This is a genomic window from Armatimonadota bacterium, assembly GCA_031459715.1.
GTDB classification, from domain to species: Bacteria; Sysuimicrobiota; Sysuimicrobiia; order Sysuimicrobiales; family Humicultoraceae; genus Humicultor; species Humicultor tengchongensis.
Map to the genome: position 1 here is coordinate 1 of JAVKIA010000007.1, position 56,942 is coordinate 56,942.

General features: G+C 71.4%; 57 protein-coding genes and 1 riboswitch (1 of these 58 running past the window's edge). Of the genes, 8 read left to right on the forward strand and 49 right to left on the reverse strand.

What is annotated here, in order from left to right; all coding sequences use genetic code 11:
• Positions 1-245 precede the first annotated feature (245 nt).
• From QN152_04315 to amrB, 5 genes are all read left to right on the forward strand, one after another.
• Positions 246-1,673 carry an ISNCY family transposase gene (locus tag QN152_04315; protein ID MDR7538740.1) on the forward strand — a complete coding sequence of 476 codons (1,428 nt, stop codon included), beginning with the start codon at positions 246-248 and terminating at the stop codon, positions 1,671-1,673.
• Between the two features lie 60 nt (positions 1,674-1,733).
• A complete protein-coding gene (locus QN152_04320) occupies positions 1,734-3,134 on the forward strand; it encodes an efflux RND transporter periplasmic adaptor subunit (GenBank protein MDR7538741.1) in 1,401 nt (466 codons plus the stop codon).
• A 65-nt stretch (positions 3,135-3,199) separates the two neighbouring features.
• Complete coding sequence (locus tag QN152_04325; GenBank protein MDR7538742.1) at positions 3,200-3,871, forward strand: ABC transporter ATP-binding protein; 672 nt, start codon at positions 3,200-3,202, stop codon at positions 3,869-3,871.
• Entirely contained in the window at positions 3,871-5,079 is a 1,209-nt protein-coding gene (locus tag QN152_04330; GenBank protein MDR7538743.1) for an ABC transporter permease, read from the forward strand. The genes QN152_04325 and QN152_04330 overlap by 1 nt, the downstream gene beginning before the upstream one ends.
• A 60-nt stretch (positions 5,080-5,139) precedes the next feature.
• Positions 5,140-6,333 carry an AmmeMemoRadiSam system protein B gene (gene amrB, locus QN152_04335; protein MDR7538744.1) on the forward strand — a complete coding sequence of 398 codons (1,194 nt, stop codon included), beginning with the start codon at positions 5,140-5,142 and terminating at the stop codon, positions 6,331-6,333.
• Here amrB and QN152_04340 read toward each other — a convergent pair.
• From QN152_04340 to QN152_04435, 20 genes are all read right to left on the reverse strand, one after another.
• Positions 6,217-7,680, reverse strand: a complete 1,464-nt coding sequence (locus QN152_04340; protein MDR7538745.1) for an HD-GYP domain-containing protein — start codon at positions 7,678-7,680, stop codon at positions 6,217-6,219. The two genes, amrB and QN152_04340, sit on opposite strands and share 117 nt — an antisense overlap.
• A complete protein-coding gene (locus QN152_04345; protein ID MDR7538746.1) occupies positions 7,677-8,237 on the reverse strand; it encodes a DUF5317 family protein in 561 nt (186 codons plus the stop codon). Before QN152_04345 ends, QN152_04340 begins: the two co-directional genes overlap by 4 nt.
• A gap of 111 nt (positions 8,238-8,348) precedes the next feature.
• Positions 8,349-8,537, reverse strand: a complete 189-nt coding sequence (locus QN152_04350) for a hypothetical protein (GenBank protein MDR7538747.1) — start codon at positions 8,535-8,537, stop codon at positions 8,349-8,351.
• Positions 8,538-8,556: 19 nt separating this feature from the next.
• Positions 8,557-8,643: riboswitch (cyclic di-GMP riboswitch) on the reverse strand.
• A 69-nt stretch (positions 8,644-8,712) separates the two neighbouring features.
• Positions 8,713-9,375: a DNA-3-methyladenine glycosylase gene (locus QN152_04355; GenBank protein MDR7538748.1), complete on the reverse strand. Its 663-nt coding sequence runs from the start codon at positions 9,373-9,375 to the stop codon at positions 8,713-8,715.
• Positions 9,372-11,087, reverse strand: a complete 1,716-nt coding sequence (gene polX / locus QN152_04360) for a DNA polymerase/3'-5' exonuclease PolX (GenBank protein ID MDR7538749.1) — start codon at positions 11,085-11,087, stop codon at positions 9,372-9,374. The genes QN152_04355 and polX overlap by 4 nt, the downstream gene beginning before the upstream one ends.
• Positions 11,088-11,092: 5 nt before the next feature.
• Positions 11,093-11,584: a CvpA family protein gene (locus QN152_04365; protein ID MDR7538750.1), complete on the reverse strand. Its 492-nt coding sequence runs from the start codon at positions 11,582-11,584 to the stop codon at positions 11,093-11,095.
• A gap of 47 nt (positions 11,585-11,631) precedes the next feature.
• Positions 11,632-13,701, reverse strand: a complete 2,070-nt coding sequence (gene pheT / locus QN152_04370) for a phenylalanine--tRNA ligase subunit beta (GenBank protein ID MDR7538751.1) — start codon at positions 13,699-13,701, stop codon at positions 11,632-11,634.
• 10 nt (positions 13,702-13,711) lie between these two features.
• A complete protein-coding gene (pheS, locus tag QN152_04375) occupies positions 13,712-14,695 on the reverse strand; it encodes a phenylalanine--tRNA ligase subunit alpha (protein ID MDR7538752.1) in 984 nt (327 codons plus the stop codon).
• A gap of 389 nt (positions 14,696-15,084) precedes the next feature.
• Positions 15,085-15,873: an RNA methyltransferase gene (locus QN152_04380; protein ID MDR7538753.1), complete on the reverse strand. Its 789-nt coding sequence runs from the start codon at positions 15,871-15,873 to the stop codon at positions 15,085-15,087.
• Positions 15,874-15,896: 23 nt separating this feature from the next.
• Positions 15,897-16,547 carry a TrkA family potassium uptake protein gene (locus tag QN152_04385; protein ID MDR7538754.1) on the reverse strand — a complete coding sequence of 217 codons (651 nt, stop codon included), beginning with the start codon at positions 16,545-16,547 and terminating at the stop codon, positions 15,897-15,899.
• 77 nt (positions 16,548-16,624) lie between these two features.
• The gene (locus tag QN152_04390; protein MDR7538755.1) at positions 16,625-17,980 is read right to left on the reverse strand and encodes a potassium transporter TrkG; all 1,356 of its coding nucleotides are present in this window, start codon (positions 17,978-17,980) and stop codon (positions 16,625-16,627) included.
• A gap of 12 nt (positions 17,981-17,992) precedes the next feature.
• Entirely contained in the window at positions 17,993-18,352 is a 360-nt protein-coding gene (gene rplT, locus QN152_04395; protein ID MDR7538756.1) for a 50S ribosomal protein L20, read from the reverse strand.
• Between the two features lie 48 nt (positions 18,353-18,400).
• A complete protein-coding gene (rpmI, locus tag QN152_04400) occupies positions 18,401-18,595 on the reverse strand; it encodes a 50S ribosomal protein L35 (GenBank protein ID MDR7538757.1) in 195 nt (64 codons plus the stop codon).
• On the reverse strand, positions 18,592-19,140 hold the full coding sequence (infC, locus tag QN152_04405) for a translation initiation factor IF-3 (protein ID MDR7538758.1): 549 nt from the start codon (positions 19,138-19,140) through the stop codon (positions 18,592-18,594). Before infC ends, rpmI begins: the two co-directional genes overlap by 4 nt.
• Positions 19,141-19,315: 175 nt before the next feature.
• Positions 19,316-20,383 carry a low-specificity L-threonine aldolase gene (ltaE, locus tag QN152_04410; GenBank protein ID MDR7538759.1) on the reverse strand — a complete coding sequence of 356 codons (1,068 nt, stop codon included), beginning with the start codon at positions 20,381-20,383 and terminating at the stop codon, positions 19,316-19,318.
• The gene (locus tag QN152_04415) at positions 20,380-20,679 is read right to left on the reverse strand and encodes a hypothetical protein (GenBank protein MDR7538760.1); all 300 of its coding nucleotides are present in this window, start codon (positions 20,677-20,679) and stop codon (positions 20,380-20,382) included. Before QN152_04415 ends, ltaE begins: the two co-directional genes overlap by 4 nt.
• A 46-nt stretch (positions 20,680-20,725) precedes the next feature.
• Entirely contained in the window at positions 20,726-21,523 is a 798-nt protein-coding gene (locus tag QN152_04420) for an S-methyl-5'-thioadenosine phosphorylase (GenBank protein ID MDR7538761.1), read from the reverse strand.
• A gap of 15 nt (positions 21,524-21,538) precedes the next feature.
• Positions 21,539-22,318, reverse strand: a complete 780-nt coding sequence (locus QN152_04425) for a Sir2 family NAD-dependent protein deacetylase (protein ID MDR7538762.1) — start codon at positions 22,316-22,318, stop codon at positions 21,539-21,541.
• On the reverse strand, positions 22,315-23,601 hold the full coding sequence (locus tag QN152_04430) for a lactate racemase domain-containing protein (protein ID MDR7538763.1): 1,287 nt from the start codon (positions 23,599-23,601) through the stop codon (positions 22,315-22,317). Before QN152_04430 ends, QN152_04425 begins: the two co-directional genes overlap by 4 nt.
• Positions 23,591-24,751: an iron-containing alcohol dehydrogenase gene (locus tag QN152_04435; GenBank protein MDR7538764.1), complete on the reverse strand. Its 1,161-nt coding sequence runs from the start codon at positions 24,749-24,751 to the stop codon at positions 23,591-23,593. The genes QN152_04430 and QN152_04435 overlap by 11 nt, the downstream gene beginning before the upstream one ends.
• Before the next feature lie 119 nt (positions 24,752-24,870).
• Between QN152_04435 and QN152_04440 the strand changes: the two genes are divergently transcribed.
• On the forward strand, positions 24,871-25,398 hold the full coding sequence (locus QN152_04440) for an HAD-IA family hydrolase (GenBank protein ID MDR7538765.1): 528 nt from the start codon (positions 24,871-24,873) through the stop codon (positions 25,396-25,398).
• Positions 25,399-25,496: 98 nt separating this feature from the next.
• On the opposite strand, the gene QN152_04445 is transcribed toward QN152_04440, so the two are convergent.
• From QN152_04445 to QN152_04555, 23 genes are all read right to left on the reverse strand, one after another.
• Positions 25,497-29,915, reverse strand: a complete 4,419-nt coding sequence (locus tag QN152_04445; GenBank protein ID MDR7538766.1) for a VWA domain-containing protein — start codon at positions 29,913-29,915, stop codon at positions 25,497-25,499.
• Positions 29,915-30,811, reverse strand: a complete 897-nt coding sequence (locus QN152_04450; GenBank protein MDR7538767.1) for a DUF58 domain-containing protein — start codon at positions 30,809-30,811, stop codon at positions 29,915-29,917. Before QN152_04450 ends, QN152_04445 begins: the two co-directional genes overlap by 1 nt.
• Positions 30,808-31,794: an AAA family ATPase gene (locus tag QN152_04455; GenBank protein MDR7538768.1), complete on the reverse strand. Its 987-nt coding sequence runs from the start codon at positions 31,792-31,794 to the stop codon at positions 30,808-30,810. The genes QN152_04450 and QN152_04455 overlap by 4 nt, the downstream gene beginning before the upstream one ends.
• An 11-nt stretch (positions 31,795-31,805) precedes the next feature.
• Positions 31,806-33,356 carry a hypothetical protein gene (locus QN152_04460; protein ID MDR7538769.1) on the reverse strand — a complete coding sequence of 517 codons (1,551 nt, stop codon included), beginning with the start codon at positions 33,354-33,356 and terminating at the stop codon, positions 31,806-31,808.
• Positions 33,353-34,072, reverse strand: a complete 720-nt coding sequence (locus QN152_04465; GenBank protein MDR7538770.1) for a hypothetical protein — start codon at positions 34,070-34,072, stop codon at positions 33,353-33,355. Before QN152_04465 ends, QN152_04460 begins: the two co-directional genes overlap by 4 nt.
• On the reverse strand, positions 34,069-35,721 hold the full coding sequence (locus QN152_04470) for a hypothetical protein (GenBank protein ID MDR7538771.1): 1,653 nt from the start codon (positions 35,719-35,721) through the stop codon (positions 34,069-34,071). The genes QN152_04465 and QN152_04470 overlap by 4 nt, the downstream gene beginning before the upstream one ends.
• A 67-nt stretch (positions 35,722-35,788) precedes the next feature.
• Positions 35,789-36,061: a zinc ribbon domain-containing protein gene (locus tag QN152_04475; GenBank protein ID MDR7538772.1), complete on the reverse strand. Its 273-nt coding sequence runs from the start codon at positions 36,059-36,061 to the stop codon at positions 35,789-35,791.
• A gap of 87 nt (positions 36,062-36,148) precedes the next feature.
• Complete coding sequence (locus QN152_04480) at positions 36,149-37,282, reverse strand: hypothetical protein (protein ID MDR7538773.1); 1,134 nt, start codon at positions 37,280-37,282, stop codon at positions 36,149-36,151.
• Positions 37,248-38,450, reverse strand: a complete 1,203-nt coding sequence (locus QN152_04485) for a methionine adenosyltransferase (protein MDR7538774.1) — start codon at positions 38,448-38,450, stop codon at positions 37,248-37,250. Before QN152_04485 ends, QN152_04480 begins: the two co-directional genes overlap by 35 nt.
• A gap of 11 nt (positions 38,451-38,461) precedes the next feature.
• Positions 38,462-39,127: an MgtC/SapB family protein gene (locus tag QN152_04490; protein ID MDR7538775.1), complete on the reverse strand. Its 666-nt coding sequence runs from the start codon at positions 39,125-39,127 to the stop codon at positions 38,462-38,464.
• Positions 39,124-40,200: a flavodoxin-dependent (E)-4-hydroxy-3-methylbut-2-enyl-diphosphate synthase gene (gene ispG, locus QN152_04495; protein MDR7538776.1), complete on the reverse strand. Its 1,077-nt coding sequence runs from the start codon at positions 40,198-40,200 to the stop codon at positions 39,124-39,126. Before ispG ends, QN152_04490 begins: the two co-directional genes overlap by 4 nt.
• Positions 40,201-40,226: 26 nt before the next feature.
• The gene (locus QN152_04500; protein ID MDR7538777.1) at positions 40,227-41,312 is read right to left on the reverse strand and encodes a M50 family metallopeptidase; all 1,086 of its coding nucleotides are present in this window, start codon (positions 41,310-41,312) and stop codon (positions 40,227-40,229) included.
• Positions 41,309-42,469 carry a 1-deoxy-D-xylulose-5-phosphate reductoisomerase gene (locus QN152_04505; GenBank protein ID MDR7538778.1) on the reverse strand — a complete coding sequence of 387 codons (1,161 nt, stop codon included), beginning with the start codon at positions 42,467-42,469 and terminating at the stop codon, positions 41,309-41,311. Before QN152_04505 ends, QN152_04500 begins: the two co-directional genes overlap by 4 nt.
• Positions 42,466-43,281 (reverse strand): phosphatidate cytidylyltransferase, encoded by an 816-nt coding sequence (locus QN152_04510; GenBank protein ID MDR7538779.1) that lies wholly within the window; start codon positions 43,279-43,281, stop codon positions 42,466-42,468. The genes QN152_04505 and QN152_04510 overlap by 4 nt, the downstream gene beginning before the upstream one ends.
• A complete protein-coding gene (locus QN152_04515; GenBank protein ID MDR7538780.1) occupies positions 43,271-44,023 on the reverse strand; it encodes an isoprenyl transferase in 753 nt (250 codons plus the stop codon). Before QN152_04515 ends, QN152_04510 begins: the two co-directional genes overlap by 11 nt.
• Positions 44,020-44,259, reverse strand: a complete 240-nt coding sequence (locus QN152_04520; protein MDR7538781.1) for a hypothetical protein — start codon at positions 44,257-44,259, stop codon at positions 44,020-44,022. The genes QN152_04515 and QN152_04520 overlap by 4 nt, the downstream gene beginning before the upstream one ends.
• On the reverse strand, positions 44,256-44,813 hold the full coding sequence (gene frr / locus QN152_04525) for a ribosome recycling factor (protein ID MDR7538782.1): 558 nt from the start codon (positions 44,811-44,813) through the stop codon (positions 44,256-44,258). The genes QN152_04520 and frr overlap by 4 nt, the downstream gene beginning before the upstream one ends.
• Before the next feature lie 94 nt (positions 44,814-44,907).
• Positions 44,908-45,642, reverse strand: coding sequence for a UMP kinase (gene pyrH, locus QN152_04530; GenBank protein ID MDR7538783.1), 735 nt, complete (start codon positions 45,640-45,642; stop codon positions 44,908-44,910).
• Between the two features lie 11 nt (positions 45,643-45,653).
• Positions 45,654-46,175: an elongation factor Ts gene (locus QN152_04535; GenBank protein MDR7538784.1), complete on the reverse strand. Its 522-nt coding sequence runs from the start codon at positions 46,173-46,175 to the stop codon at positions 45,654-45,656.
• Entirely contained in the window at positions 46,172-46,987 is an 816-nt protein-coding gene (gene rpsB / locus QN152_04540) for a 30S ribosomal protein S2 (protein MDR7538785.1), read from the reverse strand. The genes QN152_04535 and rpsB overlap by 4 nt, the downstream gene beginning before the upstream one ends.
• A gap of 254 nt (positions 46,988-47,241) precedes the next feature.
• A complete protein-coding gene (topA, locus tag QN152_04545) occupies positions 47,242-49,368 on the reverse strand; it encodes a type I DNA topoisomerase (protein MDR7538786.1) in 2,127 nt (708 codons plus the stop codon).
• Between the two features lie 6 nt (positions 49,369-49,374).
• Positions 49,375-50,274, reverse strand: coding sequence for a DNA-processing protein DprA (gene dprA / locus QN152_04550; protein MDR7538787.1), 900 nt, complete (start codon positions 50,272-50,274; stop codon positions 49,375-49,377).
• Positions 50,275-50,327: 53 nt separating this feature from the next.
• Positions 50,328-51,881 (reverse strand): YifB family Mg chelatase-like AAA ATPase, encoded by a 1,554-nt coding sequence (locus QN152_04555; protein ID MDR7538788.1) that lies wholly within the window; start codon positions 51,879-51,881, stop codon positions 50,328-50,330.
• A 143-nt stretch (positions 51,882-52,024) separates the two neighbouring features.
• Between QN152_04555 and QN152_04560 the strand changes: the two genes are divergently transcribed.
• Positions 52,025-52,636 carry a hypothetical protein gene (locus QN152_04560; GenBank protein MDR7538789.1) on the forward strand — a complete coding sequence of 204 codons (612 nt, stop codon included), beginning with the start codon at positions 52,025-52,027 and terminating at the stop codon, positions 52,634-52,636.
• A gap of 11 nt (positions 52,637-52,647) precedes the next feature.
• Here QN152_04560 and QN152_04565 read toward each other — a convergent pair whose 3' ends face one another.
• On the reverse strand, positions 52,648-53,331 hold the full coding sequence (locus QN152_04565) for an HAD family hydrolase (GenBank protein MDR7538790.1): 684 nt from the start codon (positions 53,329-53,331) through the stop codon (positions 52,648-52,650).
• A gap of 125 nt (positions 53,332-53,456) precedes the next feature.
• Between QN152_04565 and QN152_04570 the strand changes: the two genes are divergently transcribed.
• Positions 53,457-54,572, forward strand: coding sequence for a transposase (locus QN152_04570; protein MDR7538791.1), 1,116 nt, complete (start codon positions 53,457-53,459; stop codon positions 54,570-54,572).
• An 89-nt stretch (positions 54,573-54,661) separates the two neighbouring features.
• On the opposite strand, the gene QN152_04575 is transcribed toward QN152_04570, so the two are convergent.
• From QN152_04575 to trmD, 5 genes are all read right to left on the reverse strand, one after another.
• The gene (locus QN152_04575) at positions 54,662-55,033 is read right to left on the reverse strand and encodes a YraN family protein (GenBank protein MDR7538792.1); all 372 of its coding nucleotides are present in this window, start codon (positions 55,031-55,033) and stop codon (positions 54,662-54,664) included.
• Positions 55,034-55,102: 69 nt separating this feature from the next.
• Positions 55,103-55,888 (reverse strand): ribonuclease HII, encoded by a 786-nt coding sequence (locus tag QN152_04580; GenBank protein MDR7538793.1) that lies wholly within the window; start codon positions 55,886-55,888, stop codon positions 55,103-55,105.
• Positions 55,780-56,424, reverse strand: coding sequence for a signal peptidase I (gene lepB / locus QN152_04585; protein MDR7538794.1), 645 nt, complete (start codon positions 56,422-56,424; stop codon positions 55,780-55,782). The genes QN152_04580 and lepB overlap by 109 nt, the downstream gene beginning before the upstream one ends.
• A gap of 71 nt (positions 56,425-56,495) precedes the next feature.
• Entirely contained in the window at positions 56,496-56,837 is a 342-nt protein-coding gene (gene rplS / locus QN152_04590; GenBank protein MDR7538795.1) for a 50S ribosomal protein L19, read from the reverse strand.
• A 37-nt stretch (positions 56,838-56,874) separates the two neighbouring features.
• Positions 56,875-56,942 carry the 3' portion of a tRNA (guanosine(37)-N1)-methyltransferase TrmD gene (gene trmD / locus QN152_04595; GenBank protein MDR7538796.1) on the reverse strand. It continues 667 nt past the right edge of the window, so only the last 68 of its 735 coding nucleotides appear in the window; its start codon lies off the right edge, out of view — the gene reads right to left on this strand; it ends in the stop codon at positions 56,875-56,877.

The window sequence follows — 56,942 nt, forward strand, 5'->3', positions numbered from 1 at the left end:
GATCCACCCGCCGCAGCAGTGCAGGGCACAAAAAAAGCGCCGGGCAACACCCGGCGCACGCTATGCGGTTGACCCCCCTCCTATCCATGCCCGTCTCCCGCGGCGTACATTCGAGGCGGAACGATATCATGGGGTCGGCCGGGATGTCAAGTCCACAACTGCACCGTGTGGACGTTCCGTGATTGTGTCACCCCTTAAGCGTTCAGTGAAAATGTCACCCCCCTCCCAGGGCGAAGAGGGGAGGCATGGTGACCTTGTCGCAGCAGGAGACGCAGCATCTCATGGTCCTCAATGCCCTCGAACGGGGTGAGCTTACCGTGGCAGCCGCCGCTACCCTCCTGGAGTGCTCGGTCCGGCAGACCCAACGCCTGCGGGCAGCCTACCGGGCCCGTGGCCCATCCGCCCTGGTCCATGGGAACCGGGGCCGCGTCTCGCCACGGCGGGTGGATGCCGCCACGCGGGCCCAAGTGGTCCAGCTCGCCCGCACCACCTACGCCCGAGTGAACTTCCAGCACCTCAGCGAGCTGCTCGCTGAGCGCGAGGGCCTTGCCCTCTCTCGGCCGACGCTCCACCGCATCCTCACGGGGGCAGGCATCGCCAGCCCTCGCACCCGGCGCCCCGCCAAGCACCGCCGACGGCGGGAGCGCCTCCCCCGGGCCGGGATGCTCATTCAGATGGACGCAAGCCACCACGCCTGGCTCGAAGACCGCGGCCCGAAGCTCGCCCTCCACCACTCCGTCGACGACGCCACGGGTATCGTCGTCAGCGCCGTCTTCCGGGAGCAGGAGGATGCCACCGGATACCTCCTGCTCCTTCGCCAACTCACCCAGGCCTATGGGCTCCCCCTGGCGGTCTACACGGACCGCCACGGGATCTTCAAGCGCGCCCCGCTCCGCCAGCGCCCGCTCACGCTCGCGGAGCAGCTCCGCGGCGGGCCGGCCCCGACCCAGGTTGGCCGCGCCCTCCAGGAGCTCGGCATCCAGTGGATCCCGGCTTCCTCCCCCCAGGCCAAGGGCCGGATCGAGCGCCAGGGTGGCACCTTCCAGGATCGCCTGGTCACCGAACTCCGCCTCGCCCGCATCTCCGCCTGCGAGGCCGCCAACGCTTTCCTCCCCAGCTTCCTCGAGCGCTACAACGCCCGCTTCGCCCAGGCCCCCGCCGAGCCGGCTCCCGCGTATCGCGCGTGGCCGGCCGACCTCGATCCCGACACGGTCTTCTGCTTCAAGTACCTGGCCAGCGTCGCCAACGACAACACGATCGCCCTGGCGCCGCATCAGCTGCAGCTCCTGCCTGGGCCCGGAGGGCGGAGCTATGCTAAGGCCCGGGTGGAAGTGCACGAGCGCCTCGATGGGACGCTCGCGGTCTACTACCACGGCCGGCGACTCGCCGCGCGCCCGCTGGCCGTCCGTGCGGACGCATCGCCTCGTCCGCGCACGCACCGGCGCAGCCATCCACCTGCCCCGAAGGGGGGTATCGAGATCCCTCCCCCTCCCCGAGAAACGCGTCCTGGGGGCACTGGTGAAACCGGTCGGGCTGTCAGACGGGACACGCTCGCTCCAACGGGGCACAAGTGGAAACCCGCGCCCGACCACCCGTGGAGGCTGGCTACGGCGGAGGCCAAACGACGAAAGGACCTCCGGAAGGCGGGAGTGACATTTTCACTGAACAGATAACCTGACAGAATCACTGAACGCCGACAGTCCACAACTGCACCGCGGGGAGGAGCTGCGCTGATGCGTCGGCGGGGGCTGGTCCTGTTTGTGCTGCTGGCCGCGGCGGCCGGGGGGCTGATCTGGTCGCTGCGCCAGGTCTTCCCCCGCCCTCTGACCGAGGTGGAGGGAGCGCGAATCGGGCGGGGGCCGCTGGAGGTGATGCTGCCCGTCACGGGGATCTTCGAGACGCGGACCCTGGAGCTGACCTTTGACCTCCCAGGCCGGCTTGCCCGCGTGGCCGTGGCGGAAGGGCAGTCTGTCTCCGCCGGCGCCCTGATCGCGACGGTGGAGGAGGACGAGCTCCTGGCGGCGGTCGACCAGGCCGAGGCCGGGCTGCGTGTGGCCGACGAGGAAGCGGCGCGGGCGGCGGCGGCAGTTGACGCCACGAAGCGGCAGGCCGAGCAGGCCCGGGCCGCCGTCCGCGCCGCCACAGCCGCGCTGGCACAGCTGCAGGCGGGCCCTCGCCCCGACGAGCTGCGGCAGGCCGACGCTGCCGTGGAGTCCGCACGGGCTGCCCTGGAGGAGGCGCGCCGCTCCCTGGAACGGGCCCGCCGGCTCTTCCGCGATGGCGCCGTCAGTGCAGCGCAGCTGGAGGCCGCCCAGCTGCAGGCGCAGACGGCCGACGCCCGCTACCGGCAGGCCGTGGCACAGCGCGACCTGCTGCGAGCCGGCGCGCGCCCCGAGGCCCTGGCCGCAGCGGCAGCGCAGGTGCGGCAGGCGGAGGCGGCCTGGGAGGCGGCCCGTGCCAACGTCCGCCAGGCGGAGGCGGCCGCGGCCGCAGCTCGGGCCAGGGTGGCGCAGGCCCGGGCCGCCCTGCGTGCGGCCACTGTCCGGCTGGCCCGCGGGCGCCTCCGGGCACCTTTCGCCGGGACCGTCACCCGCGTCTACCTGACCCCGGGGTCGCCCGTCGGCCCTGGAATTCCGGTGGCATCGCTGGCCGCCTCCTCCGGCTGGATCACTGCCGACGTGGACGAGGCGGACATCGGTCAGGTCCGCCTGGGCCAGACCGCCCGGATCACCGCGGACGCCTATCCGGGCAGGATATTCCACGGCAGGGTGACGCGCATCGGACAGGCCGTCGAGATCCGCCTGGGCAGCCGCGTCGTCCGCGTGCGCATCGACCTGGAGGGGTCCGCGACCATGCGCGCAGGCACCAGCGTGGACATCCGGCTGCTGCTGCGGGCGATCCCCGACGCGCTGCTGGCACCGGCGGAGGCGGTGCACGCTTCGGCGGACGACGGCAGGCCCTACGTCTTCCTGATTGAGGGCGGCCGGCTGCGCCGACGGGAGGTGCGCACCGGGGAAGGCAACGACGAGTTCATGGTCATCCAGGACGGCCTGACGGAGGGGGACCTGGTCGCGGTGGGGGAGGCGGGGCGCCTGCGCGACGGTCAACGGGTGCGCGTCCTGGTGGTGCGTTGACGGTGAGCCCTGCCCCACCCGCCACACCCGTGGTGGTACTGCGCGAGGTCACCAAAGTGTACCGCATGGGGCGGGTGCCCGTCCCCGCCCTGCAGGGCGTGAGCCTGGAGATCGCCGCGAGGGAGTTCGTGGCGGTGATGGGTCCTTCCGGCTCGGGCAAGTCCACGCTGTTGAACCTGATCGGCTGCCTGGACCGCCCCACCTCCGGCACCTACCTCCTGCACGGCGTCGACGTCAGCCGCCTGCCCGACGACGCGCTGGCGGAGGTGCGCAACCGCCGTATCGGCTTCGTCTTTCAGACCTTCAACCTCCTGCCCCGCTACAGCGCGCTGCGCAATGTGGAGATGCCCATGGTCTACGCCGGGATCCCCCGCGCCGAGCGACGGCGGCGGGCGCTGGCGGCGCTGGCGCAGGTGGGCCTGGTGCCGCGTGCGCACCACTCCCCCCAGGAGCTCTCCGGGGGGGAGCAGCAGCGGGTGGCCATCGCCCGGGCACTGGTGAATACGCCGGCGATCCTGCTGGCCGACGAGCCCACCGGTAACCTGGACAGCCGTTCCGGCCAGGAGATCCTCGCCATCTTTCAGGACCTTAACGCCCGCGGCATGACCGTCGCCGTCGTCACCCACGACCCCACTGTGGCCCGGCACGCCCGCCGCATCCTGCACCTGCGCGACGGCCGCCTGGTGGGAGATGAGCCGGTCCCCGACCCGCGGCCGGGCCGCGCCGCCCTGACCTGATGGACCTGCCCGAGAGCATCGCCGTCGCCCTGGAAGCCCTGCGGGCGCACAAGCTGCGGTCCTTCCTCACCATGCTGGGCGTAATCATCGGTGTGGCCGCGGTAATCGCCCTGGTCTCTGTGGGCCAGACCGCCCGTTCCAGCGTCGTGGGTGAGTTCACCAGCCTGGGGCCCGACCTGCTGTGGGTCCTGCCGGGGAAGGCCAAGGAGGACTCGCCCTTCCCCACCGAGGAGGCCCGCCTTACCCTCACCGCCGCCGACGCCCAGGCGATCCGCCGGGAGGCGGCGGCGGTGAGTGAGGTGGCGCCGATGCTGCAGACTTCCGTGGAGGTGAGCGGGGGCGGCCGACGCACCACCACCACGGTCATCGGCACCTCGCCCACGCTGCTGGCGGTGCGCGGCCTGGCCCTGCAGACCGGACGCTTCCTGCAGGAGGCGGACATGACCCGTCGCCGCCGGGTGGCCGTCCTGGGGCCGGCGCTGGCCCAGCGCCTCTACCGCGTGCCGCGCCAGGCGGTGGGGCGACGGCTCACCGTCAACGGGCGGGCCTTCGAGGTGGTCGGCGTCCTTCAGGCGCAGGGGAGCATCCTGGGGGTGGACCTGGACGACCGCGCCTACCTGCCGCTGCCCACCACCCAGCAGCTCTTCGACATCACCTACGTCTCGTTCTTGTTCGTCAAGGCCAGGGATGTGGAGTCGGTCCCCCGCGCCGTGCGCGACACCCAGCGCATCCTGCTGCGGGAGCATGGGGAGGAGGACTTCACCGTCCTCACCCAGAGCCAGCTTCTGGCCTCGCTGTCGGCCATCCTGCGCATCCTTACCATCGCCCTCTCCAGCATCGCCGCCATCTCTCTGGTGGTGGGGGGCATCGGCATCATGAACATCATGCTGGTCTCGGTGACGGAGCGGACGCGGGAGATCGGCATCCGCAAGGCCATAGGCGCCCGGCGGCTGGATATCCTCACCCAGTTCCTGGTGGAGGCGGTGGGCCTCAGCCTGGTGGGCGGCGTCCTGGGCATGGCCGTGGGCCTGGCCATCTCCTGGGGCATCTCGCTGCGCCTGCTGCACAGCGCGCCGACGCCGGCCTCGCTGCTGCCGGTGGTGGTGCTGGCCTTCAGCTTCTCCGCCCTGGTCGGGGTGGTCTTCGGGGTCTACCCCGCCTGGCGGGCGGCCAGCCTGCACCCCATCGAGGCGCTACGCTACGAGTGACCGCACCATTGCCCTCTCCCGGTACAATCAAGCTGCGCGCCGGTACCCGGAGCTGACGCGATGCCGCTACCCCGCCTGCGTCCTGTGGAGATGGTGCCCGTGCGGCATGATGGCCGCCACCTGATCGCCGTGCGCGATCCGGAAGGTTTCGCCGAGGAGACCATCCTCCTCTCGCCCCAGCTCTACCTGGTGGCCACCCTGCTGGACGGGCGGCGCGATGTAGTGGACGTACAGGCGGAGTACGCGCGCCGCACCGGCGGTGACCTGCTGCTCTCCTGGGATCTGCAGCGAATGGTCCAGGAGCTGGACCGCCTCAGCCTCCTGGAGACCGAGGCCTTCCAGCAGCGGCGCCGTGCGCTGGAGGAGGCCTTCCGCGCCGCGCCTCTGCGGCCGGCCTACCACGCGGGACGGGCCTACCCGGCCGACCCCGCGGCCCTGCGTCAGGCGCTTGACCGGCACCTGGCGGAGGTCAACCGGGAGGAGCTGGTCGGCTTGCTCCCGCGGGGCATCGTCGCCCCGCACATCGACCCTTCCCGTGGAGGGTGGTGCTACGCCTGGGCGTACGCCGCGCTGACGGCGGCGCCGGTCCGCAGCGCCGTCCTCCTGGGCGTGGCCCACAGCGGGCCGCCGGAGCCGTTTGTCCTCACCCGCAAGGCCTTCCAGACGCCCCTGGGCGTCCTTCCCGTGGACGAGGCCATGGTCGCCGAGCTACAGGTGCGGACCGGGGACCTGACCCGCTGGGAGACCGTGCACCGGAGCGAGCACTCCCTGGAGTTCCAGGTGCTCTTCCTGCAGCACGTTTTTCCGGACCGCGCTGTGCGCATCGTCCCCCTGCTCGTCTCCCACCTGGAGCGGTGGGCCGGATCCGGATCGCCCCGACAGGTGGACGAGGTGGAGCGTGTGGTCCAGGCCCTGCGCGCCCTGGTCTGGGGACGGGACGACGTGGCGGTCATTGCCGGTGTGGACTTCAGCCACGTCGGCCCGCGCTTCGGGGACGAGGATCCGGTGGGCACGGTACTGGAGGCCCGCACGTCGGTGCGCGACCGTGAGGCGCTGCAGGCCGTGGTCGGCGGAGACGCCGAGGCCTTCTGGCAGGCGGTGAGCGCAGAGGGCAACCCGCAGCGGATCGACGCGCTCTCAGCAGTGTACGTGGCCCTGCGCATCCTGGAACCCGTGCGGGGACGCCTGCTCAGGTACGGGCAGGCCCCCGACCCCACGGGCCTGGTCTCGTTCGCCAGCCTGGCCCTGCTCTAGCCCGGTTCCCTCGCCACCTCCCACCGCCGACAGGAACGCCGCTGTGGGCGGTGCCGCCAGCAGCCTCCAGTCGGGCCGCAGCCGGCGTTCCCGGATGAGCCAGCGCTCCAGGGCCTCCACCACCTGCAGGTCGAACTGGCTGCCGGCCTGGCGGTAGAGCTCGGCCATGGCCGCCTCCCTGGAGAGCGCCGTCCGGTAGGGCCGCTCAGAGGTCATAGTGTCGTAGGCATCGCAGACGGCGAGGATGCGGGCTCCCGCCCCGATCTGCTCCGCCCGCAGCCCGTAGGGATACCCGCTCCCGTCCAGCCACTCGTGGTGCTGCAGGAGGATGGGCAGGTGGGGCTTGTACACCGAGAGGTGGCTGAGGATCTGTCCCCCGGCCTCAACGTGGGACTGGATCTCCTGCCGCTCCTGCAGTGAGAGGCTGCCCCGCTTCAGCAACACTGCGTCACGCACGGCGATCTTGCCCACGTCGTGCACCCGGGCCACGGACTGCAGGGCCAGGGCCTGTTCCTCCGGCAGGGCCAGCTCGCGGGCCAGGGCGTAGCTCATCTCGGCGACGCGCTGGGAGTGCTTGCCGGTGGTGTGATCGCGCAGGTCCAGCACGTCGGCCAGCGCCGCCAGCATGGCTTCGGCTTCCGTGCGTAGCCGCGTGTAGCCCTGGTAGCCGGACTTGGCCATGAGGATCGCAGGCACCAGGATCACCGGGATCACCGGGTGGAGCTGCCAGAGCAGGGACATGGCGGTGCCGATGGAGATCAGCGCCAGGTTCACGCCGGCTGAGTCCCGCAGCCCCCAGACGAACATCTGGGTCAGGGGCACCCCCTGGACTCTGGCCAGCACCAGCATGAGCAGGGCCGCATTGACCAGGTACCACATTCCCCCGGCCGCAAACCGCATGGCGGTATCTATCCATACGGGGGACAAAGCGCCTTGCAGCATCCCGGGGTGGCTGTGGCCCAGCTGGTAGGTGAGCCCGGCCGCGGCCGTGGCCAGGGCATACATCGAGCCGTTGAAGAGCACCTTGTAGTAGGGCTTGCTGGCCTGCGTGTCGGCCACGACCACCGCGGCCACAGCCAGCAGGACCGCGGCAGGCCAGCCGAAGGCGAACAGGACGAGCAGGATGATGGTGATGCTGAAGCTCTCGTCCTTGCTGGCCCGGCCCAGGGTGAACGGCACCGGCCGCATCTCGCTGAGGATGGCCACCACCAGCAGGAGCGTGTACCACAAGACCCCGGTCTCCAGGGCGGGGGGCAGGCGGACGAGCAGGGTGTGCAGCGCCCCTCCGACCACAGCCAGGCCGCCCGATGTGACCAGCAGGATGAGAGGACGCAGGCGAGGGGTCATCGTTGCGGCAGGTCAGGCCCGCGGCCCGCCGGGTGCGTCAGGCGCTGCACCAGCCCGAAGGTGGCGACGGCGATGGCCAGGTCGCCAGCGCTCACGGCCCAGCGCCCTCCCCACCACGAGGGAACCGTGAGCACGTCCCCGAGAAACCACAGCGGGGAATCCGAACTCATCAGCACCGCATTGTTGTAGTACCCCCGCGCTGCCGCCTCGGCGGCGGCTCCGCTCGCCCCCGGGGGCACCGGCATGAAGCCCCCGTTAGCCAGGACGGCCGCAGCGTTGGCCGCTACGCCCAGGGCCATCAACCAGAGCCAGGGGGTACGCCGATTCGCCCAGATGAAGGCTCCAGCCAGGAGGTAGGACCAGCCGTGCATGAAGGCGGCGAACGCCCGTCCCGCCTCCGATGCGGCCTCGTCGGGCAGGAAGCCCACGATCTGGAGGACAACGGCTACAACCGGCAGCAGTGGTAGCCGCCAGTGCTGGCCGGCAAGCACCCACAGGCTGCCGCCGCGGGCCAGGGCGACGGCCAGGGCCAGGGCGAGGACGAAAAGCAGGAACATCCCGCTGCCGTCGGCGCGTCGCTGTCAGCGCCGCGGATGGACTGGGTTATGCACTCCGCCCGCCGCGGGTTGATACGGCAGCCAGCGGGCTGGAGGCGGCGCCGCCAGGCCTCAGTGCTCCCACTTGCCCTGAGCGCCGATCGCCACGAGCAGAGCACTCAGGGCCGCGAGGGCTACCAGCAGGTTAAGGATCTTCGCCTTCCAGCGCATCCCAGCGCCTCCTTTCAGGCTCGGGTGATCGCCGCCGCGCGCATCCGCGGCCACACCCTGCGCCCGGCGGCCGGAAGACGGCACGGCCACCGGATGATCTGCCACCCTCTTCGGCAGTCCGGCGGCCGTGGCCGGGTACGGCGGTAGGCCCGTGACTTTGCGACCCCGAGTTTCCCCGGGTGTGCCTTTCTCGGAGGAGCCTTCGGATCAGCGCCGCCCCGGGGGCGGCGCACCCAGATTGGCCTGTGCCCAGATGGGGCGCGCTTCAGACCTCAGTCTGCGCGCGGGCGCCCCGGCCAGGAGGAGGCCGGAGGGCGTGTTTCGCAGGGACAGCCGCCCTGGAGAGGTAGCGGCTGTCCCGCAGGAAGAAGCGCCAGGGCCGCTGTGCCGCCTGCCGCACACCCACCCGCGGGCTGCGGCCGATGAGGCGACGACCGGGACGGCCCCGGGCGATGAACAGAGGGGGACGCGTCATGTCCCGGCCGTTGTCGGCGCCGGTCACCCCCATGGCCCGGGTCAGGCGGCCGGGCCCCGCCGCCAGGCGGCGCAGGGCCGCGGGATCCCGCAGGTCGATCCCACGGCGGCGGGCCATCAGGGCGAGCCCCTCCAGGGGCTCCAGGGCGCGCAGCAGGACGGCTGCCGCCCTCCCTTCCCCTTCGGCCACCACGTTCAGGCAGAAGTGGTTCCCGTAAGTGAAGTACACATAGGCCACTCCCGGAGGACCGGCCATGATCCGGCTGCGCGGCGTCAGCCGGTAGGCGTGGCTGGCCGGGTCGTCGCGGCCCCGGTATGCCTCCACCTCTACGATCCGTCCCACCGTTCGTCCCTCCGGGGTCTGGTGCACCAGCAAGCGGCCCAGCAGGTCCCGGGCCACCGTCAGCACCGGCCGGGCGAAGAAGCGGCGGGGCAGGGGGCGCAGGGCACTCACCGCGCGCGCAGGTAGGCCAGCAGCTCCTCCAGGGGAAGGGTATTGAGGACGTGCCGCGCCTCCACCCAGCCGCGGCGGGCCGTGCCCACGCCGAACTCCATGTACCGCAGCTGGTAGCGAGTGTGGGCGTCGGTGTTGATGGCCAGCATGACCCCGCGCTCCTGGGCCATGCGGGCGTGGGTGTCCCGCAGGTCCAGCCGCTCCGGCGCGGCGTTGATCTCCAGGGCGGTCCTGGTGCGCCGCGCCGCCTCCACCAGGCGCTCCACGTCCACGCTGTAGGACTCCCGCTGCCCCAGCAGGCGGCCCGTGGGGTGGGCCACCAGGTCCACGTGGGGGTTCTCCATGGCCTTGATGATGCGCGAGGTCATCTCCGCCTCGCTCATGCGGAAGCGGGTGTGCACCGCCGCCAGCACGATGTCCAGCTCGCGCAGCACCTCGTCGGGGTAGTCCAGCGACCCGTCAGGGTGGACCTCGCACTCGGTGCCCATGAGGATGGCGATGCCCACCCGGTCGGCGATCTTCCGTACCTGCCGGGCGTGCTCTCGCAGCTCGTCGATGGTCACGCCCCCGGCGAACTTCAGCGAGCGGGAGTGGTCGGTGATGGCAATGTACTCGTAGCCGCGCTCTCGCGCCGCCCGGGCCATGGCCTCGGCGCTGTCGGAGCCGTCGGACCAGCGGGTGTGCACCTGCAGGTCGCCGCGGATATCCCCCAGCTCCACCAGGCGAGGGAGGCGGCGCTTCTCCGCCAGCTCCACCTCGCCCTGGTCCTCCCTGATCTCCGGGGGGATCCAGGGCAGGTCCAGGGCGGCGTAGACCTCCTCCTCGGTGCGCCCGGCCACCCGCCGCTCGTCCCGCAGGCGGAAGACACCGTACTCGTTGAGCTTGTATCCGCGGCGCACCCCGCGCTCGCGTAGCTTCACATTGTGCTCCTTGCTGCCGGTAAAATACTGCAGGGCCGCCCCGAAAGACTCCGGCTTTACCACGCGCACGTCGGCCTGCACCCCGACCTCCAGGAGGACGCTGGAGCGCGTGGAGCCCCTGGCCAGCACCCGCTGCACGGCGGGCAGGGTGGTGAAGACCTCCATCACCCGGGCTGGCTGGCTGCTGGTCACCAGGAGGTCGATGTCACCGATGGTCTCCTTCATGCGGCGGATGCTGCCGGCCAGGCTGAGCGTTTTCACCTCCTTCAGCGCCCGCAGCGCCTCCTCGATCTCCTTGGCATGGGGCAACACCTGCCCCAGCGGTAGCCGCTCCTTGGTGCGGCGGATGAGCTCGATCCCCTTGAGGATGTTCTCCTCGGTCTTGGCTCCCATGCGCGGCAGCGTACGCACCAGGCCCTGGCGGGCCGCCTGCTCCAGCTCCTCCACGGTCTTCACTCCCAGCCGCTCGTAGAGCAGGACGGCGGTCTTGGGCCCCACCTCGGGGACGCTCATCAGCGCGGTGATGCCCTCGGGGAGAGAGGCGCGCAGCTCGTCATAGTAGCGGATGTGGCCCGTCTTCAGGAACTCCTCGATCTTCTCCGCGGTAGACTTGCCGATCCCGGGGATCTCCTGGAGCGCGCCGCGGGCGGCCACCTCCGCCACGTCCTCGGTGAGGGACTCCATGGCCCGGGCCGCCCGGCGGTAGGCGGAGATGCGGAAGACGGACTCCTCCTTGATCTCCAGCATGTCCGCGATGTCGCTGAAGATCCGGGCCAGCGCCAGGTTGCGCATGGCGGCTAGATGCGTCGGTCGGGACCGATGGGCGGCAGCGTCGGGATGCGCTGCATCACCCGCCGCTGCCCCTCCAGGATGGGCCTGCCCAGGCGGGAGGCGTTAATGTCGCGGATGAGCGCCTCCCTCGCCGGCGTGGCCGCCAGGAACCCCAGGATGACCATGGCGCCGGCCAACCCCCGGGCGGCGCCGAAGAGGGCGCCGGCGACCTGCGCCTCCACCTTGGGCCGCTTGCCCCCCAGGAAGGCGTTGGCGATCAGGCTGAATATCACGTAGAAACCCACCAGGATCAAGCCGAAGGCGATGGTGCGCGCCCACGCCGGCTCCAGGGGAAGCGACTCCACGCCCGGACCATAGTAGGGCAGCAGGAGGATGGTCACTGACCATGCGGCCGCGATGACCACGATCCCCACCAGGGCCGCTCCCCAGCCACGGAGCACCCCCTGCCACACGGTATAGACCAGGATGCCAATGACAAGAAAGTCCACCCAGCTCACGATATGTTCTCTCTTCGCGTCGACCTCCGCGCCACCCTGCCCCGCAGCTAGCCGCGCGGGGTAGCCCCCAGCTTCTCCCGCAGCGCGGCCTGAATGCGCCCCAGGGCACCGTCGGCCTCCGCCGCGGTCAGGGTGCGGTCGGCGGCGCGAAAGCGCAGGCTATAGGCCAGGCTGCGCTGCCCGGGGGGCGCCTGCGGCCCCGTGTAGACGTCGAAGAGCTCCGCGCTTTCCAGCAGGGGCCCCCCGGACGCGTGGATCACCCGCAGCACCTCGGCCTGCGGCACGTCCGCCGGGACGAAGATGGCCAGGTCCCGATCCACGGAGGGGTGACGCGGCAGGGGGTCGAAGCGCGGGCGGGGAGCGGCACGGCGCAGCAGTTCCTCCAGGTCAACCTCCGCCGCGTAGACGCGGCCGCTCAGCCCGAAGCGTTCGGCCACCTCGGGGTGCAGCTCTCCGAACAGCCCCGCCTCCGCCCCGTCCGCCAGCAGCCGCGCGCCGCGCCCGGGGTGCAGCCAGGGCGCGGCTGCGGGCTCCGCCTGCAGGGAGAGGCGCAGGACAGCGCCCAGCTCCTCCAGCAGACCCTTCAGGTGAAAGAAGGTGACCTCCACAGCCGCCGGCGGCAGGTTCCACCCCCGCGCCAAGCGCCCGTGCATGGCCACGGCCAGGGCACGTCGCTCCTCCACCCGGCCGGCTGTGGCACCCACCCCCGGCCGGAAGATACGCCCGATCTCAAAGAGGTGGACGTCCTCCACCCGGCGGCTGAGGTTTACCCGCAGCACCTCCAGCAGGCCGGGAAGGAGCATCGCCCGCAGGTGGGTGTGGTCCGCCAGCAGTGGGTTCTGCAGCGGCACCAAACCTTCCCGGAGATCGTCCGCGCCCACCCCCAGGCGCTGGTAGACCTCCGGGCTGACCAGGGAGAGGGTTATGGCCTCTACGAAGCCGGCGCGGACCAGCAGATCCCGGACGCGCGCTTCGGCCTGCAGCGAGGGCGCCACGCTGCCCGCCTGCACCACCTCCCGCGGCATCGCCTCCGGAATGCGGTCGTAGCCGTAGTGCCGCGCCACCTCCTCGATCAGGTCCTCCTCCCGCTCCAGATCAACCCGCCCCACCGGAGCGGTCACCACCAGGTGCGACGCCCGACGCACCACCCGGCAGCCCAGGCGCCGGAGGATGGCCAGCACCGTCGCCTGCGGCACTTCCACGCCCAGCACCCGAGCGATCCGCGGCAGGCGCAGGGTGATGGTGGTGGGCGGGGCGGGGTGCGGGTAGACGTCAACGGCTCCGGTCAGCACCCGGCCGCCGGCCACCTCGGCGATTAGGCCCGCGGCCCGGCGCGCCGCCCGCAGCACCCCCCGCGGGTCCAGGCCCCGTTCGAACCGGGCGCTGGACTCGGTGCGCAGACCCAGCCGCCGGGCGGTGCGGCGCACCTGCGCGGGGTGAAAGACCGCCGCCTCCAGGAGCACCCGGGTGGTGGCGGCACCGATCTCGGTGTCGGCGCCGCCCATCACTCCGGCGATGGCCACAGGGCGGGCCGAATCGGTGATGACCAGCACCTGCGGATCCAGGGGGCGGTCCACTCCGTCCAGGGTGACCAGGCGCTCCCCCGGATGTGCCCGCCGTACCAAAATCCGCGGCCCCGCCAGGCGGTCCAGGTCGAAGGCGTGCAGAGGCTGCCCCTGCTCCAGCATCACGTAGTTGGTCACGTCCACCACGTTGTTGATGCTGCGGATGCCCGCGGCCTCCAGGCGGCGTACCATCCAGGGCGGGGAGGCGCCCACGCGCACGCCGCTGATCACGTGAGCCGTGTAGCGGGGACACCCCTGCACGTCCTCCACGGCCACATCCACCACTGTCGCCGCCGGGGTGGCGCTGCGCCGCAGGGTGATCCGGGGAAGGGTGAGCTCCCGCTCCCAGGCGGCGGCAATCTCGCGGGCCACCCCAAGCACGCTGAGCAGGTCCGGCCGGTTGCTGGCCACCTCCAGGTCCAGGACGGCTTCCTCTCCCACCCACTGCACCGGCTCGTGGCCGAATCCCAGCATGGCCAGGCGGTCGCGCAGGGCCTCCGGCTCCTCGGGCAGTGGGACGAACTCGCGCAGCCAGGACAGCGGGACGCGCATGGGTCTCTCCTCAGAACTGCCGCAGCAGGCGCAGGTCGTTCTCCCAGAACATGCGGATGTCCGGGATCCCGTAGCGGGCCATGACCACGCGGTCGCCAAACCCACCGAAGGCGAAGGCGGTGTAGCGCTCCGGGTCAATCCCGGCCATCTCCAGGACGCGGGGGTGGAACATGCCGCAGCCCCCCAGCTCCAGCCACCCTCCGTTGAACCACACCGCCACCTCTGCGCTGGGCTCGGTGAAGGGGAAGTAGGAGGGCTGGAAGCGCACGCGCGCCTCGGGCCCGAACATGGCCCTGGCGAAGGTGATGAGCACCCCCTTGAGGTCGGCGAAGGTGATCCCCTCCCCCACCATGAAGCCGTCCACCTGGTGGAAGACGGGCATGTGGGTGGCGTCCACCACGTCGCGCCGGTAGCAGCGGCCGGCGGTGAGGATGCGCATGGGCGGGCGGCGCTCCCGCATGACGCGCACGTCCACCACGGTAGTGTGGGTACGCAGCAGCAGGTCCTCGCCGATGTAGAAGGTGTCCATGCTGTCGCGCGCAGGGTGGTCGGGGGGGATGTTCAGCCGCTCGAAGTTGAATTCGTCGCTCTCCACCTCGCTGCCGTCGACCAGCTCGAACCCCATGCGCACGAAGATCTCCTGCACCTCCTCCAGGGTGCGCGAGAGGATGTGCCGCCGCCCCAGGTGGCGCCGCCACCCTGGCAGCGTCACGTCCAGCCGCTCCCCCGCCAGCCGCGCCTCCCGGGCTAAGGCGGCCAGGAGAGCTGCGCGGCGGCGGAACGCCTCTTCGACCCGTGCGCGCACCGCGTTCAGCGCCCGGCCGGTCGCCGGCCGCGCTTCCTGCGGCAACTGCGGCAGCCGGTCGAAGAGGGTGGCCAGCCGCCCTCTCCGGCCCAGGTAGGTGCGGCGTACCTCCTCCAGCGCCTCCGTGGTGGCTGCGGCGGCGATCTGTCGTTCCGCCTCCATCGCCAGTTGCTCGATCTCCTCACGCATAGCCTACCTCCAAAAGCAACGCGCTTCCGTCTCTGGGACGGAAGCGCCTCCTTCCGCGGTACCACCCGGCTTCCCGGCCCTTGAGGAGACCGGGCGCTCTGCGCTCCCGGTCACGGTGGAGCATCCGGCAGGACTACGCACGGCAGCGCCGGCAGGCGCAGCCGCTTCACCCCGCGGCTTGGGAGTGAACTTCCGGCCGGTCCGCGCCGCGGGACCTGGCACTGCCCCCCCTGGAGCGGTCCCGCTCTCTGCGGTGCAGCCGGCCGTACTCTCTCCCGCATCGCCCCGCGGCCCGGTCGGCCGCGCTGGCTCAGTTCAACGACAGCCTGCTGACAGACGCCCCCCGCCCCGACCGCAGTAGGCCAGGTAGGCCCAGACAGACCTGGCCGTCACGCCGGAGCAGGCCGGCGAAGATTGCCGCCAGTATACACCGGCCGGCCCGCCTCGTACAACACAAGCGCCGCCGCCACCGCCGCATTCAGCGACTCGGCCCGCCCTAGGATGGGGATGCGCACCACGGCCGCAGCCACCCGGCGCACCGCCGCGCTCACCCCCTCGGCCTCGTGCCCCACGGCAATAGCCAGGGGACGGCGGTAGTCCGCCTCTCGGAAGTCCACCGGCCCGGCGGGGTCGGTGGCCAGAAGGCGGATTCCCCGGCGCAGGAGGTCAGACAGCCTCTCCAGGGACCATTCCACCACTGGCAGGTGAAAGAGCGAGCCCATACTGGCGCGCACCGCCTTCGGGTTGTAGGGATCGACCGTCCCGGGCAGCAACACCACGCCCGAGGCGCCGGCGGCGTCCGCCGTGCGGATCATTGTCCCCAGGTTCCCCGGGTCCTGCACCCGGTCCGCCACCAGCAGGAGCAGGTCCGGCCGCCCTAACAGCGGTTCCAGAGGCAGGGCCTGACGGCGCACCACCGCCACCACACCCTGAGGTGTCTCTACCTCGCTCACCGCCGCCAGGACGTGAGGGGCCACCTCCACCACGGGGATGCCGCGGCTGCGCGCCGCATGGAGCAGCGCGGCCAGGCGCGGGTTGGCCGGGTCCGGGGTGGCCAGGAGGCGCTCCAGCGGCGCCTCCGCGCGCAGCGCCTCCTCCACCAGGCGCACCCCGTCCGCCAGGAAGCGCCCGGTGGTCTCCCGCTCCCTGCGCTGGTGCAGCTGACGCAGGCGCCGCACCAGGGGATTCTTCGTCGAGGTGATCAGATGGCGCTCTCCAGGCGGTGCAGCTGTCGGTTTTCTCCCACCACCACCAGGACGTCGCCGCGCTGCAGGCGCACGTCGCTGGAGGGGGAGATGAGCAGCTGGCTGTCCCGCAGGATGAGCAGGACATTCACCCCGAACTTGGCCCGCAGCTCCAGCTCCCCCAGGGTGCGGCCGTCCAGCCGCTCGGGCACTCGCACCTCGTCGATGGTGTACTGAGGGGAGAGCTCCAGGTACTCCAGGACGCTGGGCGAGGCCAGGCTGTGGGCCACGCGCACCCCCATGTCCCGCTCGGGGAAGACCACAGCATCGGCGCCGACCTTCTCCAGGACCTTCCCCTGCCGCTCGTCGACGGCCTTGGCCACCACCTTCTTCACCCCCAGGTCCTTGAGGAGCATGGTGGTGAGGATGGACTCCTGGATGTCCACCCCGATGGCCACCACCACAGCGTCGAAGTTGGTGATGCCCACCGCGCGCAGGGCGTCGGGGTCGGTGGTGTCGATCTGCACCGCGTGGGTGACATGGTCGGCGACCGCCCGCAGGGCCTCCTCGTCCTTGTCCATGGCCAGGACATTGTGCCCCAGGTCGTAGAGGGTGCGGGCCACGCTGCTGCCAAACCGCCCCAGTCCGATGACCGCAAACTCGCCCATCTCTCGCTGAGGCCGGGCCTCAGCTCACCTCCTTTGCCTGCCGGATGCGCCCCCCGGCATTGCGGCGTTTGGCCATCTCACCCCACATAGATCGCCTTCTCCGGGTACCGGAAGTGGGGGATCGCCTGCCGCCGGGTCAGGCCGAAGGCCAGGGTCAGAAGACCCACCCGGCCCGTGTATGCCGTGACGACGATAATCAGCCTGCCCAGGGCGCTCAGAGAGGGGGTGATCCCCGTGGACAGCCCCACCGTGCCAAAGGCGGAGACCACCTCAAACGCCGCCGGCAGCATGGCCAGCCCCTCGGAGAGCGCCAGGGCCACGGACATTACCACGACGAAGGCCACGCCCAGCAGGACAATGGTGACGGCCTTATAGATGACCACCGGCGGGAACCTGCGCTGGAACAGCCCCGGGTCGGGATGGCCGTGCAGCTGGGCCAGGATCACCGCCAGCGGCGCTACGAAGGTGGTGGTCTTGACCCCCCCGCCGGTGCCGCCCGGGGAGGCGCCGATGAACATCAGGACCACCAGCAGCATCAGCGTGGCCTCGCGCATCTGCCCGATGCTCACCGTACTGAAACCCGCGGTGCGTGGGGTGATGCTCTGGAAGAGGGCGGCCAGCACCTTGGCCGGCCAGCTCAGGGGACCCAGCGTCCCCGGGTTGGCGAACTCCAGGAGGAAGACCCCTGCACTGCCGGCAGCGATCAGCCCCACCGTGGCGGACAGCACCACCCGCGTGTGCAGGGTGAAGTGCCGCCGCCCCTCCCGCAGGTTGGTCAGGACGCCGAACCCCAGGCCGCCCAGGACCACCAGCGCCATCACCGTCAGGTTCACCGGAAGATCGGTGGCGTAGCGGGTTAGGCTGGCGAAGTTGCCCATGACGTCGAAGCCGGCGTTGTTGAAGGCGGAGACGGCGTGAAAGACTCCCCAGTAGACCCCGCGGACCAGCCCCACCTCGGGCACCCATCGCAACGCCAGCAGCAGCGCCCCCGCTCCCTCAATGGCCAGGGTCACCCGGATGATCGTCCGGGTGAAGCGGACGATCCCGCCCAGGCTGTAGAGGTTGTAGCTCTGCGCCAGGGCCATCCGCTCGCGCAGCCCGATGCGCCGCCCCACCAGCAGCGCCAGGAGCATGGCCGTGGTCATGTAGCCAAAGCCGCCGACCTGGATGAGCAGGAGGATGACCAGCTGGCCGAAGAGGGACCAGTGAGTCCCCGTGTCCACCACCACCAGGCCGGTGACGCAGGTGGCCGAGGTGGCGGTGAAGAGCGCGTCCAGGAACGGGGTAGGGCGGCCGTCTGCGGCTGCCACAGGCAGGGAGAGGAGGACGGCTCCGACGACGATGACCGAGGCAAAGCCCAGGAGGATGGTCTGGGCGGGGGAGAGCGCGGCGCGAGGTGCAACGCGCCGCAGAGCTACGGAGGCGCGTGCCATCGGCTCGGGGTGCTAGCGGCCCAGGCTGCCCTTCGCCTGCTCCACCAGGGCGTCGAAGGCGGCCGGGTCCTCGACGGCCAGATCGGCCAGGGTCCGCCGGTTCACCCTGATCCCCGCCTTGCGCAGTCCGGCGATCAGCCGGCTGTAGGGTAATCCACTGTTGCGGGCCGCGGCGTTGATGCGGGTGATCCACAGCCGGCGGAACTGCCGCTTGCGCAGGCGGCGGTCCCGGTAGGCGCTGGCCAGCGCCCGGAGCACGTACTGGTTGGCCAGCTTGAACCAGCGGGACTTAGCACCGTAGAAGCCTTTGGCCAGCCGCAGGATCTTCCTGTGCCGGCGGCGCGACACCACGCCCCTTTTGACCCTTGCCATAGGCGCTCACTCCCGGCCTGCCCGGCCATCTGCGCCCGCCCTGCGGGATCAGGGCAGAAGCCGGGCGATCTTGGGCACGTCCGCCGGATGCACCTCCACGCGGCGCCGCAGCGAGCGCCGCCGCTTCGGCCGCTTCTTCACCATCAGGTGACCGCCCTGCTGCCGGCCGCGGACAAGCTTCCCGCTGCCGGTGCGGCTCATGCGTTTGGCCGTGCCCTGATGCGTCTTTGCCCGCTTGCTCACCGTACACCGTCCGTCCGCTGGGCCGCGGGCGCCTCGCGCCGTCGCGGCGCCAGCACCATGATCATGTTGCGTCCCTCCAGGCGCGGCGGATTCTCCACCACCCCCACGTCGGCCACCGCCTGCGCCAGCCGCGCCAGCAGTGCCTCCCCCACCTTGGGGTAGGCCATCTGCCGGCCGCGGAACCACAGGGCCACGCGCACCTTGTGTCCATTCCGGAGAAAGCCGTATACCGCCCCCGCCTTCACCCGGAAGTCATGCTCCCCGATGTTTGGGCTGAGGCGCATCCCCTTGAGGTCCCCCCCGCGCTGCTTGCGGTGGGCCTGCCGGTCCCGCTTGGCCTGCTCGTACTTGTACCGCCCGTAGTCCATGATCTTCACCACGGGCGGCTGCGCCGTGGGCGCTACCTCCACCAGGTCCAGCTGCGCTTCCTGCGCCCGCTGCAGCGCCGCCGCGAACGGCAGGATGCCCAGCTGCTCACCGTTGGGCCCGATCACCCGCACCTCCCGGGCGCGGATGCGGTCGTTGATCCGTGGCTCTCTACTGATGGCGTCGCCCCCTCAGTACCCTCCGCAAAAGGGTGAAGGGATGGTCTGGCCATCCCTTCTGTCTGGTGCCGTAGTGACCCCGGCAGCACCGCCCCGGGGTGAGAAGCGGACGGCTTCTACTTCGTCCCATATGAAGACCGGGGGCGAGTATAGCACCGGGAGGCAGGGCGGTCAATCAAGACCCCCGCTCGCCTGTTCCCGCCTCCTGCTCCCTCCCGACCTGGGAGGCGACCCGGGCAAAGGCCTCCACCGCACGCTCCACCTCAGCCAGGCCGATGTGCCGGTGTGTAACCAGCCGCAGGCGGCACGGCGCCACCGCCAGGACCAGGACGCCGTGCGCGGCCAGCTGCCGGGCCACCAACGGCGCCTGGGGGACCTCCACCAGCACCATGTTGGTCTGCACGTTGGCGGGGTCCACGCGCAGCCCGGGGATCTCCGCCAGCCGCTGGGCCAGCACGCGGGCGTGGCGGTGGTCGTCCGCCAGGCGGTCGACCATGGTCTCCAGGGCCACTATGCCGGCGGCAGCCAGCACCCCGGCCTGCCGCATCCCCCCGCCGAGGATCTTGCGGGCGCGGCGTGCCCGGGCCACGAACTCGGCGCTGCCGCACAGCAGCGAGCCCACAGGGGCGGAGAGCCCCTTGCTGATGCAGAACATCACCGAGTCGGCATCCTGCACCAGCAGCCGGACATCTACGCCCAGGGCCACGGCGGCGTTGAAGATCCGGGCCCCGTCCAGGTGGACTCGGAGCCCGTGGACGTGGGCAGTGGCGCAGAGGGCGGTCATCTGCTGCGGGGACATCACCACGCCTCCCGCGGCGTTGTGGGTGTTTTCCAGGCAGAGGAGGCGTGTGGGCGCAAAGTGCAGGTTTGGCGGCCGCAGCACCGCCTCGATCTGGGCCGGCGCCAGTATCCCCCGCTCGCCGGGCAGTGGCCGAGGGATCACCCCGGCCAGGGCCGCCATCCCGCCGGCCTCATTCAGGTAGCAGTGGGCCCGCTCCTCCACGACGACCTCGTCTCCCCGCTGGGTGTGGCTCATGATCGCCGCCAGGTTGGCCATGGTGCCGCTGGGGACGAAGACCGCGGCTTCCTTCCCCATGCGCGCTGCAGCCATCTCCTCCAGGCGGTTCACGGTGGGGTCTTCGCCAAAGACGTCATCCCCCACCGCCGCCGCGCGCATGGCCTCGCGCATGGCCTCCGTGGGCTGAGTAACAGTGTCGCTGCGCAGGTCGACAGGCGGACTCATCCCTCCTCCCCTCCCCCACCGCGGGAGACCTGGAAGAGGGAGATGCCGCGTCCGGCGATGGACGAGGAGATGTACGCCAGGAGGAAAAGGAGCAGCCACTTGGCGATGGCCAGCAGGAAGGTGTCGGTGATCTTGGCGCTCTGCGCCCCGGCGGCGGTCTGGCTGAGCAGCCCCGCCTGCACCAGCTCTACGAAGCCGCGGTAGAAGGTGAAGACCAGCAGGGCGATGCCCAGGGCAAAGACCAGCAGCCCCAGCCACTTCCCTGCGGGATCGGGTGGGTCGCGGCGTGCCACCATGGTCAAACCTCCTCTCCGTGCCTGCGCGCTTCCCTGGCCGCGAACCTCACACCCGCGCCTGCTGCAGCGCGCTGGCACAGACGCAGGTCCGCTGGGGGGGAACCGCCGGGATCACCTGCAGGACCAGCTCCCGCAGGCGGACCAGGTTCTCCCGGAATATGCGTACGACCTCCGCTGCCGTCACGGGCGCGACCGAGGGGTCCCCCTCCACGCCCACGTCGTAGTCAGTGATCAGGGAGATGTTCACGTAACAGATCTCCCGCTCCCGGGCCAGGGCGCACTCCGGGTACTGGGTCATGTTCACCACCTCCCACCCCTGGGCCCGGAACCAGCGGCTCTCCGCGCGGGTGGAGAAGCGGGGGCCCTGGACCACCACCACCGTCCCCCGGTCGTGGAGCGGCAGGTCCATACGGTGTCCGACCTCTAACACCACCCGGCGCAGGGTAGGACAGTAGGGGTCGGCCATGGACAGGTGCGTGGTGACCGGCCCGTCGTAGAAGGTGTCGGCGCGGCCGCGGGTGCGGTCCACGTACTGGTCGCAGATGACGAAGTCCCCCGGGCGGATGTGCGGCTGGAGGCTGCCGGCGGCGCAGGGGCCAAGGATGCGGCGCACACCCAGGTGCTCCATGGCCGCGATGTTGGCCCTGTAGTTGATCCGGTGCGGCGGGATCTCGTGCCGCCGCCCGTGCCGCGGCAGAAAGGCCACGCGCCGCCCGCCCACCTCTCCCAGGGTGATGGGGGCGCTGGGCGGTCCGTAGGGTGTCTGCAGCGTCACCTCCTCCGCATCCGCCAGCAGCTCGTAGAACCCTGAACCGCCGAAGACGCCGATCTCGGCCTCAGGCATGCGCTCCTCCACAGATCAGTTCCGGCGGACGTCTTCTTCGGCGGCAGCGGGCGCACCGCCTGCCGCCTGCGCGGCAATTGCCGGGAGGATCCTCCCCGCTGCTCCCCGCAGCACCACCGCCGCCTCCGCGTCGAAGGGGGTGGGCTCGCGGTTGACGATGATGAGCTGACCACCCTGCTCCAGGACGATCCGCGGCAGGAAGGCCGCGGGGGTCACCTGCAGCGAGGAGCCCACCACCAGCAGCACATCGGCCTCCCGACAGAGCTGCTCCGCCTGGGCGAAGACCTCCGGCGGCAGCAGCTCCTCGAAGAGCACCACGTCGGGCTTCAGCGGCGACGCGCACCTAGGGCAGCGGGGCAGGGTACCCGCGTCCAGCGCCTCCTCCACCACGGCGATGTCGGTACGCCAGCCGCATCTGGGGCAGGAGGCGTGGCGCAGGCTGCCGTGGATCTCCAGCACGCGCCTCGAGCCCGCGGCCTGGTGCAGGCCGTCCACGTTCTGCGTGATGACCGCCCGCAGCAGCCCGACCCGCTCCAGATGGGCCAGGGCCTGGTGCGCCGGGTTGGGCCGTGCCCGCCGCAGCAGGGAGAGCCGCCTCCGGTAGAAGGCGTAGAACTCCTCCGGCCGGCGGCGGAACGCCGTCAGGCTGGCCACCCGCAGCGGATCCACATCCGCCCACAGCCCGCCCGGCGAGCGGAAGTCCGGCAGCCCGGACTCCGTGCTCACCCCCGCTCCGGTGAGGGCCACCGCCGTGCGCGCCCGGCGCAGCAGAGCGGCGGCCCGGGCCACGCTCACCTCAGGTGCACCAGGTCCCCCTCCGCGGTAAACTTCCAGGAGCGGGGAGGGCCGATGGTCACCCCGGGGCGGCCGGCCAGTGCGGGGGTCAGGCTCTCCGACACCCACAGCCGCTCCAGGTGCAGGGTATTGGGGATGAGCACCAGGCGCGCCTTTTCGGGACGCGGCAGGTCCAGGGAGCCCAGGGCCGCCTGGATGGCCGTCCTGTCGCTGGGAGCCACTAGCGGCAGGAAGACCCGTTCCAGGAAGGTGCTGGTGATGGCGTTGAGGTAGGTGGCGGCAAAGTCGATGGCCTCCGCCAGCTGTGCAGTCACCACATCTGCCAGGCCCACCCCCTGGGCGTTCCCGGCGGAGGCTGGCGAGAGGCGCAGGGCCACGATGCGGTGGAAGCGCGGGGACGGTGGGTCGGGGATGGTGGGGTGGCGCCACCGCCCGATGATGTTGGGGTCCATCCCCGTGCCGCTGTAGTTCTTCCCCATCTCCCTAACGACCAGCACGTCGGCCTCCTCCACCGGCAGCCGGGGCATCCACTCCTGCGCCTGCCGGTAGAGCAGCGGCTCGCGCCGCGGGATCTCGGCAGGCGGCAAGACCTCTACAGCGGCGGTCTCGTCATAAGCGTTCTCCAGCATGGCCACCCCGGCAACGACACGCCCCGACTCCAGCAGCGCGCCCGCCACCTCCTCGATACACCGGGCGATCCCCGCAGCACCCTGGCGGTGCGCCTGGGCGGCCCCCGGAGCCTTGCCCAGGCCGATAGCCAGCATCTTCAGCAGCCCGCTTCCGAAACGGTCGATGAAGGCGGTGTGGGGCTTGATCCGGTTGAGCACGATGACGCCGTGACACTCTGCGGCGCGGCGGTCCAGGTAGACGGTGTAGCCCCCGGGAGTCCGCCCCAGCTCCACCACCTCCATGGAGCTGATCACGGGAGCGCCCAGCGCCTGTGCCGTGATCCCCAGATGGGTCAGTACCCGGAGCTGCCCTTCGGCCGTCCCCCCTCCGTGGCTACCCATGGCGGCAAGGACCACCGGCTCGGCCCCCGCGTCCCGGATGGCCTGCACCGCGCCCTGCAGGGCCGGGACGATGTCGCGGATCCCCCGGCTGCCAGCGGTGACCGCAATGCGACGGCCGCGGAGCGCAGCCATCAGCGGGCGGAGCCCCTCGCGCACTGCCTCGGCCACGTCGGCCAGGCGCGGCCGGGGAAAAGTCTGCTCGACCTCCACCAGCGGAGGAAGGGCGACCTCAGCTCCCGGCAGGGTCTGGGGCAGGCGGAGCTCAAAACGCACGCTCAAAGAGATGCACGAGGTCCTCGGTCCGGGTCAGCCGCGGGTTCACCAGGACGTTGCCGCTCTTCATGGCGTCCTCGGCCAGGGCCGGGATGGCGTCACGGGGAACCCCCAGGTCGCGCAGCCGCTCCGGAATGCCCACGTCTGCGGCCAGGCGGCGCACGGCCTGCACCGCTACCTCCGCCGCTCGCCGGGGCGGCAGGCCGGCTGTCGGTTCGCCCAGCGCCTCGGCAATCCGCGGGTAGGTTTCCATGCCGGCGATGAGATTCCACTCCATGACGTAGGGCAACAGCACGGCGTTGGCCACACCGTGAGGCACGTCGAACCGTGCTCCCAGGGGATGGGACATGGCGTGTACGTTGCCCAGCCGGGTGCGGGTGAAGGCCAGGGCAGCCATGGTGCTGGCCAGAAGCATGTGGTAGCGGGCCTCCAGGTGCTGCCCGGTGGCGTAGGCGGTGCGCAGGTGACGGCCGACCAGGCGGATGGCTTCCAGGGCCAGGGTCTTGGCCAGGGGGTTGGTCGCCGTGTTCACGTAGCACTCGATGCCGTGGGTCAGCGCGTCCATGCCCGTGGCTGCGGTCAGAGCCTGCGGCAGCGACAGGGTCAGCGCGGGGTCGCACACCGCGGCCGCGGGCACCAGGTAGGAACTGCCCACGGTGAGTTTGAACGGCCGCGCCCGGTCGGTGATCACGGCGAACTGCGTCACCTCGCTGCCGGTGCCGGCGGTGGTGGGAACGCAGATCACCGGAACGATGGGTCCGGGGACTTTACCCATCCCCTCATAGTCCAGGACACTGCCCCCATGGGTCGCCAGTACGGCCGCCATTTTCGCCACGTCCATGGCGCTGCCCCCGCCGCAGGCGACCAGGCAGTCACACCCACCGCGGCGGTAGGCGGCGACCGCCCGATCGACGGTCTCGATGCTGGGGTTTGGCTCCACCTGGGAGAAGGTTTCCACCGACGTCACCGCCGGGGCGATCCCGTCCAGCACCTGCTTCAGGATGCCGGCGGCGGCAACCCCCGGGTCACTGACGACCAGTGGCCGGCTCCCCAGCGGGGCGACGGCCTGCCCCAACCGGCTGACCGAGCCTACGCCGAAGGTGATACTGGTCGGGGCCTGGAACGTGAAGGTATCGGTCAAGGCGTGCATTCCGTCCCCCCCGCCGCGACCTGTCAGGATGAGTTCGCCGGACCCGGGGAATGGCCTGCCACCCGCCGAGGAACCGGTCGTACGGCGGTCCGGGGGAGCACCCGATAACCGATAGCCAGATGGGAGGAGCACAGACGGCGCTCGTGGCCTGCCTCTTCGACATCGATGGCACTCTGGCCGACACCGGGGCCGCCATCCGGGAGGCAATCGTCCAGGTCCTCCGGGAAGAGGGCATCAGGCCCACGTGGGAGGAGATCAGGTCCGGGTGGACGCTGGCCGGCCTGGAGGCGCGCGGCATCGCCCTGGGCGTGGTCACCTCCAAGCGGCGCACCGCGGCCCTGTGCACCCTGCGCACGCTGGGCCTGGAGCGGCACTTTCCCGTGGTGGTCTGCGAGGAGGATGCACCAGTGTCCAAGCCCGATCCCGCCCCCCGGCTCCTGGCCGCAGAGCGGCAGGGGGTGCCTCCGGCACTGAGTGTGATGGTCGGTGACGGAGGAGTGGACGTATCTGCCGGCAAAGCTGCGGGGATGCGGACATCCGGCGCGCTGTGGGGGACGGTGGCGCCGGAACTGCTGCGGGCGGCCGGGCCGGACTGGCTGCCGCAGACCCCAAGCGAACTGCTTTCGATCTTCCCGGGACGGGAGTAGGCAGACGGAACCGCCCCGCGTCCATTCCGGCCGGGCGGGACTTCTGCAGTCGTCACGGCTCTGCACCGCCGGCGCAACTCGGCCCGGGCCGAGCCGCGTCAACGCCGCTCCTTGGATCTGTCGGACTCCTGGAGCTGACGCAGGCGGGCGATGTAGAGACGGGCCGCCCGCTCCATGTCCTCGCTGGCCTCCGGCTGGCCCCGTGCCAGAAGCCACTGGTCGGCCGCCTCGTACTCGCGGTCCGCATCCCCCGGAGGCGGAGGCGCCTGGCGCAGCCATGCCAGTACCGCGGCCACGCCTCGCCCCCCCACCTCGCGGATAACCGGGAGGCGACGCAGCGTCACTTCGGCCAGGAAGAGCCCCAGGGCCGCTCCCGCCAGGGGAGGCCAGGCCGGCACGCGCCGCTTCCCGCCGCCAGATGGCGGCGCCAGGATCTCGGCGGGAGTAGCAACCACTCGCGCCCCCGCCGCCTCCACCAGACGGGAGAGGACGCCGCCGCCGGCTCCGGGGGCGGCCAGCTCGGGCGGGGAGGAGACAGCAACAGGGGTTCGCCCGACGCCCACCAGGCGTCCCTGCCTCCGCGCCTCCACCGTGACCAGGTATCCTCCCGGTCCCTCCACCATCAGACGGCCCTCGTATCGTCCCGGCGCGGTCTGCTCCAGTGAGGCGGGCGCCCCACGGCCGACGACCTGCGCCCGCGCCTCCAGGTCGGTGAGCAGGGTGCCGGCGCGGTCTCGGGCGTCCAGCACTACGTGCACCACATCCCCCTCCACCTGCGCCTGCACCTCGAGCTCCCCGGAGGGAGGGGCCACCGCCCAGCGCACCAGGCGCGACCAGAAGATGGCAACGTCAGGCCAGGAGAGCCAGCGGGCAGCCCAGCGCGGGCGCGCGTCCGAGGTAAAGGCCACGACACGGCCCAGCCCGAACTGCCAGGAGGCCAGAAGGGGATCCTGCTGCGGGGTCAGGGCATGCAGCGTCGCCGAGGGTTTGGGCGCCGTGGCCACATAGCCTCCCAGCGGCGGCGGGGCCAGGCCACGCAGCAGCGGCGAGGCGGGCGAGATCAGCGGGCGGAACTGCTCTTCGATCAGGTAGGCACGCGTGGCCAGGACCGCCTCGGCGGTGACAATCTGGGGGATGGTATAGAGGTCGCGGGTGAAGTAGTAGCGGCCCCTTCCCCACGCCGCCAGGTCCCGCATGAACTCCTGGTCGGCGTCATTGCCGACGGCCACGCTGGAGAGGGTGATCTTCTCCCGCGCCATCCGTGCGACCAGCCGCTGGAAATCGCCCGGGTCGGTCTGCCCGTCAGAGAGGACAATGACGTGCTTGACCTTGGCCTGAACCTGCCGTAGCACCTGCTCCGCTTCCAGCAGCGCCGGATAGAGGTTGGTCCCGCCGCCGGCGGTGATCCGCGAGACCTGGCCCAGGATCTGCTCCCGCTGTCGTGCCTCCGTGGGCCGCGCCAGCCAGTGCGGGGCCTGGTCGAAGGCAACCACGCCGATCAGGTCGCGGTCACCCAGCAGGTCGATGACCGACTGCGCCGCCTCCTTCGCCAGCTCCACCTTGGCGATCTCGGGACCGAAGCTGCCCATGCTCCCGGAGGCGTCGATCACCAGCACCACGGCCACTGAGGGGATGGCCACTCGATGGCGCACATCCATAGATAGGGGAAGGGTCGCTTCCAGGTCGGTGGCGGCGTACCCACCGGGGCCGAAGGTGTGCGGGCCGCCTGCGACCACCAGTCCGCCGCCCAGGACAGAGACGTACTCCCGCAGGGCGCGCATCTGCGCCGGGGAGAGCACCGTCGCCGGGACATCGTCCAGGACCACCACAGGAGTGCCGGCGTAGGCCGCCGCGTCCGCCGGCAGCGCCTCGGGGAGGGTCTCCCGCACCTCCAGGCCCTGCGCGCGCAGCCACCGCAGCAACGGACCGGGCTCGCGGGCGGCGTAGACAACTGCCGGGACGCCCACCACCTGGACGACGGCGAAGCCCCGGTTGTTCTCCACCAGGTCGTCGGGCGCGACCTCCAGGCGCGCCTCGTAGATAAGCGCGCCCGGGTCCGCCGCCTGCTGGGGGACCCGGAGCAGGCTCCGGCCCGGCGGAAGGCGCACCACCTCCTGCCATACCTGGCGCCCGCCGAGGAAGAGGCGGAAGACGCCCGAGGCCGGTTCGGACGTCTCGACCCAGACCCGCACCTCGAACCGCTCGCCCGACCGCACTTCTGCCGGGGTCTGCAGTGTGTCGATGCGTGCGTCCACCGCCGCGCCGGCACCCAGGGGAACGACCGCCACGTCCACCCCTGCAGTGGCGGCCAGCGCCGCCGCCTCGGAGGCGCTGCCAGCGGTGTCCCGGCCGTCGCTCATCAAAACGATGCGGCGCGCCCCGGAGGGAGGCAGCAGGCCCAGCGCGGTGCGGATGGCCGCCCCGATGTCGGTGCGGTGCCCCGGTGGCCTGGCCCCCGGAGCCAGCCGGGGGAGGTCGGTCAGGCCCTCGGCGATGGTGGCTTCCGCGCCGAAGATGACGAGGCCGAAACGGTGCCCCGGTCCTCGCTCGGCCACCGCCGTGCGCGCCAGGTCCAGCGCCCGCTGCCGCTCGGCCACGGGGACGCTGTCGGAGAGGTCGAGGGCGAAGACCACGGCTAGGTCTGCGCCACCGCGGGCGATCTCCAGCCCGGCCAGGGCCAAAAGGAGTAGCCCCAGCGCCAGTAGCCGCAACACGGGGAGCTCGTGCCGCAGGGGTGGGCGACGCCGCGGCCAGGGAGGCCGGGACCGCAGCCAGAGGACCCCCTCGGCCAGCAGGACACCCAGGGCAAGCAGCAGCAGGACCCACCACAGCTCCTGCTGACGGACTTCCCCGTCAGCCGCCTGACCCAGGGAAGGCCCCACCTGGCGCAGGTCCGACTCCTGCGGAGGCGCGACTACGGCGATCGGCTGCTCCCGGGACCCGGTGCGCAGTACATACACTCCGGCGCGGTCCAGCCTGGGCAGGGCCAGGACGCCGCCGCGCGCCATCACGGGCAGCACCCGGCCCGAGGGGTCCACCAGTGAGGCCGGGGCAGCGGCAGCCGGCAGCACGGCCGTCGTCCCCGCCTCTACGGTGGGCAGCGGAGCCAGCCACTCCAGGATGTTGGCCATGAGGATGGGAAACGCCGGATGGGCAGGCAGGTCGGAGCGGAGCAGGTCGAAAGGTAGCAGCACCACCCGCAGCTCGGGCCGCTCCAGGACCCAGAGCAGGGGCACGCTCCCCTCCGCCAGCACCGTCCCGCCCCGCGGCCGAAGGGTGAGGGCTTCTTCGGTCCGGATACCGGTCAGGTCCGCCATCCGCAGGAGTGGGTGCGTGGGGACGGTGCGCAGGACGGAGACACCGGGGGTGGGGGCCTCCACATCCAGCGGCAGCGTCTCCGGCACGCTGCCCGCGATCAGGTAGCGGCCCGGCGGCAGGGTCCGCACGTCCACGCGGTCGAGGACCACTACATCGTAGGCCGGCCAGGCCGCGGGGTCGGGGCGAGCGGCGCGCCCGACGGCACGCACAGGCAGCACCTGCAGCGCGGCCTCCAGGAAGGGGTTCCCGGGGGAGACCAGGAGTACCCGCGGTAGGGCCGCCCGGCCCACCACAACTTCTCCCCGGTCGTCGGCAGGGAGGACGTCTCTGGCCTCCAGGCGCACGCGGGCCACCCCTTCTCCCCGCACCGGCCATACCCGTACCGCCACCTCCCCGGCGGGGACGAGCAGCGGGGCTGTGTTTTCTGTGCCGTCCGGCCAGGCCACGTGCACGGTGGTACGCCGGTCGGTGCTGCCGAAATTCCGCACCGCGGTCAGGAGCACCGGGCGACCCGTGCCGCTGGTGCTGGCTGCCATCCGTACCAGCGCCAGGTTCTCCGAGGGGCGACCAAAGGTGCGGTAGGTCACCCGCGGCAGGCGGGGACCGGGAGTGTCGGTGTAGACCACTACCTGCGGTGCGCGGCCGCGCAGGCGCTGCGCCACCGCCGCACGTACGGCGGCCTCCAGGTCGCAGCGCCCGTCCCCCGGGGCCAGCCGGAGGATGGCGCGGCGCACCATCGCCGGATCCGCGGTGAAGTCCAGGACCACGCGCGGCGCTGCACCCGCCTCCAGCACCATCACCGGCAGGCCCGCGGCGCCCTCCACCAGCCGCAGCGCGGCCTGCCGTGCCGCGGCGAAGCGGCCGAGCGGCTCCCGTTCCCCGGCGTCATACGCCTGCATGCTGCGCGAGGTGTCGAAAACGAGAACCAGCGCATCCCCGGCGACGCCGGGGATGGACACCACCGGGCGGGCCAGGGCCAGGGCCAGCAGGGTCACCGCCAGCAGCTGCAGCAAAAGCAGCAGGCTGCGCTCCAGACGGCGCACGGGCAGGCGCACCACCAGGTCCCGGGTGGTGCGTTCCCACAGCAGGGTGCTGCTCACGGTGTGCGGCACGCGACGCGCCCGCAGCATGTGCAGCAGGATGATCAACGGCAGCGCCAGGAGCAGCCAGAGGGCCTGCGGCACGGCGAAGGCCGGCATCAGGTGATCAACCCTCCCACCCGCAGGTAGCGCAGGATCAGGTCTGCCAGGGGAACGGCGGTGGTGGCCCGCAGGTAGTCGATGCCGTGGCGCAGGCAGAACTGCTCCAGACCGGAGAGGTAGCGGTCGCGGGCGCGGGCGAACGCCCTCAGGGCGGCGCCGTCAGCGGTCACCTCTACGGCCCGTCCGGTCTCGCAGTCGATCAGGCGCAGCTCTCCGGCCAGCGGCGGGGCCAGGTCCTCCTCGCTGAGGATGTGCAGAACGAACAGGTCGAAGTGGCGGGCGCGGGCCAGCTTCAACCCCTCCTCGACGCCTTCCGCCATCAGCAGGTCGGAGAGCAGAACCAGCAGGCCCCGTCGTCGCGTCTGGTGCACGTACTCGCGCATCACCGCCGCCAGGTCGCTGCCCCCGCCCGGCTCCAGCCCGCTGAGGAAGCGGAAGAGCTGGAAGGTCTGGGAGCGGCCGCGGGCCGGGCCGAAGGCGTCCCCAACCTGGCGGTCGAAGGCCGCCGCGCTCACCCGGTCCATGTTCACCAGGCCGATGGTGCCGATGGCCGCCGCCACCTGGGCCGCGTAGCGCAGCTTGGACGGAGCGGCAGGACCGGGAGGAAACCCCATGGACCTGGACCGATCCACCAGCAGGTGCACGTTGATCTCCTCCTCCTCGCTGAACAGCTTGACGAAGAGGCGGTCCAGGCGGGAGAAGATATTCCAGTCGACGTAGCGATAGTCGTCGCCGGGCTGGTAGCCGCGGTAGTCCGCGAACTCGACCCCCCGCCCCAGGGTGGCGGAGCGCCGCTCTCCTCGCATCCCGCTGCGCACGATGCGGCGGGTGCGCAGGCTGAGGGTTTCCAGCCGGCTGAGGAAATGGGGGTCGAGCAGCAGCGGCTCACTCACCGGCGCACCCGCACCAGCTCCGGAGTTTCCTCCAGCACGTTGCGCACCACGTCATCGGGGTCAATCCCCTCCGCCTCCCCCTCGAAGTTGAGGATGATCCGGTGACGCAGTGCCGGCAGGGCTACGGCGCGCAGATCCTCGAAGGCCACGTTGGCCCGCTCCTGCAACAGGGCCCGCACCTTGGCCGCCAGCAGCAGCGCCAGCGCCCCGCGCGGGCTGGCGCCGTAGCGTACGAAGCGCCTGGCCTGGGAGGCCGCCCCCTCGGCCTCGGGGTGCGTGGCCCGGATGAGGCGGGCCACATAGTCCTTGACGTGCGTGGCCACCGCCACCTCCCGGGCCAGAGCCTGCATGGCCAGGATGGTGGCGCCAGAGGCCACCGGCTGCACCGCCGGCAGCTGCGGCCCGGTGGTGCGTTCCATGATCTTCACCAGGTCGTCCAGCGCGGGAAAGGGGAGGCGCAGCTTGAACAGGAACCGGTCCACCTGCGCCTCGGGCAGCGGGTAGGTCCCCTCCATCTCGATGGGGTTCTGCGTGGCCAGGACGAAGAAGGGCTCTTCCAGCGGGTAGTGCACCCCTACCGCGGTCACCGCGTGCTCCTGCATCGCCTCCAGCAGCGCGGACTGGGTCTTGGGCGTGGCCCGGTTGATCTCATCGGCCAGGACGATCTGCGAGAAGATGGGGCCGCGCTGGAACTCGAAGAAGCGCCGGCCCGCCTCGTCCTGCATGACCACGTTGGTCCCGATGATGTCCGCAGGCATCAGGTCCGGTGTGAACTGGATGCGGGAATAGCGCAGGTCCAGGGCCTGGGCCAGCGTCTTCACCAGCAGAGTCTTCCCCAGGCCGGGCACGCCCTCCAGCAGCACGTGCCCTCCGGCGATGAGTGCCGTCAGCACCTCCTCGATCAGCGTCTCGTAGCCGACGATCACCTTCTGGATTTCGGCCTTCAGCCGGCGAAAGGCCTGCCGGAACTCCTGAGGATCCACCTTCGTCCCCCCTAGCGCCGCTCGGCCAGCAGGAGGAAGTAGCGCCGCACCACCTCGCGCAACCCGGCGGGAATGCGCGCCGCCGCCATGGCCTCATCCGCCCGGCGTGCCGCCTGCGGAGAGAGGCGCAGCAGTGGCGCGCGGACGGGCACCTTCCGTCCGGGGCCGAGGAGTTCCGCGGTCTGCAGCTGCCCCTCGCCCTCCTGCCCGACCACGCGCGAGCGCTCTCCAGGGGCATCCAGCCGCGGCGTCTGGGGCCCGAGTTTCTTCCCCAACGTCCCCTGTCCGGGCGCGGACCCCTCATTGGGTCCCTGGGGCGGGGGCGCGAGGGCGGTCGCCTCCTCCTGCTCCTGCAGGCGGCGTGCGGTCGGGCCAGCCGGTGGGGTCTGCACCGGGGTCTGCTGCGCCTCCTCGGCCGGCTCCGGCCCGGCGCCCTGGGCGATGCGCAGGGCAGACCGCTCCAGCTCCTGCTCCGCCATCTGCAGCACCGATTCATCCGCCATCAGCGCCCGCAGCGCGTCCATCTGCGCGATGGCCTCCGCCAGCGCCCGCTGGCCTGCGGCGGCATCTCCCGCCTCGGTCTGGCGGCGCGCCTCCTCCAGCGCCTGGCGGGCCTGCGCCGGCAGTTGTGCCTCCGCAGAGCGGGCAAGCTCTCCCAGCCGCTGCAGGAGGTCCTCCCGCCCTTCCCCCTCCGGCATCTGGCTCAGCCGCGCCGCCAGCTCCCGCAGCTCCCGAATCGTCTGCTCCAGGGTGGCTCCCGGCCGGAACAGCGACTGGGGGGGCGCCCCCGGGGTCTGGGAGGTGATGGCCTCACCGATCCGCTGGCCGACCTGGCGACGTGTCGCCTCCAGCCGCCGCTCCAGCGCGGCGATGCGGGCGAGGGCGCCGCGCCGATCCAGGCGCTGCCGCAGGAGTTGCTGGGCCAGGTCATGCACCTCGGGGGCTATACGACGGGCCTGCGGCGCCCGCTCGGCGCGGGCGCGCTGCTCCAGCTGCCCCGCCACCCGCTGCAGCCACCGTCCCTCTTGCCTGATCCGCACGGCCGTCTCCCGCGCCGGGGTGGCCGGAAGGGTGAATCCGGGGAGGAAGCCCGCGGCCAGCGCGGCCAGGCCCACGGCCAGGAGGGCGCGGCGCGTTCCGGCGGGCCAGCCCAGCCGCAGCCGCAGTCCGGGAAGCGCGTCCCGCGCCCGCGCCGCCGCGTCGCGCATGACTTCCCCGGTCAGCGCGGTGGGGCGCAGGCGACCCGTGGCCAGCTCGAACGCGGTGCTCAACCTCTCCCGCAGGCGTAGCTCGGCGTCGGCGACCTGTGCGGCGGGCAGCAGGCCCCCCGCCGGGAGGAAGCCGCGCAGCAGGGCGGCCAGCAGGGAGGCGGCCAGCCCACCCACCAGGATGAGCAACGGCGGCAGAGGAAGCGGGACCACCAGGCCGGCCAGCGTCCAGACCAGGGAGACGGCGGCGGCGAGGGTCATCCCCCGGACCGCCCAGGCCCGCGCCCGGCTCCAGGCCAGGGCGCGGGCGGCGCGGTGAAGCAGGCGCAGGAGGTCGCGCGGCAGCGGTGTCATGGGGCCCCCGCCTTGCGCACGCTCCCGACCGTCCTGGCTGCCAGGCCCGCTGCTGCGGCGGCACCCGCTGCATAGGGCAGCAGCGCCAGTGGCCAGTGCGGCAGACCGCGATGCGCGGCCCCAAGCAGCCACACCGGACTGAGCACGGCGAGCGGCTCCGTCAGCCAGCGGGTGGCCAGGAACAGGAGAAGGAGGATCACCCAGTGCACCACCGTGCGCGCCAGATCCGAGGAAACCGCCGCGGTCAACCAGGCTCCTGCCGCCGCGGGCAACAACGCTACCGGCACCATCGCCACCATCGCCCGGCCCAGAGCCAAGACCGCCTCCAGTTGAGGTGGGGCAACCAGCGCCCACAGCGGCACCGAGACGGCCACCAGCCCGCCCGCCGTCAGAGCGGAGGTCCACAGCTTCCCCAGGGCGATGGTCCGTGGGGAAAACGAGGTCAGCGCCAGGTCCAGGATCTGCTTCTCTCCCTGCACCCCGATCTCACCTACGGCCAGCGCGGAGGTCAGGTACACCACGCAGACCAGCTGCAGGACGAGCCCGACCTGCAGCACCTGGCCGGGTGCCATCCCCGCCAGCCGGCCGCCCTCCGGAGGCAGGGAGACCAGGACGAAGAGGCCAAGGGCGGCCAGGTAGACGCGAAGCGCCCAGAGGATCTTCGGGGAGGCGAGGCGCCACCGGAGGTCGCCGCGGGTGACAGGGTTAAAGGTCACGGGACGCTCTCTGCCCGGCTGAGAGGGACGACGAGGAGCAGCGGGGCCGCCGCACGTCCGGGCCGCCGCAGGAGGCCGCGGTCGTCGTCCAGCCACGCCACCAGGTACACGGTTGGGCTGAGTATAGCATCGCTGCGCAGCCGGCTGAAAGTCCAGGCCCGCAGGCGGGCGTGGAGGTCCCGCCCACCGTCCGCCGGCGGCTCGCGCCAGCGCAGGGGGGAGAGGAGCGCGCGGACTTCCGGGTCCGGAGGCGGCACGGGCTGGATGCGGCCGCCCAGGAAAACCACGGGGTCGCGCAGGCGACGGCCGCTGCGGTTCTCAAACTGAACCTCCACTCCCTCCGCGCCCTCCCGGTAGGACCCGCGGGCCGGCAGCGGAACCAGTGCGGCCGCATGCACTGGCAGCACCTGAGCCGTCCCCTCAAATCGTACCATCTGGTCCAGCAGCAGGCTCGTCTCGGCGCCCGCCAGCGGTCGGGCCAGCACCTCTGGCTCCGCGCGCAGGGAGAAGGTGCCCCGTCGCGGCAGGAGCACCCGTCCCACCGACTCCACCAGAGCCGCCTGTCGGTCCGGCAGCGCCAGCGCCACTGCTCCCTGCACGAAGGCAACGGCGGAGCGGCGCGCTGCCAGGTTCAGGACGGACATCACCACCGTTATCCCCAGCAGCAGCACCGCGGCCAGGAGCCTGCCGGCCCTGCCTCCCTGCAGCCAGCGCAGGAGGGTGCCAAGAAGGGCCAGGTACAGGACCAGCACCAGAACCACCATCCCCTGCTGCCAGCGGGTGGCGCCCGCACGGTCCGGCAGCACCGCCAGGAGGGAGCGGGCCTCCACAAAAGCCGGAGGCCGCGGGGCCCGCAGCAGGCGCATCCAGGCGGCGGCCTCCTCCGGCGGCAGGTAAGAGCGGAAAGGGTCGAAGGGGAGCACGGTAACCCGGCCCCGGCCCCACCCATAAACCGTTTCCGGCGCGCCGGGAAAGGCCGGGGGCAGCGTCGCGGCGGCGAGAAACGGCCGCAGCGACGGGTGTGCCGCCAGCTCTGCCGGAGAGGCGGCGATGAGCACCCTTCCGCCGCTGGCCACCCACCCGGCCAGCGCCTCCACCTGCGCGGGTACCAGCCGGTGGTCCGCCAGGTCGCGGATGACCACGGCGGCGACTCCCTCGTAGAGCTGCCAGCGCGCCGGCAGATCTTCCTCACCGATGTAGGCAACCCGCAGGCGACCGCCCGGGTCCAGCAGGTGCTGCAGGCTCACCGGCCGGGCGGTGAGCGCCAGCACCACCGCGTCCGCCAGTCGCCCCGGAGGGATGGCCACCTGCCATGATGCGCTGACCGCCTCCTGCTCCAGGAGGCGAACGGTGATGGGCGCGCGCGGATCACGCACCACCGCCGGCACGGTCACGCGAAGAGGAACGCCGGGCAGGAGGTGCACCGGCACCCGGACGCGCTCCCGGCTGGCCGGGCGCAGCCGCTCCGTCACCACCTCTACCTGTCCGGAGATCTCGCGATCGCTGCGCAGGCGCAGCGCCACCGGGATCCAGACGTCTGGGACGACGTAGCCTCCGTAGCCGACGCGGATGTCGGCGCCGATCCCAAAGGGAGCTCCGGGAAGCTGTCCCGCCGCGGCAGATCGGTAGGCGCTGCCACCCAGCAGCACGAGCGCCGCCGGCAGGGCCAGACAGATCCCGCGCAGGCGGCCGGCCCGCGGCGGGGTGGACCGTGCGTCAGGTGGTGGAGGAGTCGCCCGAGCCGCCGGGCCTCCTGGTTTCGCCCGCGGTAGCCTTGCCCTCTGCGGTCGTGCCGGGTCCATCACTACCGCCGGGGCGGCGGTAGTCGGTCACGTGGAACCCTGGCCCCTTGAAGATGAGGCCGACCGAGCTGTAGACCTTGCGCGTGGGGCTGCCGCAGACTGGACAGCTCGGCGGCTCGGCGCCCACGGGCTGATGTAGGTCGAACTGGTGACCGTGCGCAATGCATCGGTACTCGTAGATCGGCATGGCAACCGCACTCCAGCAGGTCGGACATCGACCGGTAACCTTTTATCTATTATGGACGTACCCGCCGGCCTGTCAATTTGCCCCGAGCTAGCGTCGTTCCAGGCGGATGACCCACACCGGCCCGGTGTAGCTGCCGCTGTTGCTGCCGTAGGCCAGGTGGCGGCCGTCTCCCGACCAGCGCACCACCAGGGGCAGACCGGGGTCGGGAAACTCCGCGCGGAACTCCGCGGCGCGCACCCGGCCGCCGCCGTCCACATCGGCCAGCCAGATCTCGCCGCGTGCCTCATCGAGCACGCGGGCGTAGGCCACCTTGTCGGACGTCGGCGCCCAGGCCAGGCCGGTGATCCGTCCAGCCTCCGGGCTGAGACGGCGCGGCGCCCCGCGGCCGTCGGCGCGCGCCGCCCAGGCGTGCAGGACGGAGGATGCCGCGGGGTCGGCGGCGGCGAAGGCAATGCGCACGCCGTCGGGAGCAAGCTGCGGCCAGAAGATCCGGGGGAAGGGCTGGGGGAGCACTCGCCGGTCCGGGTAGCGGATGCGCCAGCGCAGCAGGCGACTGACGCCGCCCCCTTCGGGGCCCAGCCCGATGAAGAGGAAGAGGCTGTCCGGAAACCACTGCAGCGCCTCCACCGCCAGGCCCTGCGGGATCTCCCCACCCGGTCCCAGACCGGGCAGGACCTGACGACGCATCCGCCCGTCGGCGCTGATCAGCCACACCTCGCTGCGCCCCGGGCCCTCCCCCACCCGCGCCGCTACCGCCAGCTCGTCGCTGCCCGGCGCCCACGCCAGGTGCGTGGCCAGCACCGCACCCTCCCCCGGCAGGACGAGGCGTCGCCGCGTTCCCCTCTCAGGGTGAACCACGAAGACCTGGCCGCGGTCGATGTAGGCCAGCAGGCCTGTGGGCCGGGACCAGGCCACCTGGGTGGCCACCCCCACGGCGGTGACCTTGCGCTCCTTCCCCTGGAGGGAGACGATCCACAGCCCCCGCCCGTCGGCGTAAGCCAGCGCCCGCCCGTCAGGCGACCAGGCGGCCGGGCTGAGCGCCGCCCGGTCGGTGAGACGCACTGGCGGGCCAATGCGCAGCAGGGCCACGCTCACCGGAGCCGGGCCGCGGCGCACCTGGCAGGCCACCAGCAGCAGCGCCGCCAGTCCCGCGGCCAGCGCCGCACGCCATGCGCCGCCGCGCCGCTCAGACGACGGGGTAGCGCCCTTCGGCCAGCTCACGGGTCAGGAAGGTGATGTTGGCCAGCTCCCGCTCCAGGATCTCCAGGGTCCGTCGCCGCAGCACGCTCTTGCGCGCACCCCGTGCCGGAATGATCTGCGCCGCGGCGATCTTGGGCCTGTCGATGGGCGCGCCGATCTGGCTTAGCATCCACACGTAAACCTCCCGCACCCCGGGGACCTCCTCGTAGATGCGCGCCGCCACCTGGTGGGTCATGATGGTGTAAATCTTCCCCACGTGCGAGACGGGGTTCTTCCCCGCAGCCGCCTCGGTGCCCATGGGCCGGTTCAGGGCGATCACGCCGTTGACCTTGTTGCCCCGGCCGATCTGCCCGGAGTCGCCGCTCTCCGCGGAGGTTCCGGTGACGGTGAGGTAGACCCCGCCCAGCCCCCGGCCGGGCCGGTCCAGGGTGTTGATATCCAGGGTGATGTTGTCAAAGGTGGACTGCTGCAGGACGAAGTCGTGCACGGCGTCGTGCATCTCCTTCTTGCGGCGGAAGTATGTGGCCTCGTCGGGGATGAAGCGGTCGACGAAGGCTACCGCCGCTGTCAAGTTCAGCTCCCGCCCCTGGCGGAACCCCATGATCTTGATGTCCTCCCCCGCTTCGGGGAAGTCTTCCTTGAAGGTGCGGGAGTTCATCAACTGCTCCACGCGGCGGACGATTTCCTCGGTCTGGGTCAGGGGCGCGTAGCCCACCGCCGCCGAGGTGTCGTTGGCGCAAGGGGTCTCCCGCTGGAAGATGTCCACCAGCTCGGGGGAGCCCGGCTTGATCTGCACGTCGTAGATCACATCGCGCTCGGGGTCCACAAAGCGCAGGTGCTCCCGGAACCAGACCCTGGCCGTGTTGATGGCGATCTCCTCGACCGGGACGCGCTCGCCGTTCACCACGGCCGTGGCCCGGTCACCAAAGATCAGGCGCATGGGCTCGGTGACCCGCCCCCCGCCGAAGGCCACATCGGCGGCCCCGGCCACCAGCAGCGCCTTGTCGATGTTGTGGTGCAGGATGGACCCGAACCGCTGCAGGTACTCCCGGCTCAGGGCGATGGAGACCCGCTCCATGATGGCGTCGCAGATGGAGTCCGGATGGCCGACCCCTTTGCGCTCCACGATTTCCACCTCGTGCTCGGAGACCGGCTTCCCGCTGAGAAACTCCACGCTGGTGCTGCCCACGGCGGTTCCCCCTACTCCTTCCAGCGCACCTGCACCACCCCGTCCACATCGCTCAACGCCACCAGCACGTCGTCGCGGGAGAGGCGGGCGGGTAGGCGGACGGCCAGCGAGATGTGCACGTGCTCGTCCAGGCGTTCGGACATCTCCACGTTCTCGATGTTCACGTTGTGCGCCCCCAGCACCGTGCCGATCTTCCCCAGCTGCCCCGGACGGTCCACCAGCAGCAGCTCCACGGTGGCCAGACCGCGGCGGGGCAGGTGGCGCTCCAGGGCCTTGAACGGGATGAGGATGATCACCACCAGCGCCGTGGCCACCACCGCTCCCAGGTAGAAACCGGCGCCCACGGCCGTGCCGATGGCCGCAGAGGTCCACAGGGTGGCCGCCGTGGTCAGGCCGGTCACGGTGACGCCGCTGCGCCAGATGGTCCCCGCGCCCAGGAAGCCGATGCCCACCACAATGTTGCTGGCGATGCGCGCCGGGTCGGCGCCGGAGCCGAAGAACCCCTCCTTGGAGATGAGGGTGAACAGCGCCGCCCCCAGGGTGACCAGCGTGTGCGTGCGCAGGCCCGCCGGCTTCTCCACGCTCTCCCGCTCCAGGCCGATGAGCGCGCCTAGGACCAGCGCCAGGACCAGGCGCACCAGGATCTCCACGATGCCAGCGGCGGCGAAGTCTGTCACGGATCCGCCTCCTCCCCGTACTTCTCCCGGGCGACGGCGGCCACGTGCTCCATCAGCGCGTCCACCAGCCGCTCCTCCGGCAGGCTGGCCACGATGCGGCCGTCGCGGAAGAGCAGTCCCATCCCCCGACCGCAGGCGATGCCCAGGTCGGCCAGACGGGCCTCCCCCGGGCCGTTGACGGCGCAGCCCATCACCGCCACCTTCACCGGCGATCGGATCTGCGCCAGGCGCCGCTCCACCTCCTGGGCGATGGCAATGATGTCCACCTCCGCCCGGCCGCAGGAGGGACAGGCCACCAGCTGGACGCCGCGCTGGCGCAGGCCCAGGCTGGAGAGAATCTGGTAAGCCACCCGCACCTCCTCCACCGGGTCCGCCGCCAGGGAGACGCGGATGGTGTCGCCGATGCCCCGGGCCAGGATGGCGCCGATGCCCACGGCGGACTTCACCGTCCCCGGCCCCAGCGTCCCCGCCTCGGTGATGCCCACGTGCAGCGGATAGCGCACGCGAGTGCTGAGCAGGGTGTAGGCGGCGATGGCCATGGGCACCTCGGAGGCTTTCACGGAGATGACCAGGTCGGTGAAGCCCAGGTCCTCCAGCACCCTGACGTCCTCCAGGGCACTCTCCACCAGGGCTTCCGCGGTGGGGCCGAAGTGGCGCAGCGTGGCCTTGGAGAGCGATCCGATGTTGGCCCCGATGCGGATAGGCACGCCCCGCTCCTGGGCGGCGCGGGCCACGAGACGCGTCCGCTCCCGGCTGCCGATATTCCCCGGGTTGAGCCGCAGTTTGTGCACACCCGCCTCCAGGGCCAGTAGCGCCAGACGGTAGTCGAAGTGGATGTCGGCGACGACAGGCGTGGGGCTGCGCGGCACGATCTCCCGCAGGGCGGCCGCCGCCTCCCGGTCGGGCACCGCCAGGCGGACGATCTCGCACCCTTCCGCCGCCAGCTGGTAGATCTGGGCCAGCGTGGCGCCCACATCGCGCGTGTCGCTAGTGGTCATGGACTGGACGGCGATGGGGGCGCCGCCGCCGATGGTCACCCGGCCCACGCGGACCGGCCGGGTCTCGGTGCGCAGGGTCACTGCGCGCGCCGGGGTCTCGATCATCGCTGGATGTCCTGCACCGTCAAGAATATCAGCAGGAGGAATAGGAGGACAAAGCCCACCAGGTGGACGTAGCCTTCGCGGCGCGGGTCCACCGGACGGCGCCGCACTGCCTCCACCAGGAGGAAGGCGAAGCGCCCCCCGTCCAGCGCCGGAATGGGAATCAGGTTGAACAGGCCGATGATGATGGAGAGCGACGCCGCCACATAAAAGAAGTTCTCCCCCCCGCTGCGTCCGGCCTCGACCAGCGCCCGGCCCGCCGCTACCGGGCCGCCCAGGTGGCGCAGCAGCGTCCCCTCACGCACCAGGTTCCTGATGGCCCCGACGAAGCCGACAGCGAACTCCCCCGTGCGCTGCACCCCCCAGGCCAGCGCGGCCGGGGGGCTGTAGCGCCGGCGGACGATCTCCGGAGCAAACCCGATGAGCCCGATGCGGCGCGCCGCATCCAGCCGGGGGGTGACCGTCACGTCGAAGCGCCGCCCCTGCCGTTCCACCGTGAGGACGAGCTGTCGCCCCGGACTGCGGTGGATGGTCTCCACCACCTCCTGCCCGCTGGGCGTGGGCCGGCCGTTGATGGCCACGATGGCGTCCCCCGGCGCCAGCCCCACCTGTGTCGCCGGGCAGGGGGCGGGCGGAGCGGCGCCCTGGGGCTGGCCGCAGATGGGTACCAGCATGCCGACGCGGTTGGTGATCCCTGTAGGAACCCCGAAGGTGGCGGCGATCACCGCCAGGAGCACGGCCGCCAGCGCCAGGTTCATCAGCGGTCCGGCGGCAACGATGGCCATGCGCACCCCCACCGGCTGCGCCCGGAAGGAGCCCTCCCCGGGCTCCTCCTCGGCGAAGTCTTCTCCGGCCATGCGCACATACCCGCCGAAGGGTATCAGGTTGACCGCGTAAGTGGTCTGGCCTCGCTGCGTGGCGAAGAGCCGCGGGCCGAAGCCCAGGGCGAAGGTGTGGATGACCACGCCCGCGCGCTTCGCCACCAGGAAGTGACCCAGCTCGTGGACCAGGATCATGGCCCCAAACGCCACGATGGTGACCAGCAGCCATCCGCCGCTGGAGAGCGCTGCGGGCAGGTCGGTCATCTACGCACCTCGGCCCCAAAGCGGGTGACGGTCTCCCGCGCCCAGGCGTCGGCGGCAAGCACATCCTCCAGCGTGGGGTCGGCGACCACGCGGTGGGCATCCAGTGTGCGGCGCAGCAGCCGGGGGATCTCGCCGAAGGAGATGCGCCGCTCCAGGAACAGGCGCACCACCACCTCGTTGGCCGCATTAACCACCGCCGGGGCCGTTCCCCCGGCCTGCAGCGCCTCCCGGGCCAGGGCCAGGCAAGGATAGCGCTCCGGCGGGGGTGGCGTAAAGGTCATGGTCACGCCCCCTCCCCGCTCCCAGGCCAGTGGGCGCAGGGGAGAGGAGCGCCGCTCGGGAAAGGTCAGGGCCAGCTGGATGGGCAGCCGCATGTCCGGCGCGGCGATCTGCGCCAGCACCGACCCATCCACCAGCTCCACCATCCCGTGCACCAGGCTCTGCGGGTGGATGACCACATCGATCCGCTCTGGCGGCAGGTCGAACAGCCAGCGGGCCTCGATGACCTCCAGGCCCTTGTTCATCAGCGTAGCCGAGTCCACCGTTACCTTCGGGCCCATCTTCCAGGTGGGGTGGGCCAGCGCTTCCTCCGGCGTGGCCTCGCCCAGCGTCTCCAGCGGCCGGTGCAGGAACGGTCCGCCGGACGCGGTGAGGATGATGCGCCGCACCGCTTCCCGCGACACCCCCTGCAGGCACTGGAAGATGGCGCTGTGCTCGCTGTCTACCGGCAGCAGCGCCGCCCCGCGCGCCCGTGCCTGCGCCATCACCAGGCTACCGCCGGCCACCAGGGCCTCCTTGGTGGCCAGGGCGACGTCCTTCCCCGCGCGCAGCGCGGCCAGCGTGGGGACCAGACCGGCAATGCCCACCACCGCCACCAGCACCATGTCCGCCGCGGGGTGGGCGGCCAGCTCGGCGATGGCCTCCGGCCCTGCCAGCAGCGCCGTTCCCGCGGGCAGCAGGCCGCGCAGGCGGTGGGCCGAGGCGACATCCTCCACAGCCACAGCCTGGGGACGGTAGCGCGCCACCTGCGCCGCCAGACCCTCCACGTTGCGCCGCGCGGCCAGCCCTACCACCTGGACGTCGCCCAGGTGGTCGACGACCTCCAGGGTGGCCCGCCCGATGGACCCGGTGGATCCCAGCAGGACCAGCCGTCTCACCGCAGCACCGAGACCAGCAGCGCGTAGACGACGGGGGCGACGAAGAGCATGGCGTCGAAGCGGTCCAGGACCCCGCCGTGCCCCGGCAGCAGTGCGCCGCTGTCCTTTAGGCCGGCCGCCCGCTTCAGCGCCGACTCGGCCAGGTCTCCCAGCAGCCCCACCGTCCCCGCGAGCGCGCCCACCGCTGCCGCCGTAATGAGGGGAAGCCCGGCCAGAGCAGCCGTTACCAGCGCCGCGGCCACACCGCCCAGCTCGCCGCTTGCTGCACCCTCCCAGGTCTTCGCCGGACTGATGGCCGGGGCCAGGGGGTGGCGGCCCAGGGCCCGTCCGCCAAAGTAGGCCGCAGAGTCGGCCACCCACACCGAGACCACTACCAGGAGCGTCCAGGCCAGCCCTCCGGGCAGGCGGCGGAGCAGGTCCAGGGCGGCAAAGAGGGAAAGGTACACCGGGCCAAGCAGAGTGATCCCGGCGTTGGCCGCAGCCTGCGGCCGGCCCGCCGGGAGAATCTGCGCGGCCAGGGCCGCTCCTGCCAGCCCGGCCCCCGCTCCCGACAGCAGCTGGGGCCGGAAGACCGCGCAGCCGTAAAGCAGCAGCGTCCCACCCAGGACGAGCGACGCCGCCGGAGCCAGCCCGGATGCCCGGGCCAGACCGATCCATTCCCGGGCCCCCAAGAGGGCCAGAGCCACAAGCAGCGCGGTCCAGGCCCAGCCGCCCAGGTAGAGCGGAAGCAGAACCAGGGGGATGCCCAGGGCGACCGTGAGCGCTCGGCGCGCGGTCCCGCCAGCGGCCACCGGCCGGACCTCAACCATCATCGAGGCCTCCGAAACGACGCTGCCGCTGCTGGTAGGCCGCCACCGCCGCATAGAAATCGGCCACGGAGAAGTCGGGCCAGTAGATGTCGCAGAAGTACAGCTCCGTGTAGGCGATCTGCCAGAGGAGGAAGTTGCTGATCCGCTGCTCCCCTCCCGTGCGGATGAGCAGGTCGGGTTCGGGCAGCCCCTCGGTGTAGAGATAGCGGGCAAAGCGGGCATCGTCGATGGCCTCCGGAGACAGCAACCCGTTGGCCACCTCCCTCGCCAGGCGGCGCACCGCATGCAGAAGCTCGGCCCGTCCGCCGTAGTTCAGGGCGAAGTTCAGCACCAGGCGGTCGTTTCCCCGGGTGCGGGCCACGACCTCGCGCAGCGGCGCGGCCACCTGCGGCGGCAGCCGGTCCAGGTCGCCGGAGATGCGCAGGCGGATGCCGTGCCGCATGAGCTCCTCCGCCTCGGCAACCACGGACTCCTGCAGCAGCTCCATCAACCCGGCCACCTCATCGCTGGGGCGCCGCCAGTTCTCCGTGGAGAAGGCATACAGGGTGAGGTAGCCAATGCCCAGGTCGCGGCAGGCCTCCAGCGTCCGCCGCACCGCCTCCCGCCCGGCGCGGTGCCCCTCCAGACGCGGCAGGCCGCGCTCCCTGGCCCAGCGGCCGTTGCCATCCATGATAATGGCCACGTGTCGGGGGACGCGGGTGAGGTCGATCTCCGGGAGCGCGGGGGGGCGCTCAGGTGCCTTCATGGAGGCGGGGCCGGTGGGGGAGCAATACGCTCGTACCGCTCGTGGGTCACCACCAGCCGCACCCGGCCGCCCGCCTCCTGCTCGCGGATCACGCGCAGCGGGCCCTGCCCGACTACCCGCCCAGGAGGGCGGGTCTCGGTGATGTCGACCTCGTAGCCAGCAGCGGCGAGCTGCGCCTGCGCCTCCTGCAGGGGCAGGGCCAGCACGTCCGGCGCGGCGGGGGCCTGCGCGCTCACAGCTCCATAATCTCCCGTTCCTTGGCAGCCAGCGCCTTGTCCACGGCGGTGATGAACTCGTCGGTCAGGCTCTGCAGCTCCTCCAGGGCGCGCCGGGCGTCGTCCTCGGACACCTCGCCTTCGTCCTCCAGCTCCTCGATCATCTCTTTGGCCTCACGGCGGATGTTGCGCACGGCCACGCGCCCTTCCTCGGCATGCCGCCGGACCACCTTGACCAGATCGCGGCGACGCTCCTCCGTTAGCGTGGGGATAGGGATGCGGATGACGACGCCGTCGCTGCTGGGTACCAGACCCAGCTCGCTCTTGAGGATGGCCCGCTCCACGTCCTTGACGATCTTCTTGTCCCAGGGGGCCACCAGCAGCAGGCGCGGCTCCGGCACCGTGATCGTGGCCAGCTGGTTCACCGGCGTGGGCACCCCGTAGTAGTCCACCTTGATCTGCTCCAGCAGGGCGGGGTTGGCCCGTCCGGTGCGGATGGCGGCGAACTCGCGCCGCGTGGCCTCCAGTGCCTTCTGCATCCTGGTGCGTGCGTCCTTGATGACGTCCTCGATCATGTGTTCCGCCTGCGCCGCACCGCCCACATCCCCGGGGCTCCCCGCAACGGCCACACCCCCGGCAGCGCCCCACCCGCCGGTTGGCCCGGCACCCTCACCGCCGGCCTCCCACCAGCGTGCCGATGGGCTCCCCCAGCACGGCACGCTTCAGGTTGCCGGGCTGGGTGATATCGAAGACCACGATGTCCAGGTGGTTGTCCTTGCACAGGGCCACCGCTGTGGCGTCCATGACCTTCAGGTCACGATTGAGCAGGTCCATGTAGTCCAGGTGACGGAACATTACGGCGTCGGGATGGCGGTGCGGGTCCTTGTCGTAAACCCCGGAGACCCCACGCTTGGCCATAAGCAGGGCATCCGCCTCCACCTCGATGGCGCGCAGCGCCGCCGCGGTGTCCGTGGTGAAGTACGGACTGCCGGTACCGCCGGCGAAGATAACCACCCGGCCCTTCTCCAGGTGACGGATGGCGCGGCGGCGGATGAAGGGTTCCGCCACCTGCCGCATCTCCACCGCCGTGAGCACCCGGGTGACCAGACCCTCCGCCTCCATGACGTCCTGCAGGGCCAGGGCATTGATCACCGTGGCCAGCATGCCCATGGTGTGCCCGGTGACCTCGTGGATCCCCAGGCGGCGGCTCACCTCCTCGCCGCGGACGAAGTTGCCGCCGCCGACCACGATGGCCACCTGTACTCCCTGGGCGGTGACCTCCTTGACCTCCTGGGCCACCAGACGCAACACCGCAGCGTCCAGCGAGGCCGCGCCTCCACCCGCCAGGGCCTCTCCACTGAGCTTTAGGAGGACGCGTCGGTAGTCCGACCTCTGCGCGCTCATCCCTCCCCCCGCTACTCCCCCACCCGGAACCGGGCAAAGCGGCGCACCTGGATGTTCTCTCCCACCTTGGCCACCGTCTCCCGGATGAGGTCCTGCACGCTGCGCCCGGCGTCCCGGATGTACGGCTGCTCCAGCAGCACCCACTCCTTGACCCGCGGGTCGTCCCGCTCTGCCTCCGGCACCTCCTCCCGGGAGAGGTAGCGTGGATCTGTGGCCGCCACCTGCATGGCCAGCTCCCGGGCCAGGCGGCGGAAGTCCTCGGTGCGGGCGACGAAGTCGGTCTCGCAGTTCAACTCGATGAGCGCACCCAGCCGGCCGCCGGCGTGGATGTACGCCTCCACCACTCCTTCCGACGTCTCGCGACCGGCGCGCCTGGCCGCAGCGGCCAGGCCCCGGGCGCGGAGCACCGCGGCGGCGCGTTCCAGGTCTCCCCCGCTCTCCTCCAGGGCACGGCGACAGTCCAGAACGCCCGCACCGGTGCGGGCTCGCAGCTCGCGCACCTGCGCCACGGTGATCCCGGGAGAACCGCTCACACCTCCTCCTCCACTTCCACGGGGAAAATCTCCCCGATGGCTTCCTCCAGCGACTCCGGCACCCCTTCCTCGACCTCCGCAGGGACGGGGACTGCCTCCCGCTCCTCCTCCGTCACCTCCAGCTTGCGCCGCTCCTCCAGGCCCTCCAGCGCGGCATTGGCGATGCGGTTGGTGATCAGGCGCACCGCGCGGATGGCGTCGTCGTTGCCGGGAATGGGGTAGTCCACCTCGTCGGGGTCGGAGTTGGTGTCGACGATGGCCACCAGGGGGATGCCCAGCTTGCGCGCCTCGGCTACGGCGATATGCTCCTTGCGCGTGTCCACCACGTAGACGGCGGCAGGCAGATGGTTCATGGTCTTGATGCCGCCGAGGAACTTCTCCAGCTTGGCGTACTCCTCACTGATGCGGGTCTGCTCGCGCTTGGGCAGGACGTCAAAGAGCCCCCGGGCGCGCATGTCCTCGATCTCCCGCAGGCGCTCGATGCGCCGGCGAATGGTCTGGAAGTTGGTGAGCATCCCCCCCAGCCAGCGCTGGTTCACGTAGGGCTGGCCGGCGCGGGTGGCTTCCTCCCGGATGGCGTCCTGGGCCTGCTTCTTGGTCCCCACGAAGAGGACCTCGCCGCCCTCGGCTACCGTCTGACGGACGAAGCGGTAGGCCTCCTCGATCAGCGGCACCGACTTCTGCAGGTCGATGATGTGGATACCGTTGCGCTGGGTGAAGATGAAGCGGGCCATCTTGGGATTCCAGCGGCGGGTCTGATGGCCGAAGTGCACCCCCGCCTCCAGCAGTTGCTTCATGGTCACGACCGGCACGTTATGCCTCCCCTGTGGTTATCCCTCCGCCACCTTCCTCCGCTGCGCGACCCACAGCGGGCACCCGCGCCACCGTCAGGCGACGTGCAGATTGGCCCCGCCGGGCGGCAAAGAGGGGGGCAAGGCCACGCCTTCCCCCCTGCACTCCGGCGGAACCGCTGAGTCGGCGTGAGTATAACACAGGGCCGAAAGCCTGTTCAAATGCGGGTCGAACTCTCCTGCGCTCAACCGGCCTGCGGGATGGGAGCGGCCATTCAGCTGGCGGTGACGGGCTCGGGGGCCTTGGGGGCCTCGGTGTAGCCGCACCCGGTGTTGAGGCACTTAAGGTGCGTACCGCGGCGGCCACGCTTTTCCACCAGTACGCCGCCGTCGCGCGGGCATCGTCTGTGGGTGGGCCGGTCCCAGGAGACGAAGGTACAGGTGGGGTAGTTGGCGCAGCCGTAGAAGATGCGGCCCCGCTTGCTGCGCCGCTGCACGATCTCTCCGCCATCCAGGGGGCAGGGGACGCCGATGCCCAGAGGGCGCGTGTAGCGGCACCCCGGAAAGCCGGAGCAGGCGATGAACTCACCGAAGCGGCCGTGCTTGCGCACCAGGGGCCGGCCGCACTCCGGGCAGGCCTCTCCGGTCTCCACCTCGGGGAACTCCACTTCCACGATGCGCTTCTCCGCTCGCTGCAGGTCGCGCTCGAACGGGGCGTAGAACTCCCTCACCACCTTGACCCAGTCGCGCCGCCCCTCGGCGATCTCGTCCAGCTCCTCCTCCATCTGGGCGGTGAAGTTCAGGTCGACGATGTCGGGGAAGTGTTCCACCAGCAGGTCCGTCACCAGCATGCCCAGATCGGTGGGCTGGAGGCGCCGCTCCACCACGTGCACGTAGCCACGTGACTTGATGGTCTCCAGCGTGGGCGCGTAGGTGCTGGGGCGGCCGATGCCCAGCTCCTCCAGCGCGCGCACCAGGGAGGCCTCGGTGTAGCGCGGGGGCGGCTGGGTGAAGTGCTGCCCGGGCTGGACCGCCAGCAGGCGGAGAGGCTGGGCCGCGGCCAGGGCGGGCAGCCACCCTTCCCCGTTCTCCTCCCCGTTCTCCGCCGCCTCACGGTAAAGCGCCAGGAAGCCGGGGAAGCGCACGCGCGCGCCGGTGGCGCGGAAGAGAAACGGCCCGCCACCGATGTCCACCACCAGGGTGTCGATGACCGCGGAAGCCATCTGGCTGGCCACGAAGCGCTTCCAGATCAGCTCGTAGAGACGGAACTGGTCCCAGCGCAGGTGGGGTTTCACCTGCGCCGGAGTGCGGGACGTGGCCGTGGGGCGGATGGCCTCGTGGGCGTCCTGCGCGCTGCGCCGGGAGCGGTACTGCCGGGGGCGGGGCGGCAGGTAACTGGCGCCGAAGGTACGGCGGATGTACTCGCGCGCCTCCTGCTGGGCGGCCGGGGCCACCCGCACCGAGTCGGTGCGCATGTAGGTGATCAGCCCGACCGTCCCCTCCTTGCCCAGATCGATGCCCTCGTAGAGCTGCTGCGCCAGGCGCATGGTGCGCGACGCGGTAAATCCCAGGCGGCGGTTGGCCTCCTGCTGCAACGTGCTGGTGGTGAATGGCGGTGAGGGATGGCGCTGCCGTTCCCCGGGACGGACCTCCAGCACGTGGTAGGACTGGCGGCGGATCTCCTCCACCAGGGGGGTGGCCTCGGCCTCGCTGCGGATGACGTGGACGCGTTCCTCCTGCGGGCTGCCAAACCTGGTTCCGTCGCGGCTGACCAGCCGGGCGGTGAAGGCGGCGTCGAGCCCCTCGGGGGTGAAGCGACCGTCCACCGTCCAGTATTCCTCCGGCACAAAGCGGGCGATCTCCCGCTCCCGATCCACCACCAGGCGCACGGCTACCGACTGCACGCGCCCGGCGGAGAGGCCGCCGCGGACCTTGCGCCACAGCAGCGGGCTGAGCTTGTAGCCGAAGAGCCGGTCCAGGATGCGCCGCGCCTGCTGCGCGTTGACCAGTTTCCGGTCGATCTCCCGCGGGCTGGCCAGCGCCCGCTGCAGCGCCTCCCTGGTCACCTCGTGGAACTCGATGCGCCGGATGGCCCCGTTCACAGGACGGAGGACCTCCTGCAGGTGCCAGGAGATGGCCTCCCCCTCGCGGTCGGGGTCGGTGGCCATATAGACGGCCTCCGCCTTCTTCGCCGCTTCCCGCAGCGCCTTCAGGATCGCTCCCTTTCCCTTGATGACGATGTACTTGGGGGCAAAATCCTGCTGCACGTCCACGCCCAGCTGGCTCTTGGGCAGGTCCTTGATGTGCCCCATGGATGCAGCCACGTCGTAGCTACGGGAGAGGAGCTTGCGCAGCGTCCGCGCCTTGGTTGGCGATTCCACGACCACCAGGGATTTAGCCATTTCCCCTCAGCACCTCGACGGCCACGCTCCACGAGGAGGCGGGCCAGGAGGGAGAACGCGTAGGAACTGTTTCCCCGGATACTGCCGCACCAGTCCCTGCAGCTCCAGGTCCAGCAGCACCGCCGCCACCTGAGAGGGTGACAGCCCGGTGCAGGCAGCCACCTGGTCAATGTGCACAGGTTCCCCGGCCAGGGCTGCCCAGACCAGGGCCGCGGGGCCCGGCGGGATCGATGGGCCAGCCCCGCCCGCAACGGGGGACGTGCGCAGTGGGAGGCCCAACACGCCCAGCACGTCCTCGGCGGTCTCCACCAGGGCCGCACCGTCGCGGATCAGCCCGTTGGGCGCCCGGCTTAAGGGGTTGAGCACCCCTCCGGGCACCGCCATGACCTCCCGCCCGTACCGCAGGGCGTGGGCCACGGTGCTCAACGTGCCGCTGCGCTCGTCCCCTTCCACCACCACCACACCCAGGGCCAGCCCGGCGATGATCCGGTTCCGTCGCGGGAAGTGCCCCCGCCGTGGAGGCGTTCCCGGTGGGAACTCGCTGATCACGCAGCCTCTGGCCACGATGGCCTGCAGCAGCGCCCCGTGTTCCGGCGGGTAGACCACGTCCGGGCCACACCCCAGCACGGCGACCGTGCGTCCGCCCGCCTGCAGCGCGGCCCGGTGGGCCACCGCGTCGATGCCCCGGGCCAGGCCGCTGACTACCGTCACCCCGTGCCAGGCCAGCCCTGCGGCCAGCCGCTCCGCCACCGCCCGCCCCGCAGGCGTGGCACGGCGCGAGCCGACGACGGCCACCGCCACCTCGTCGGCACGCAGCTCGCCGCGGACGAAGATGAGAGGCGGCGGATCATCAGTCCGCCGCAGCAGCCCCGGATACTGCGGTGACGTCAGGAGAACCGTCTCCATGGTTGCGCCGGCGTCACCCCGGGTCACGCCACTCCCTACACTAGCACAACGTGTCAAGGCGCCCCGGCGGAGGCGGGCTGCACCGGATGAGCTATGGGACGGTCAAGGGCCCGGTACTGGATCGCCTCGGCGACGTGCGCTGGCCCGATCTCCTCCGCGCCCTCCAGGTCGGCGATGGTGCGGGCCACGCGCAGGATGCGGTCATAGGCGCGGGCGCTGAGGTGCAGTCGTTCCAGTGCGTGGCGCAGCAGCGCCGCGGCCCGGTCCTCCAGCGCGCAATAACGGCGCAGGTGGCGGCCGGCCAGGAGTGCATTGCACCCTACGCGGGTGCGGGGAAAGCGCTCCCGCTGTCGCGCGCGGGCCGCCACCACCTGCTCCCGCAGCGCCGCCGAGGGCTCCCCCACTGGTGCCCCCGCCACCTCCGCGGGGGAAAGCCGCGGCACTTCCACGTGCAGGTCGAACCGGTCCAGCAGCGGGCCGGAGATGCGGCTGCGGTAGCGCTGCAGCTGCGCCGGGGTGCAGGCGCAGATGCGCTGCGGGTCGCCGAAGTGCCCGCAGGGACAGGGGTTCATGGCGGCCGCCAGCATGAAGCGCGCCGGGAGAACCACCGTGGCCTGCACGCGGGCGATGGTGACCGTACCCTCCTCCAGCGGCTGGCGCAGCACCTCCAGCACGTCGCGGTGGAACTCCGCAAGCTCGTCCAGGAAGAGGACGCCGTGATGCGCCAGGGTGATCTCTCCGGGGCGGGGAACCGAACCGCCGCCCACCAGGGCGTTGCGGCTGGCGCTGTGGTGCGGGGCGCGGAACGGGCGCAGGCGCAACAGACCGGACCCCGGGGGGACCAGGCCGGCCACGCTGTGGATCTTGGTCACCTCCAGGGCCTCCTGGTCGTCCAGCGGCGGCAGGATCGTGGGAAGGCGCCGGGCCAGCATGGTTTTCCCGCCGCCCGGCGGGCCTATCAGCAGCACGTGGTGGCCTCCGGCGGCGGCCACCAGCAGGGCGCGCTTGGCATGGGACTGACCCTTCACCTCCGCGAAGTCTACCTGGTCGCGGAGGTCGGGCGACGCCGCCGGTGGCCCGACCCCCCGGGGCGGGCGCGCGCCCTCCACCACCTGCACCGCCTCCACCAGGCTGCTCACGGGAACAACCGCAGGCCCGGCCACCGCCGCGGCTTCGGCGGCATTGTCCTGCGGGACCAGGAGACACCGCGCGCCCAGGTCCCGCGCCAGGAGAGCGACCGCCAGAACTCCCGGCACTGACCGTACCCGGCCATCCAGGGCCAGCTCCCCCACCACCACAGCTCCCTCCAGCGCACCGCGCTGGAGCTGCCCGGTGGCCAGCAGCAGCCCCAGGGCGATGGGCAGGTCGTAGGCCGCCCCCTCCTTGCGCACATCGGCAGGTGCCAGGTTCACCAGGATGCGCCGCGGGGGCACCTCGCGGTGCGAGTTCTTCACCGCGGCCCGTACGCGCTCTTTGGCATCCTGCTCGCTGCTGTCGGCCAGCCCGGCAATGGCGAAGGCGGGCAGTCCGGAGGATACGTCGACCTCCACGTCTACCGGGATCGCATCGACCCCCACCAGAGCGGCGCTCTGCACCCGTGCCAGCATCTCTCCCGCTGATATCGGCCGGAGGCAGGCAGCTTTTCGGAGGAATGCTGCCGGCGGCAGCGAAAGCTAGTCATGCCGCAGGCAACGAGTCCTCCATGCCACAGGGAGGATTCTTCGTGGTGTTAACAGGGAGGGAGCAATCCATGCGCAGTACTCGTCGCAAGGTAGCCCTGTGGGCGTTTCTGGTGACAGGCGCGCTGAGCCTGGCTTCGCCGGTGGCCTCCGGTGCACCAGCCAACCTCACCTGGAAGGGCGACCCGCAGGCGGTGGCCGAGGTGCAGGCTGCCTTCCAGAAGTTCGCCGCTGCCCGGACGTGGCGGGCGCGCATGACCTCCGGCGACAGCACCACCACTACGGCGTTCGTGGCCCCTGACCGTTTTCACATGACCATCGTCCAGGGCAAGGAGACCACGGAGATGTTCCTTGTCGGCCGGGAGGTGTGGATGAAGTCCGGTGGCACCTGCCAGAAACTGCCCGCGGCCCCTCCGGTGAAGACCCCCAAAGAGATGATCGAGCACGGCGGCGCAGCGACGACCATCACCGTGACCAGAGCCGGCCGGGAGGCCGTCGGGGGGACCCCCACGCAGACCTACCTGCTGACGGTAGAGAGCCGTGGCACCACGGCGCGGCAAAAGCTCTATGTGGCCACGACCAGCGGGCTGCCCCGCCGCCTGGAGATCCAGGAGACACCGCCGGCGACCATCGACTACTTCGACTTCGGCGCGTCCATTACCATCAACAGCCCGCCCTGCTGAGGGTTATCTGGCTACTCCATCGCCCGCAGCACCGCCTCCAGCTGGAAGAGGGATGTAACCCTAGGGCCGCTCCAGGCGGACTCCTGCGGCTCGTCGTCGGCGCGCCGCAACCAGACGCCGCGCATGCCCACCGCCAGCGCCGGCAGCAGGTCCCGGGCCACGTGGTCGCCCACGACCACCATATTGCCGGGGGGCACGCCGGCCACCCGGCGCACAGCCTGGTAAAAGGCCGGATCGGGCTTGGCCACTCCCACCTCGGCGGAGACCACCACGAAGGCAAAGAGGTCGGCCAGCCCTGCGCGGCGCAGCTTCCTGCGCTGCACCGCACCGATTCCGTTGGTGGCCACGCCCAGACGGTAGTCTGCCGCCAGCGCGCGCAGCGCCTCTGCGTCCTCATAGGGGACGAGCAGCTCGTCCACGTAGCCGACGTAGCGCTGGTAGAGGCGCGCCGCCTCCCCCTCGTCCACACCCAGATCAGCGGCGACCGCCGCGGTTGCTTCCCGCGTCACCGCCTCCAGGTCGAGCCGGCCCGTCCAGATGTCGTCGGCGCGCCCGTACCAGACGCGCCGCACAGCGTGCGCGAACGCTTCCCGGTCGAGGGGCTCGGTGGCGGCCAGGCGCTGCACAGCTCCGCGCACAGCCGCCTGCCAGCGCACCAGCGTGTCGTCCAGGTCGAAGACGACGACTCCGGGCATGACAGGACCTCTTGCGGGCATCTGCATGGAGCTTCTCCACTCCGCCTGCCAGCCCTTGCCACACCAAGACTAGCTCCAGGCGGCCGTGGGCACACCAGAGATGGGATCGGGCGGGGAGGAGGGTTGTGGACGCCACGACCTCTGGAACGGAAGGCCGCGCGCTTGGGGCGCAGGCGCGCCCCGAGATCGCCTTCCTGCTGCTGGATGGCCTGCGCCGCACCCGACCCGGCGCCCCCACGGAGACGGTCCTCTGTGCCCTGGGCCTGTCGCCCGAAGGGACGCCCTACCCGCTAGCCCTGCGGGTGGCCCCCCGGGAGGACGAGCGGGCCTGGCGGGCGGTGCTGCGGGACCTGCGGGCCGATGGCATCGGGCCCGAGCTGCGGCTGATATGCTGCGACGGGCACCCGGCTCTGGTCAAGGCCATACACGCCTTCTACCCCGAGATCCCCCTGCAGATCAGCGTCGCCCACAGGCTGCTGGCACTGAGCCGCAAGGTCGACCCGCGCTGGCGCGCCACCTGTCTGGCCGAGGCGCGGCGGATCTTTGCGGCGCCACACCGCTCCGCGGCAGTGGCTCTCTTTCGCGAGTGGCACGCCCGCTGGCTGCGCCAGGGCCAGTTCGCCGTGCGCAGCCTGGAGGCGGACCTGGCGTCGTGCCTGGCCTTCTACCGGTTTCCGTCCCACCTGTGGAGCCGGATCCGCACGGCCAACCTGGTGGAGCGGGTGTTTCGGGAAGCCCGGCGCCAGGCCCTCCCGGCGCTCCCGGCTGCGGACGAGGAGGAAGGCGCCGATGTCGCCGGACCCGTCGCGGGCGAGGGCCCTCCCCCAGGCGAGGGCTCGCCTCTCTGGAGCGACCGCCTGACCTCCGCCTCCGCCCACTGGGACGCCATGCCCGGGCCGGCCCCATCCGCCGCCCCTGCCGCCGGGATGGAGCTAGTCGCAGCGTTGCTTCCCGCGCCTCCTGCGGCCCCACCTCTGCGGGAAGCCCCTCCTGGCCCGCCCCTGGAAGCTTCCCTCCCTGCAGAGCCGCCAAAAGGGGAGGGGCAGGCGCATGCCTCGGAACGAGCCGAGGATTCGGCCACCGCGCCCGGCGAACCCGAGGCCTCCCACCTCTTCGCCGACGAGGGATTCGCGCAGTGGTTGCAGGCCGAGGAGAGACGGCGAATGCTAGTGAGGGTGGCTGCACTGGCAACCTCGGCCGCCGGCCTGATCAGCGGTCTCCTCTTATCCCTGGCCCGGTAGCATCTCTGCCCGGTATAAGGCCCGTATGCGGCGGATCGGGCAAAGCGTGAAGACAGAGGACTCGCCCGGATGTGACAGGCTGATCCGTCTCACCAGGCCTCTTCAGCGAAGGCATCCCGCAGCAGCGCCACGCGGACCCGTCCCGGGGCCACCGTCAGGCTGACCACGTCGAACCGACAGGCCCGCTCCGTCAGCCCATGCACGGCCAGGAAGTAGCGCGCCAGGCGGAGCAGGCGGCGGCGCTTGCCCGGCCCCACCGCCTCCGCCGCGCTCCCCGCTTTAGACCCCCGACGCGTCTTCACCTCCACGAAGACCACCACGTCACCCTCCTCGGCCACCAGGTCCAGCTCCCCCAGCGGGCAGCGGTAGTTGCGGGCGAGGATACGCCACCCACGGCGGCGCAGAACCTCCGCCGCCACCTCCTCTCCCCGCCGTCCCAGCGCCCGCCGCGCCCGGGTCACAGCAGGAAGATCGACCGGCCAACCGGCCGGTTCCGGGGGGTGCCGGGGGAAGCAGGGTGGGGGAGATGATCAGGTCGGAGAATCGAACAGGGCCTGCTGCCAGAACCGCAGCGGCAGGAAGGAGCGGCGGTGCGCCGGGGAGCAGCCGTAGCGGCGGAGGGCTGCCAGGTGCGCCGGTGTGGCGTAGCCCTTATGTCGGGCAAAACCGAACTGAGGGTATCGAGCGTCCAGGTCGCACATCACCCGGTCACGGGTCACCTTGGCCACGATGGAGGCGGCGGCGATAACGGCGCAGCGGGCATCGCCGCCCACGATGGCCACCTGCGCAAGGTCCAGGTCCACGCGGTAGCGGCCGTCGACCAGCAGGAGGTCGGGACGGGGACTAAGCTGCGTCACGGCGCGGCGCCAGGCCAGGCGGGTCGCCTGCAGCACGTTCAGCCGGTCGATCTCAGCGGGGGTAGCCAGGCCGATGCCCACACGCGCGCCGCTGGCCAGGATGGCTTCGAAGAGCCGCCCTCGCTCCCGGGGCGAAAGGGCCTTGGAATCGTCGAGCCCGGGCAGCGCCGCCTCCTCCGGCAGCATTACCGCCGCGGCCACCACCGGACCCGCCAGCGGACCGACGCCCGCCTCGTCCACCCCGGCGATGTGCGTGTAGCCCTGGGCGCGCCACGCGCGCTCCAGGGCCAGGAGGTCCTCCAGGCGCTGCCGCTCCCGTTGCAGCCTCAGGTGGGCCTGCGGCGGGGCATCTAGTGCACCAGCCCCGCGCGCTGCGGCGGCCAGTAGATGAGGAGGGCCTTGCCCACCACGTTCTGCACCGGGACGAACCCGAAGAAGCGGCTGTCTTCGCTGTTGCACCGGTTATCCCCCAGGACGAAGTACTGCCCCGCAGGCACGCGCTTCGGCCCGTAGCTGCTGGTGCAGGCGCGCTCACCGCCCGGCAGCGGCGTCGGATAGAGCTCGCTCAAGGGTTTCCCGTTAATCAGCACCAGACCCTCCCGCAGCTCCACGGTCTCACCGGGGAGGGCCACCACCCGCTTGACGAAGTCGCGGGTCGGGCTGAGGGGAAAGCGAAACACGACAATATCGCCGCGGCGGATGGGGCCCAGGCGGTAGGAGAACTTGCCCACCAGGATGCGGTCCCCCACCCGCAGCGTCGGCTCCATGGAGCCGGAGGGGATGTAGAAGGCCTGCACGACGAAGGTGATGATGACCAGGCTGAGGACGGCGGCAAAGATACTGGCGTCGAGGGTCTCCAGGACGGAGCGGCGCCAGCCGGGTGGCAGCAGCCCCTGGCGGGAGACCAGGAGGCGCACCGCCAGCAGCCCGGCCCCCAGCAGGAGGATCAGGGTGGGGATGGTAAGCGGCGGACGACTGAACGAGTCCAGTGCCATGGAGCTTCAGGCCCCGTCCGTCAGGTGGGCAACCGCAACGGGAGCGAGGTGTGCTGTGGGGAGACCAGAGATTACCGCTGCTCCTTGATCCGGGCCGCCTTGCCCACCTTCCCCCGCAGGAAGTAGAGCTTGGCCCGTCGCGCCTTGCCCCGCCGCACCAGGTCGATCCGCTCCACTCGCGGGGAGTGCAGGGGGAAGGTACGCTCCACCCCAATGCCGTGGCTCACCCGCCGCACGGTGAAGGTCTCCCGACGGCCGCCCCCCTTGCGGGCGATGACCACGCCCTCGAACGCCTGCACGCGCTCCCGGCCGCCCTCGCTGACCTTGATGTGTACCCGCACCGTGTCCCCGGGCGCAAACGTCGGCACCTCGGCCCGCAACCCTTCCCGGTCTACCGTGGCCAGCCTGTCCATCAGTCCTCACCCTTCGCTGCACGTCACCGACGTGCCATTATACCTCTTCCCGATCGATCTCCTCCAACAGGCGGCGGTACTCTTCGGACAGCGCCGCCCACTGCA

Excerpts from the sequence above, each read along its gene's own strand:
- QN152_04315 (MDR7538740.1), top strand. The coding sequence starts at position 246 with ATGGTGACCTTGTCGCAGCAGGAGACGCAGCATCTCATGGTCCTCAAT.
- QN152_04320 (MDR7538741.1), top strand. The coding sequence starts at position 1,734 with ATGCGTCGGCGGGGGCTGGTCCTGTTTGTGCTGCTGGCCGCGGCGGCC.
- QN152_04325 (MDR7538742.1), top strand. The coding sequence starts at position 3,200 with ATGGGGCGGGTGCCCGTCCCCGCCCTGCAGGGCGTGAGCCTGGAGATC.
- QN152_04330 (MDR7538743.1), top strand. The coding sequence starts at position 3,871 with ATGGACCTGCCCGAGAGCATCGCCGTCGCCCTGGAAGCCCTGCGGGCG.
- amrB (MDR7538744.1), top strand. The coding sequence starts at position 5,140 with ATGCCGCTACCCCGCCTGCGTCCTGTGGAGATGGTGCCCGTGCGGCAT.
- QN152_04340 (MDR7538745.1), bottom strand. The coding sequence starts at position 7,680 with ATGACCCCTCGCCTGCGTCCTCTCATCCTGCTGGTCACATCGGGCGGC.
- QN152_04345 (MDR7538746.1), bottom strand. The coding sequence starts at position 8,237 with ATGTTCCTGCTTTTCGTCCTCGCCCTGGCCCTGGCCGTCGCCCTGGCC.
- polX (MDR7538749.1), bottom strand. The coding sequence starts at position 11,087 with ATGCGCAACCTGGCGCTGGCCCGGATCTTCAGCGACATCGCGGACATG.
- pheT (MDR7538751.1), bottom strand. The coding sequence starts at position 13,701 with ATGCGCGTCCCGCTGTCCTGGCTGCGCGAGTTCGTCCCACTGCCCGAG.
- pheS (MDR7538752.1), bottom strand. The coding sequence starts at position 14,695 with ATGCGTGAGGAGATCGAGCAACTGGCGATGGAGGCGGAACGACAGATC.
- QN152_04385 (MDR7538754.1), bottom strand. The coding sequence starts at position 16,547 with ATGGGCGAGTTTGCGGTCATCGGACTGGGGCGGTTTGGCAGCAGCGTG.
- QN152_04390 (MDR7538755.1), bottom strand. The coding sequence starts at position 17,980 with ATGGCACGCGCCTCCGTAGCTCTGCGGCGCGTTGCACCTCGCGCCGCG.
- rplT (MDR7538756.1), bottom strand. The coding sequence starts at position 18,352 with ATGGCAAGGGTCAAAAGGGGCGTGGTGTCGCGCCGCCGGCACAGGAAG.
- ltaE (MDR7538759.1), bottom strand. The coding sequence starts at position 20,383 with ATGAGTCCGCCTGTCGACCTGCGCAGCGACACTGTTACTCAGCCCACG.
- QN152_04415 (MDR7538760.1), bottom strand. The coding sequence starts at position 20,679 with ATGGTGGCACGCCGCGACCCACCCGATCCCGCAGGGAAGTGGCTGGGG.
- QN152_04420 (MDR7538761.1), bottom strand. The coding sequence starts at position 21,523 with ATGCCTGAGGCCGAGATCGGCGTCTTCGGCGGTTCAGGGTTCTACGAG.
- QN152_04435 (MDR7538764.1), bottom strand. The coding sequence starts at position 24,751 with ATGCACGCCTTGACCGATACCTTCACGTTCCAGGCCCCGACCAGTATC.
- QN152_04440 (MDR7538765.1), top strand. The coding sequence starts at position 24,871 with ATGGGAGGAGCACAGACGGCGCTCGTGGCCTGCCTCTTCGACATCGAT.
- QN152_04445 (MDR7538766.1), bottom strand. The coding sequence starts at position 29,915 with ATGCCGGCCTTCGCCGTGCCGCAGGCCCTCTGGCTGCTCCTGGCGCTG.
- QN152_04460 (MDR7538769.1), bottom strand. The coding sequence starts at position 33,356 with ATGACACCGCTGCCGCGCGACCTCCTGCGCCTGCTTCACCGCGCCGCC.
- QN152_04475 (MDR7538772.1), bottom strand. The coding sequence starts at position 36,061 with ATGCCGATCTACGAGTACCGATGCATTGCGCACGGTCACCAGTTCGAC.
- QN152_04500 (MDR7538777.1), bottom strand. The coding sequence starts at position 41,312 with ATGACCGACCTGCCCGCAGCGCTCTCCAGCGGCGGATGGCTGCTGGTC.
- QN152_04510 (MDR7538779.1), bottom strand. The coding sequence starts at position 43,281 with ATGATGGTTGAGGTCCGGCCGGTGGCCGCTGGCGGGACCGCGCGCCGA.
- QN152_04515 (MDR7538780.1), bottom strand. The coding sequence starts at position 44,023 with ATGAAGGCACCTGAGCGCCCCCCCGCGCTCCCGGAGATCGACCTCACC.
- frr (MDR7538782.1), bottom strand. The coding sequence starts at position 44,813 with ATGATCGAGGACGTCATCAAGGACGCACGCACCAGGATGCAGAAGGCA.
- pyrH (MDR7538783.1), bottom strand. The coding sequence starts at position 45,642 with ATGAGCGCGCAGAGGTCGGACTACCGACGCGTCCTCCTAAAGCTCAGT.
- topA (MDR7538786.1), bottom strand. The coding sequence starts at position 49,368 with ATGGCTAAATCCCTGGTGGTCGTGGAATCGCCAACCAAGGCGCGGACG.
- dprA (MDR7538787.1), bottom strand. The coding sequence starts at position 50,274 with ATGGAGACGGTTCTCCTGACGTCACCGCAGTATCCGGGGCTGCTGCGG.
- QN152_04555 (MDR7538788.1), bottom strand. The coding sequence starts at position 51,881 with ATGCTGGCACGGGTGCAGAGCGCCGCTCTGGTGGGGGTCGATGCGATC.
- QN152_04560 (MDR7538789.1), top strand. The coding sequence starts at position 52,025 with ATGCGCAGTACTCGTCGCAAGGTAGCCCTGTGGGCGTTTCTGGTGACA.
- QN152_04565 (MDR7538790.1), bottom strand. The coding sequence starts at position 53,331 with ATGCCCGGAGTCGTCGTCTTCGACCTGGACGACACGCTGGTGCGCTGG.
- lepB (MDR7538794.1), bottom strand. The coding sequence starts at position 56,424 with ATGGCACTGGACTCGTTCAGTCGTCCGCCGCTTACCATCCCCACCCTG.
- rplS (MDR7538795.1), bottom strand. The coding sequence starts at position 56,837 with ATGGACAGGCTGGCCACGGTAGACCGGGAAGGGTTGCGGGCCGAGGTG.